Origin of the sequence: Planomonospora sp. ID67723 (genome assembly GCF_015711605.1) — a bacterium.
Taxonomy (GTDB): Bacteria; Actinomycetota; Actinomycetes; order Streptosporangiales; family Streptosporangiaceae; genus Planomonospora_A.
In genome coordinates this window covers 793268-848762 of sequence record NZ_JABTEZ010000001.1, presented here as the reverse complement: position 1 = coordinate 848762, position 55495 = coordinate 793268, and the positions used below count along the sequence as shown (strand labels likewise).

Here is a 55495-nt window from a genome sequence, read left to right as displayed (position 1 = left end):
GGCGGATCCACACGCTCAACCAGGCCCGCATGGAGACGGCCGGCTCGCAGGCGGCCGAGCTGCGCCGGATCGAGCGCGACCTGCACGACGGGGCCCAGGCCAGGCTGGTGGCCATCGGCATGACGCTCGGCGCCGTCGAGGCGCTGGTGGACACCGACCCGACGGCGGCCAGGGCGCTGCTGGCCAAGGCGCGCGAGGCCTCCTCCACGGCGCTCACCGAGCTGCGCGGCCTGGTCCGGGGCATCCACCCGCCGGTGCTGGCCGAGCGCGGCCTGGGCGACGCGGTGCGCGCCCTCGCCCTCGACAGCCCGCTGGAGGTGAAGGTCACCGTGGACCTGAAGACCCGCCCCGAGTCGCCTGTCGAGTCGGCCGCCTACTTCTCGATCAGCGAGCTGCTGACCAACGCGGCCCGGCACGGAGGCGCGGACCGCGTCTGGATCGACATCAGCAGCCAGGGGAAGACCTTGCGCGTCACCGTCACCGACGACGGCTCGGGCGGGGCCGACCCGGCGCGGGGCAGCGGGCTGCGCGGCATCGAGCGGAGACTGGCCGCCTTCGACGGGGTACTGGCGATCAGCAGCCCGCCGGGCGGCCCGACGACGGTCACCATCGACCTGCCGCACGCGCTGGTCTGGGAGGAGAACTTCGACACGACGGCGCAGATGCCCAAGTGGAAATGGGCGATCGTCGTGCTCGGCTACGGAATCGGCTGGCTTCCGCTCTTCCCGCAGGGAATCGTCACGGCGGTGATGAAGATCATCGATCAGGAGGAGAAGAGCTGGTTCTACATCCTCTACCTGCCCGAGCCGGTGCAGTGGCCGATGATCATTTTCAACATCGCCCTCGGCCTGGTCCTGTACAGCGCGGCCGTGCTGCTGCCGATCCAGCACTCCCGCAACCGGTGGATGGCCGGGATGAACCCGGTCTGCCTAAAGTTGGACCGATGAACCCCCACGTCGCCCGGCCGGGCCGATGAGCGCCCGCGTCGTCATCGCCGAAGACCTCCACCTGCTTCGGGAGGGCCTGGTCCACCTGCTGCGGGCTCACGGCTTCGATGTCGTGGCCGCCGTCGAGTCCGGGCCCGAGCTGCTGAAGGCGCTGACCGGGGAGCGGCCCGACGTGGCCGTGGTGGACGTCCGGCTCCCGCCCACCTTCACCGACGAGGGCCTGCAGGCGGCGCTGGCCGCCCGCCGGGTGATCCCCGGCCTGCCCGTCCTGGTGCTCTCCCAGCACGTCGAGCAGCTCTACGCCCGCGAGCTGCTCGCCGACGGGTCCGGTGCGATCGGCTATCTCCTGAAGGACCGGGTGTTCAACGCCGAGCAGTTCGTCGACGCCGTGCGCCGGGTCGCCGCCGGGGGGACCGCGATGGACCCCGAGGTGATCGCCAAACTGCTGGCCAGCACCGCCCGGCACGAACCTCTGGCCGCGCTGACGCCGCGGGAGCGGGAGGTCCTGGAGCTGATGGCGGAGGGCCGCTCCAACGCGGCCATCTCCCAGCGGCTCTTCCTCAGCGAGAGCGCGGTCGGCAAGCACACCGCCGGCATCTTCGCCAAGCTCGACCTCGCCCCCTCCGACGACGACAACCGCCGCGTCCTGGCCGTGCTGGCCTACCTCAACGCCGCCCGGTCCTGAACCTGCCGGTGACCTCGCGCAGCCGGTCGGCGGTCTGCGCGAGCTGCTCGACCGAGGCGGTGACGGCGCCGGTGGTGTCGGCCATCCGCCCGGTGGAGGCCATGTTGGCCCCGGCGAAGGAGCCGACCTCGTCGAGCGCCTCGCGCAGCGTCGTGGTGCCGCCGGCGATCCGCTCGAAGGCGCCCCGGGCGTGCTCGTCGACGACCAGTACGGCCTCGCCGCTGGTCTGCTGGATCTCGGCCACCACGCCCGCGATGGACTGGGCGGCCTTGCTGCTCTCCTCGGCGAGCGCGCGGACCTCTCCCGCGACCACGGCGAAGCCGGAGCCGTGCACCCCGGCGCGGGCGGCCTCGATGGAGGCGTTGAGCGCCAGCAGGTTGGTCTGCCCGGCGATGCGGGAGATGGTGTCGACGATGTCGCTGATGCGGGCGGACTTCTCGTCGAGGTCCCGCATCACCTGCGTCAGCTGCTGCACGGTGCCGATGCCCTCCTCGACCAGGCCGGAGGTCTGCTGGGCGGCACGCTGGGCCTGGCTGACGAGGTCCACCTGGCGCTCGGCGTTGCCGACCACCTCGCTCACGGCGGCGCGCACGCCTTCGGAGACACCGGACAGCTCCTGCGAGGCCTGGTCGAGCGCGCCCGCCGAGTGGCGCACCTGCCCGATCGAGTCGTTCAGGTTGCGCACCATGGCGTCGAAGGCCTGACCGAGGCGGTCCTCGGCCGACTTCGGCGCGGCGTCGACCGCCAGGTCGCCGTCGGCCATCCGCTGGGACACCCCGGCCATCGAGTTCAGGTACTCCACCATGCGGTCGAACGCCGCCGCGACCTCCGCGATCTCGTCGTCGGCCGTGACCTCGATCCGCTGGTCGAGGTCGCCCCGGGCGATGCGGTCGGCGGCGGTGGAGAGGCTGCGCAGCCCGGTGGAGATGCGCCGGGCCAGGATCCGGCGGATGACCAGGGCGATGCCGAGCGCGGCCGTCAGCAGCACGGCCAGCGTGGTGAACCCGACGACGACGTCGAGGTCGGCCTCGTCACGGCTCTCCTGGGCGGCCTGGACGTCCAGCTCCCGGAGGGACTTCAGGCCCTCCTTCAGCTTGTCCCACTGCTCGTCGCCGGCGCCGCTGTCGAACGTCGCGCGGGCGGCGGCGAAGTCGCCGGCGTCGGCCAGCGCGACCAGCGGGCCGGTCGCGCGGACGTACTCGGTCCATGCGCGCTCGTACCCGGACAGCACGGAGAGGTGAGCGTCGCTCAGCGGCAGCTCGCGGAACTCGGCGAACAGGGCCTTCATGTCGGCGTCCTCCTCGGCCATCGCCTCGACCGTCGCCGCCTGCTCCTCGTCGCCCTCGGGCAGGGCGAGGTACTCCCACTGCTCCTTGCGGTACTTGTTCATCAGCCCGTCGACCTTGCCGGTGAGCTGCGCACCGGGCATACCGGCCTCGGCGAGCTGGCTCACGGTGGAAGAGGCCTGCCACAGGTGCCACGCGGAGGTGGCCGCGGGCAGCAGCAACATGCCGATCACCATGGCGAAGCCGAAGCGCAACGCCTTGTCGATGGTCATCCGTGCCAGTACGCGCTGTATCGCATCCACTCCGTTGCTCATGGCTTCCCCGTCGGCGGGAGGACCGCGGACCTGAGAAATACCGGTCTGCGGACTCATCCGGAGGCCGGGTGCCTGATATGGATGTTCTGTCGGTGTCACCGGCTACCGTTCGGGAGAACACGGCATCCGCGTGCAGAAGGGATCCCCAGGTGAAGCTCCGGGTCAACCGCGATGTCCTGGCCGACGCTGTGGTCTGGGCCGCCCGCATGCTGCCGGGCCGTCCGGCGCTTCCGGTGCTCTCCGGCCTGCTCCTGGAGGCGGCGGGGGAGGAGCTCGTGCTCTCGGCCTTCGACTACGACGTCTCCGCCCGTGCGGCGGTCGAGGCCGAGGTGGAGGAGGCGGGCCGGGTGCTGATCCCCGGCCGGATCCTCGCCGAGATCACCCGGAGCCTGCCCGCGGAGCCGGTGGAGATCGTGACCACGGGTTCGGAGGCGGTGCTGACCTGCGGCGGCGCGGAGTTCGGCCTGCTGACCATGCCGGTGGAGGACTTCCCGACCCTGCCCGGGATGCCGCCCGGGATCGGCGCGATCGGCGGCGGGGTCTTCGCGAGCGCGGTCGGCCAGGTCGCCCCGGCGGCCAGCCGTGACGAGACCCTTCCCATGCTGACCGCCATCAGGGTCGACGTCTCCGGCGAGAACATGACCATGGCCTCGACCGACCGTTACCGCATCGCCGCCAGGGACTTCGACTGGCGCCCCGAGCACCCCGGCGTCACGGCCGCGGCCATGGTGCCCGCCCGGGTGCTCGTGGAGGTGGCCAGGTCGCTGCGGGGCGGTGAGGTGGCGGTGGCGCTGGGCGAGGGCGTCGCCGGCTTCGAGAGCGTCGGCAGGAGCATCACGGTCCGCCTGCTGGACGAGCAGTTCATCGACTACCACTCGCGGCTGGCCGGTGACTGGTCCATCCGGGCGGACCTGCGGGTGGCCCCGTTCGTCGAGGCGATCAAGCGGGTGGCGCTGGTCGCCGGGAGCAACACCGCGATCCGCCTGTCGTTCAGCCCGGGCCGGGTGGTGGTCCAGGCGGGCGGTGGCGAGATCGGCCGGGCCACCGAGGCGGTGGAGGCCGAGCTGTCCGGCGACGACATCCAGATCGCCTTCCAGTCGCAGTTCCTGCTGGACGGCCTGTCCGGGGTCGAGACCGAGTTCGTCCGCGTCAACATGGAGTCGTCGACCCGGCCCGCCCTCATCACCGAGGTTCCCGGCGACGCCGATCCGGCCTTCCGCTACCTCGTCATGTCCCTGCGTCAGACCTGACACGGATGCCGGGCCCGCCGGGCCGGTGGGAGAGACGGCCGTGCGGCGCCGGCCGGCGCCGCACGGCGACGGGTCAGGAGGGGAGCTCCTGAGCCTCGGTCAGCGCGATCAGGATGTGCTCCATGCACGCGTGGCCCGCCCGTTCGGCGGCGCTCGCGTCACCGGCGGCGATGGCGCGCGCGATCGCGTCGTGGGGGATGTAGCTGCTGTTGATCGAGGTGCCGGCGGCGGTGATGCTGGCACGCAGGGCCGTGGAGAAGTCCTCGTAGAGCTCGATCAGGACGCGGTTGTGCGTGGCCTGCACGACCGCGATGTGGAAGGCGAGGTCGGCCTCGACGAACCCGTTGGGCTCACCGAGCTCCCAGGCCTGCTCCCGCGCGGCCAGCGCGGTCTCGATGGCGGCGATGTCGTCGTCGGTGCGCCGGGTGGCGGCCAGCCGTGCGGCCTCCACCTCCAGCGCCCGCCGTACCTCCAGGATCTCCAGCTGCTCGGCGGCACGCAGCCGCCGCAGCATGGCCCCGGACAGCTCGCTCGTGGCCCGGACGTAGGTGCCGTCGCCCTGGCGGCACTCCAGCAGGCCCGCGTGGGTGAGTGCCCGTACGGCCTCGCGGACGGTGTTGCGTCCGACCCCCAACTGCTCGGCGAGCACCGTCTCGGTGGGAATCTTTGCATTCATCTGCCAGGAGTTCGAAACGATCTGCTCTTTGAGCTGATCGATCACCTGGTCGACGAGGGACGCTCGCTGCGCCGTACGCAGACTCACAGTCCGCCTCCTCTGGGGGAACCAATCATCCTATGAGTCAATGACTGATAGACCCTAATTATTCCAGAGGCATGAAGCCAAATCCGGAGCGCCGGAGGCAAGGAAAGTCTTACCGGGCCAACGCCGAGTCCACGGTCACCCCGACGAGCACACTGTGGACCCCTACTGCCTCCAGCGCCTTACGATACGCGCTCGTCTGCTCTTCGGGCGCACCGGCCTGGCCGTACAGATCGCCGAGCCGGCGCCAGGCCCGTGCGGACTCCCGGTTGACGCCGGAGACGGGGTCGGAGCCGGACAGCAGGTCCCGGGCGGCGTGGAGGTGGGAGAGAACCGTGTCGTGACTGCCGTGACTGCCGTGACTGCGCGCGAGCGCGACCTCGGCGAGGACCAGCCGCGCACCGGCGCCGATGACGCGGGAGCCGCTTCCCGGCAGGTCGAGGACCGAGGCGGACAGGCGGGCCGCGCCCTCCAGGTCGCCGCTCTTCAGCTCCACGGAGGCGAGCACGACCAGGCTCTCGGCGTGGTCGTGCCCGTGGCGGGAGAGTGATCCGAAGACCTCGCTCGCGGCGGTCGCGAGCGTGCGGACCCGGTCGAGCGGCTCCCCGTCGAAGGCGGAGGCGAGGCGCGACCACTTCATCGCGATGCAGGCCAGCTTGACCGTCATCCGAGCCGGGCGTCCGGCAGCGATCGCGTCGTCGGCGAGACGGACGGCCAGCGAGGAGTCCTCCCCCTCGGCGGCGGTGACGCTCGCCTGCCAGAGGGCATGGATCTCCTCGTCCCGGGAGACCGCGGCCGGCACGCCGTTGTCCTGGACGACCCGGCGGACGAAGGCCAGGCCGGGCGAGTGCGGGGCCTCGGTCTCCAGTAGGGAGGCGGCCAGGTCCACGGCGATCTCACCCTGGGTCAGGGCGAGCCGGTTGACCTCCGTCAGAGCGGCGGCGGCGAGGTCGCGGGCGCGCAGGACGTCGCCTCCGTGCCGGTAGCACCGGCTCAGGGCGACCGTCAGGGGCAGGTTCGCCAGCCGCTCGGGGTGGGCGGTGGCCTCACGGCGGAGCCGCTCGAACGCCTCGACCGCCGGACCGGTCATGCCCTGGGCCTCCAGGGCCCGCGCCCGGCCGAGCCGCGCGTGGGCGGCCAGCATGGCGTTCTCCTCGCCCGCGGCCTTGACGATCTCGCCGAAGCGCTCGGCCGCCACGGCGGGGTCACCGTGGTGCAGCTCCAGCTCCGCGTGACGCAGGCCGAGCTCGGTGTCTATGCGCTGGCGGGGTTCGATGCCGTGCAGCAGGAACTCGGTGGTGCACCCCAAACGCTCCGCCAGCAACCGCGCCACCACGGGGGTGGGCGTGCGCTTGCCCGACTCGATGAGGGAGACGTAGCTGTCGGAAAGGTCTGGCCCGGCGAGCTGGGCCTGAGACATGCGCCTGCTCAGCCGCAGTCCGCGGACACGGTCACCGATGGTTCCCTGACTCGGCATCTGATCTCTCAGGGCGGGGGATGGTCAATGTCTCCGCCATGATTGCATGAAGAAGTCGAATAGGGTAACCCCGCCGACCGGAATCTTCGGGCTGAGCAGCCCCCTCCCGCTATCCCATAGCGGTCAGAGGGGCATTAATCATCCGAGTCGTTCGCGTTGGGAAATAGCATCTGGCAGACCTCCAGGTAGAGGGTCTCCGGATACGGGATGTATGTGACCGTCGACAATGCCTGATCCTGACCGGCTGATTCGAGGATGAACTCCCCATATCCCAACATTCGGCCGATCAGGGAACGCTGGAAGCTCATGTCGGTCACCTTGGTGAGCGGCATCATGGCGACCTTGCGGGTGATCAGCCCCGTGGTGAGCAGCATGCGCTTGGACGTCACCACGAAGTAGTCGACCGACCACTCCGCGAGCTTCCAAACGAAGCGGATCAGGATCAGGAGCCACGCCCACCAGACGACGAAGATCCCGCCGCCGGCGTTCTGGTTGCCGAGCCAGGTGCTGATGACCCCGGCGATGATGAGGCCGCCGAAGACCTCGGCGATGGGGCGGAGCAGTACGGCCGGGTGGCGCCGCACCATGATGACCTGGTGCTCGTGGGGGAGGAGGTAGCGGTTCACCGACGAGGGGGCGGAGTCCCCGTGGGTGACGAGTCTGCTCATGACAGGTGGGAGACGAATCGGGCCAGCGAATCGGCTGCGTCGTACACCGAGTCGAGGGCGCCCCTGACGGCTCCCGCCGCGTCATCCGGTCTTTTGAACAGGAAGAACGCGGCGAAGGCGATGGCGCTGTACTTCAAAAGTTTCTTGACCTGCACTTCGGCCTCCTGCTACCGCTCACCCACTGCACCCGACGTATACATTACCCACCCAGTTCGTTGGGTAAAGCGCATCGGCCGATCCGGTCTGCCGCTCGGCGCGGAAGGCGGGCGGGCCGACGGGGTTCCGGATCACTCGCGCCCGCTCGCGACCAGCGCGAGGACCTGGAGGTGCTTGCGGGCGATCCGCTCGACCAGTCCCGGGTGGGCGTATCCGGTGATCTCCAACGCGCCGTAGTGCGCCGCGTCGATGCAGCGGGTCACGGTGGAGGCGGGGTGGACCGCGGAGAACTCCTCCCGCAACGCGGCGCTGACGTCCGCGTAGGGGTCCGGCTCCGGAGCCGGGGTGTTTCGCTCGCTCACTGTTCTCCCTGGTGTGCGCCCGGTGCTCTGACGGCGGGCGCGGAAGAGATATCTTCGGCACTTTTCGTACCCGTGTAATCGCAGAGTGTAACGATGAGGTGACGGAAACAGCCCTCCGACGTGCGGGGGAAACATCGGGGAGCGGAGCCCGGCGCCTCAGGGCTCCGGGGTCGTCTCAGGGGGCACCGTACGGTTGCGGAAATCCGGGACGAGGCGTGCCGGAAGGGCCGGGACAGGGACGGGCCCCGGGTCCGGTGCCGGACCCGGGGCGACGCGCGGGATCTCAGACGACGCCGTAGAGGCGGTCGCCGGCGTCCCCCAGCCCGGGGACGATGTAGCCGTGCTCGTTCAGCCGCTCGTCGAGGGCGGCCGTCACCAGGCGGATCGGCTTGCCGCTGTCGGCGAACGCCCGGTCCATGTAGGCGATGCCCTCGGGCGCGGCGAGCAGGCACAGCGCGGTCACGTCGTCGGCCCCGCGCTCGAAGAGAAACTCGATCGCCGCGGCCAGGGTGCCGCCGGTGGCCAGCATCGGGTCCACCACGTACACCTGGCGGCCGGACAGGTCGTCGGGGAGCCGGGTGGCGTAGGTCTCCGCCTGCAGGGTCGACTCGTTGCGGATCATTCCGAGGAAGCCGACCTCGGCGGTCGGCAGCAGCCGGGTCATCCCGTCGAGCATGCCCAGACCGGCGCGCAGGATCGGGACCACCAGGGGGTACGGGTGCGCCAGCCGTACCCCCTTGGCCGGGGCGACGGGAGTCTGCACCGTCACCTCGCTGACCCGGACGTGCCGGGTCGCCTCGTAGGCGAGCAGGGTCACGAGCTCGTCGGCGAGGCGCCGGAAGGTGGGCGAGTCCGTGTTCGCGTCCCGCAGGACGGTCAGCTTGTGTGCCACGAGCGGGTGGTCAACGACCAGGGTCTCCATGGCCGTAAACGGTATCCCGGACGGTCGTGCGGGAGATAACGGAGCACGGGTGACACGCGCCACGCGTGGGATTTGATCACAATTTAGACGGAGAGGCATACGGCTATGCCTCTCGTCTGGAACCATTGACCTCCGTACAGGCCGCTCGGTGGGGATGACGATGACAGACGAAGATGCGCTCGACTTCGCCATCGTGGTCTATCGCGAGGACGACCGGTGGGAAGCGGAGATGCTTCCCGTGGCGCTCACCTCCGATCTCCACGGGCTGATCCACGCCCTGCGCCAGCAGCCGGCCATGAGCGGTGCGATTGGCCTGGTCGCCGTGGGGGATGAGTTCTTCGTGGCGCTAAGGGTGTTCGGTGAGCAGGTCGAGGTCTTCCTCTCCGACGTCGCCGCGTCCTGGGACTTCCCGCTCGCGCGGCAGGTGCTCGAATACCTCGACGTCCCGGTGCCCGACGAGGACGAGCTCGACGCGATCCTTCAGGACGAGGAGACGGCGCTCCCCGCGGGCGACCTGTCGATCTTCGCCGACCTGGGGCTCGACGAGATGGAGCTCGGCGTCCTGTCCGGGGACATCGACCTGCTTCCCGAGGACGTGCTGTCCAGCATCGCGGCACGGCTGGGCTTCTCCGAGCCGTTCGAACGCGCCATCGACTCCGTGTTCGGCTGACCTCAGGAGATCGGCCATGGCCACCAGACCTTCCGGCAGCAGAATCTTCTCGGCAGCCTTCGTCCGCACCGCCAGCGGCTGGAGGGGCGCCGAGGTCGACCTCAGCGGGGCCGAGATCGTCGACGACTTCGGCGACGCGGTGCAGGAGCACCTCGGCCTCGACGGCGACGAGCTGGCCCTGCTCTGCGTCGAGGTGGAGGACGAGTGGTTCGCGCTCGTGCGCTACCGGGGGGACGAGGAGCCCCGGGCGTTCCTCTCCGACGCACAGGCAGGGCTCACCGACGACCTCGGTGAGCTCTTCGGCGAGCTGGCCGGGGTCGCACCCGACGCCGACACGCCCGAGGTGGGCGTACGGCCGGCGGGCGACTTCGAGATCCTGAGCGACCTGGGAGTGAGCCCCGAGGAGCTCATCGAGCTCAGCATGGAGGAGGGCGCGCTGCCGGCGGACACGCTCTCGGTGATCGCCGAGAGGCTGGCCTTCGCCGACGAGCTCGACCGGCTGCGATGACGGGTGCGGGGCGGACGGTCCCGGCGGATGCCGACGGGCGCTGACGACGGTTGATCGACTACGCTCCCGCGATGCGGCTGGCGCTGGCGCAGGCCGTACGGGCGGGTGAGCGCGGGGAGGTGCCGGTCGGGGCGGTCGTCCTCGGCCCCGACGGCGCGGTGTTGTCGCAGGCGGGCAACGACCGCGAGTCCCTGCGCGACCCGACCGCCCACGCCGAGGTGCTGGCCCTGCGCGAGGCGGCGCGGGAGCACGGCGAGTGGAGGCTGGGCGGCTGCACCCTGGTGGTCACACTGGAGCCCTGCACGATGTGCGCGGGGGCCGCGGTCCTGGCCCGGGTCGACCGGGTCGTCTACGGGGCGGTGGACGCCAAGGGCGGCGCGGCGGGGTCGCTCTGGGACGTGATCAGGGACCGCCGGCTCAACCACCGTCCCGAGGTCGTCATGGGCGTGCTGGCGGGTGAGTGCGCCGGGGTGCTCACGGAGTTCTTCGCCGCTCGCCGGAGGCGCGAGTGACAGCGGTTATCCGGTAAGCTGCTCGGCGGTGGTGTCGCCTAGTGGCCGAGGGCGCACGCCTCGAAAGCGTGTGATGGGGCAACTCATCCGTGGGTTCAAATCCCACCACCACCGCCGCTGACAAGGGCCTCTGACCTGTGTGATCAGGTCAGAGGCCCTTCGCATATCACGATCATGGGTAGCCGTGGGGGAACGGCCCCGCTCTCGGTCTTGAAACGCGGCCCCGGTGGCAGTGGTGCTCACCTTCCGAAACGGGAAGGTGGACATGGCATCGATCTACCGGCGATTGTTCGACCGGCACGGGCGGCCCGCGATCCTCCTCCCGGAGGGCGGCATCCGCCTCGGCCTCCCGGAGGTGTGCCGATCACCGAGATCACCACCGGCGTCATCCAGGCGTGGGTCACCCGGATGGGCCAGCAGCGCCTCCGGTCCCGTGGCGAGCTCGCCGGCGACGTCATCACGCCGGCCATGGGCGCCGGCCTGCGCTACGGCGAGGTCACGGCGCTGCGGCCGTGCGACATCGACCTCAAGCACCGCACGAAGGACGCGTCCGACCAGGAGCTGATCTTCGCCGCCCCGAAGGGGGTCATCCTGCACTCCAACGGCTGGTCCCGGATCTGGTCGAAGGTCACCGAGCTGGCCAGGCAGCGAAGCATCAGGAAGTCGCCGACCCTGCACGCCTTCGTCACGCCCACGCCACCGAGCTGCTCGCGTCCGACGTCTCGCTCGACACCGTGAGCAAGCGCCTGGGCCACGAGAGCATCATAGTCACGGCCAACATCTACAGCCGCCTCTCGCCGGAGGCCGACCAGCGCGCCGTCGACGTCGTCGACCAGGTCATGGGCGGCAGGCCGAAGACGACCTCGGCGGCAGGATGATCGGCGGCCCGCCCCGTACGGGTTAGTGCCCCGGTGGGCATGGAGGACGGCCCCGGAACGGAGGGCGCCGGGGCCGTCGCCTTCCTTCGGCGGATCTCAGTGACCGACGATCGATCCCGTCCGGCGAAGCAAACCCCTTGACCATCAGGCAAGGTGAGGCAACCATCGGCCTCATGTAAGCAATCGCAAGCAAGCTCGATCCCAGGAGGCCGCGATGCGGCTAACGTTCCTTGGCAGGACCGGCGGCTCGAACGAGGGAAGTTGCCCGGCGCTCTACGCCACCGACCGGGGCACCTACGTCGTCCAGGGGAAGATCGTGACCGACCCGGAGGCGCTGGCCGGCATCCGGGACCTGGCCGACGACGAACTGGTGGTCGAGGTGCCCGCCGATGTTCTCGCGCTCGCCCGGGAGGTGCAGTGACCCGGCTCCTGACCGGCGAGGAGTTCCTGGCGCTGTTCACCGCGTTCAAGCACACCGCCTACCGGCTGGAGCTGCGAGACCGCTACAACGTGCCCGCCGAAGCCGACCGGCTCGCCGCGTACGCCGCCGGCGACTGGGGCGAGCTGGAGCGGCTGAACGCGATCCAGCGCAAGCCCTGGATGGACCTGATGCGGGCCGCCAAGGCGGCAGGGAAGCGCGTCGAGCGGGCGCGCGTCGTGACGGAGCCGCTGACCGACTACATGCGGTTCACGCTCCGGCTGACCGCCGGGAACATCGACGCCGGGGAGGACATCCGGTTCCTGCCACGCGACCAGACCGCCGGCCTCGGCCTGCCCGACGTGGATGCGTGGCTGTTCGACTCGCGGTTCATCGTCGTGGGCCGGTTCAACGACGCCGACGAGCTGGAGGCGTGGGAGCACATCGATGACCCGGCCGCGGTGGTGGAGCACTGCGCGGGCCGGGACGCCGCCTGGCACCACGCCATCCCCTACAACGAGTACGCCAGGAAGTGGCAGGGTGCCGACCGTACGACAGGCGCGTGAGGCCCTCGGGGACCGGCTGCGCAAGCTCCGCAAGACCACCCGCCTGAACGGGAAGGAGTTCGCGCAGTCCCTCGGTTGGGGAGCCACGAAGGTCTCCAAGATCGAGAACGGCAAGCAGACGCCGAGCGAGGACGACATCCGCACCTGGGCGGCCGCGACCGGCCACGCCACCCAGGTGCCCTCCCTGCTCGCACAGTTGAAGAGCCTGGAACTGGCGTACGCCGAGTGGCGGGCCAAGCTGAGGGCCGGCACCCAGGCGCAGCAGCTCACCGTCTCCGCACGAGAGGCGAGCGCCTCCATGCTGCGGGTGTTCGAGCCGTCCACCGTCCCCGGGCTGCTGCAGACGCCGGAGTACGCGCGCAGCATCCTCACCCAGGTCATCACCACCCACCACATCCCCGACGACCTCGATCAGGGTGTGCAGGCCCGCATGGACCGGCAGCGGATTCTCTACCAGCCGGGCAAACGCCTGCACTTCGTGCTGACGGAATCGGTGCTGCGGAACCTGCTCTGCCCGCCGGAGGTGATGATGGGACAGATCGACCGGTTGACCACGGTCGGCACGCTGCCCAGCGTGGCGCTCGGTGTGATCCCGTGGACGGTCCGCCTGCCGAAGACCCCCGTGCACGGGTTCTGGATCTACGACGAGGAACTGGTGACCGTTGAGACGTTCTCGGCAGAGCTGTCGCTGATCCAGCCGGAGGAGATCGACCTGTACGGGCGGATCTTCCAGATGATGCAGGAGGCTGCGGTGTACGGGCGGGAGGCCCGCGCCGTCATGGCCCGTGTGCTCGATGATCTCGCTGCGGAGTTCTTCCCGGGCGGTTCCTCCACCTCTTGATTGATCGTGAAGCAATCTGAAGCAATCTCCTTGAGCTGCTTCGACGGGCATCCCTACCGTCAAGGCATGCGCTCATCCGTCACCCCACGGGCGTCCTCCCCTCTACGGGGTCCCGCATGAACAGCCGCGGCGCACAACCCCGCATGGACGACGCGGTCGCGCCGTACCCGCTTGCCGCCGCTGGCGTCCCCCTCCTGCGGCAGGCGTCCGGGTGCGGGCCGTCCATCGGGGGTGACACCCCTGGCCGGCCCGGGCCACGGTGGTCGGACGGCTTCCCCGTCGAGCACCGGGCGGACGGGTCCGTGATCCGGTATCGGCCGGACGGGGCGGAGGTCTCCCCGGAGACCGAGTTCCTCCTCGGCCGCATCGCCTTCACCGCTCGGACGGCGGCCAGGGGTCGCCCAGCGGAGCACCACCCGTGATGACCCGCCGCCAGTTCCTGGCTCGGTTCTTTTCCGGCCGGGCCAAGCGGCGGCGGGGAGCAGACGAGACCGGACGACCCTGTGGGCGCAGGGCCGTCGGACCTCCGGTCGCCGGGTGTGCCCCCGGAAACTCCAGGTCCTCTCCTGCCGGGGACACCCGCATCGCCTGAACGGAACAGCACCACCGCACGACGTCCAGCGGCCGGAGGGCCGCACGTGTGAACGGGAGGTTCCATGTCCACCACCAAGGTCCGGCTCACCGCTGCCGAGCTGGCCAATCCCCGCACCCTCATCCCCGGTGAGCTGTTCGACCGGCTCACCGCCCGCGTCGCGGCCGAGGAGAACCTCCCCGGCCCGCGCGCCGAGCGCGTCATGGAGCAGGCGCTGGCGTTCCTGGCCGCGTGTGCTCTCAACCCCGGCGCGGGCCTGTCCCCGTCCCGGCAGGTCGACCCCGGCTGGCACGCGTTCTTGACCTACACCCTCGAGTACGCCGTCTTCTGCGAGCGCGTCGCGGGACGATTCATCCACCACGTCCCGACCGACACCCCCGGTGCGGCCATCACCGACCCGGCCGCGGCGATCGGCTCCACCGTCGAGGCCGCCACGGACGGACTCATGCCCGGCGCCGCCCTGCGTCTGCACACCGAGGACGGCGGCCGCGTCTTCCTCAAGGCCCTGCCCGCCGACAGCCCGGCCGTACGCCTGTACGAGCGGGAACGGTGGGCGGGCGAGGTGCTCCCGGACACCGTCCCGGCGCCGCGCCTGCTGTGGAGCAGTGACGCCGGCGGCTGGATCAGTCTGCTGTTCGAGTACGTCGAGGGCCGGGCCGCGGACCTGTCGCCCGGCTCCCCGGATGTGCCGGCCATCCTCACTACGGTGGCGCAGCTCGGCCACCTGCTCGCCCCGTCGCCTGCGGCCGTGGGACCGCTGATGGCCGACAACGTCGACGGGCTGCTGGTCAAGAGCCGTCACCTGCTGGCCAAGCCGCCCGGAGTGCTGCCGTACCGGGACCTGTACGCCGCGACGCTCGGCGGCTTCGATGTCGCCGACCTGGCCGGGGACATGCTCCTGCACTACGACCTGCATCCCGGCAACCTGCAGATCACCGCCGAGGGCGTCCGCGTCATCGACTGGGGGTTCGCGGCGGCAGGCGCCGCGTGGATCGACGCGTTCATGCTCGGCCCGCGTCTGATCGAGGCCGGGCACTCGCCGTTCCAGGTGGAGGACCTGCTCGCGCAGGTGCCCTCCTGGGAGGACGCGCCCCCCTCCGCGGTGGACGGTCTGCTCGCCGCGTGGACGCTGTTCCGCGTCTACAAGGCCATGCACGGCCCGGACGACGGCCGGGAGTTCCGCGCCCGCGCCGCTGCCGCGGGCCGGGTCTGGCTGGCCCACCGCACCGGCAACGCTTGAGCCCCAGCGTCGGGAGGCAGTGCTTGGGTCGTGGCCTCCCGACGTTGCGTTGGGCCGGTTTCCCGCTCCGCCCGATGATGACCCCCGCGCCCGGCCCGATGGGGACATGATCCCTGACGGCCGCCGAGCTCCCCGACTCGCTGGCGGGGTATGCAGGTCGAACTGCTCAACCGGCAGCGGTGGAAGACCCGCATAGAACCGGCCAATGCGATCTTCGAGTACCTCGAGATCTTCCACAATCGCCAACGCCGCCACAGCGCCCTCGGGATGCTCACGCCCATCGAATACGAGATGTCCTGCCCAACCCGCCAACCGGCATGAAGTCCAGCAACGCGACTCCATCCAACCCAGGGCACATCATCCCGGGAAACCGGTTCGCGAGCCCTCGGCATGTCCGGACCGTTCCGGGAACGCGCGGTTGTCCCGTCCGAAGGACCGCTGACATGATCCCGGCATGCCGATCTTCTCCGCTCCCGACGGGACCGCTCTCGCCTACCGCCTGTACGGCAAGGGCGACCCGGTGATCTGCCTGCCGGGCGGTCCGATGCGGGACTCTGCCTACCTCGGCGAGCTCGGCGGCCTGTCCGCGCGCCGGCGGCTGGCGGTGCTGGACCTGCGGGGTACCGGCCGCTCCGCGGCGCCGCGGGACACCGCCTCCTACCGGTGCGACCGCCAGGTGGACGACGTCGAGGCACTGCGCCGGCACCTCGGCCTCGATCGGATGGATCTGCTCGCGCACTCCGCAGGCGCGAATCTCGCGGTGCTGTACGCGGCCCGGCACCCGGAGCGCGTGGGCAGGCTCGCCCTGATCACTCCGAGCACCCGGGCGGTCGGGATCGAGGCCACCGGCGAGGACCGCTGGGAGGTCGCACGGCGCCGTGAGGGCGAGCCCTGGTTCCCGGCGGCGTCGGCGGCCCTGGCGGCGATCACGGACGGCAGGGCCACGAAGGACGACTGGGCGGCCGTCGCACCGTTCTTCTACGGCCGGTGGGACGCGGTGGCGCAGGCACACCAGGCGGCCGAGGAAGGGCAGCGCGACGACGAGGTCGCGAGGGCCTCCACCGCCGGGGGCGCCTTCGACCCGGACGCCGCCCGCGCCGCGCTGGCCGCGTTCGGCGCGCCGGTGCTGCTGCTTGCCGGGGAGGTGGACCTGGGCGCCGCACCACGGGTCGTGGCGAAGTTCGCCGCGCTGTTCCCCGGCGCCCGGCTCGTCGTCCAGCCGGGCGCCGGGCACTACCCGTGGCTCGATGACGCCGACCGGTTCACGGCGACCGTCGCGGCGTTCCTGGACTGAACGGCCGGGCGCCTACTCCTGCGGGACGACGCCCGTACGGAGCCAGCGGGGCAGGAGGGACTGGACGGCGGGGATCGCCATCACCCGGGCGAAGACCCCGGCGACCGCGAGGGCGGTGGCGACTCCGGGCAGTGCCTCGGGGACGCCCGTCGCGTCCACGATCATCGGGAGCGCCACGGAGACGCCCACGGCGGTCTGCAGAGCGGTCCGGACGGCTCGTTTGGTGTCATCGGTCATGCTTCCTCCTCGGGGGACGACCGCGCCCTGGGTGGCGGGGCGGGGGGGCGATCGGACGGGTACGGCTCCCGCCGGCCGGTGCCGTACCTCGTGGGGATGGGCGATCGCATCGGGCACCTTTGGGATACCCGGCCTTGACCTGCAATAATCACCTAAAGTAAGTATTCATAAGCGTAAAGTGGTCACGGTGTGATCGTCTGAATGCCGCGTCCGGGCGGCGGCTGGAGATCATCGTCCGGGAGGTGCGTGTTCCTCCGCGCGAAGAAGGACGGGTGTCTCCGGGAACCGCTCTTCCCGGCATGCCCGCGGTGCGGCCCGGCGAGCGGGCCGCACCGCGGGCATGCCCGGCCTTTCTGGGGGCAGAGGGGGGTCCCGAAGCGGACTCGGAAGGGACGTCGGCGATGGATTTCAAGGACGATGTCCAGTTGGACACCTCGCAGGTCGAGAGCGGCGGCCGCGGAGGTCTCCCCGGCGGAGGGCTCGCGGTCGGCGGAGGTGCCGCTGGGATCATCGCGCTCATCGTGGCGCTGATATTCGGCATCAACCCCGGCAACATCACCGGCGGGGACCCCGCGCCGGTGGGCCCCAGCTCGAACCTGGGGGCGCAGTGCAAGACCGGTCAGGACGCCGACCAGAACGAGGAGTGCCGGGTCGTCGGCGTGGTCAACAGCATCCAGGAGTACTGGCCCACGGTTCTCGACGGATACCGCCCGGCCAAGACCGTGCTGTTCTCCGGCGGGACGAACACCGGCTGCGGTGCCGCGGACTCCTCGGTGGGGCCGTTCTACTGCCCGAGCGACCAGCGGGTCTACCTCGACCTCAGCTTCTTCGACCAGTTGCAGAGCAGGTTCGGCGCCGAGGGCGGGCCGTTCGCCCAGGCGTACGTGATCGGGCACGAGTACGGCCACCACGTGCAGAACCTGACCGGCGTCCTCGGGAAGTCGCAGAGTGACCGGCAGGGCCCGGAGAGCGGCGCGGTCCGGGTGGAACTGCAGGCCGACTGCTACGCGGGGGCCTGGGCCAAGAACGCCTACGAGACCGGGCTGTTCGAGAAGCCCTTCACCCAGGCCGACATCGAGCAGGCGCTGAGCGCGGCCGCCGCCGTGGGCGACGACAACATCCAGAAACGCGCCCAGGGCCGGGTCGATCCGGAGGGGTTCACCCACGGGACCTCGGAGCAGCGGGTCAAATGGTTCTCCACCGGTTACCAGACCGGGGATCCGGGGCGGTGCGACACCTTCTCCGGAGGGATCTGAGCCGGTCTGCGGCCCGCGATAAAAATGCCCGAGCAGGCAAAGGATCAGAATCTCTCCTAAAATACATGGGTGATCTTCAAGCTGGTCGGCGATGGACGGCCTTATCCCGAACACGGCCTCTCCAACCGAGAGTGGGCCCAGATCCCGCCGCGGCAGGTCCGGCTCGACACCCTGATCACCACGAAAGCGGTGCTCGACCTGCATTCCCTGCTCGCCAAGGACTCCACGTTCTACGGCGACCTCTTCCCGCACGTGGTCCAGTGGCGCGGCGAGCTGTACCTGGAGGACGGCCTGCACCGCGCCCTGCGCTCGGCCCTGCACCAGCGCTCGGTCCTGCACGCCCGCGTCCTGGAACTCCCCTCCGACTCCTGACCGTCCGCACCTCGCCGGGTGGAGGTTCCGGCGCGGAAGGATCCATGGTCGGGCCGGACCGCCCGCCATGGACCGTCAGCTGAACGGCTGTCGCGGTGTCCTCGGCTTCGTCGCGCTCCTGCTGCGCCGTACCGGATGAGCCGGGGCGGGAACGTCGCAGGGGCCGGACCACATGTGTGGTCCGGCCCCTGCGAGCTGGCGGAGGATAGGAGATTTGAACTCCTGAGGGGTTGCCCCCAACACGATTTCCAATCGTGCGCCCTAGGCCAACTAGGCGAATCCTCCGCCCGCAAGCTTAGCGGACTTCTGGCGGTGCATCGCACACCAATTCGCGGACCCGACTACCGCGCCGGGGGGATAGACTGTTCCCGGACCCCTCGCGCGGCGTCATCCTGTGAACCTCCCCAGGGCCGGAAGGCAGCAAGGATAAGCGGGCTCTGGCGGGTGTGCGAGGGGTTCCTTCGTTGCAGGACCCCTCGCAGGCGGGAGCTCCCTGGATGAGTCTGGCGCTCTACCGCAAATACCGGCCTGGGACCTTCGCCGAGGTCAAGGGCCAGGAGCATGTCACAGAGCCGCTGCGGCAGGCGCTGCGGAGCGGCCGGATCAACCATGCTTACCTCTTCAGCGGCCCCCGCGGCTGCGGCAAGACCTCCAGCGCCCGGATCCTGGCCCGCTCGCTGAACTGCGAGAAGGGGCCGACCCCCGACCCGTGCGGAGAGTGCGAGTCGTGCGTGGCGCTGGCCCCGACCGGTCCCGGCCACCTCGACGTCATCGAGATCGACGCGGCTTCGCACGGAGGCGTGGACGACGCCCGTGACCTGCGAGAGCGAGCCTTCTTCGCGCCCGTCTCGTCGCGCTACAAGATCTACATCATCGACGAGGCGCACATGGTGACCCGCGAGGGGTTCAACGCGCTGCTCAAACTCGTCGAGGAGCCCCCGCCGCACCTGAAGTTCGTCTTCGCGACCACCGAGCCGGAGAAGGTCATCGGGACGATCAAGTCCCGGACCCACCACTACCCGTTCCGGTTGATCCCGCCGACGGCGCTGCGCACGCTCATGGAGGAGATCCTCACCTCCGAGGGCGTCCCGTTCGAGCCCGCCGCGCTGCCGCTGGTGGTCCGGGCGGGCGCGGGCTCCGCCCGCGACTCGTTGTCGATCCTCGACCAGCTCTACGCCGGGTCCGACGAGAGCGGCATCACCTACACGCGCGCGGTCTCCCTGCTCGGCTACACCGACGGAGACCTGCTCGACGACGTGGTCGGCGCGTTCGCGGCGCGGGACGGCGCGCGGGTGTTCCAGGCCGTGAACCGGGTGGTGGAAGGCGGTCACGACCCCCGCCGCTTCGCCATGGACCTGCTGGAGCGTTTCCGCGACCTGGTGATTCTGGCCAACGTGCCGGAGGCGGCCGGGAGCGGACTGCTCGACCGGCCCGCCGACGAGCTGGAGCGGCTCCAGGCGCAGGCCGCCTCGATGGGCCCCGCCGACCTGACCCGGGCCGCGGAGGTCTTCAACACCGGGCTGACCGAGATGCGCGGGGCGGCCTCGCCCCGGTTGCTGCTGGAGCTGATGTGCGCCCGGGTGCTGCTCCCCGGCGCCGCGCAGGGCGAGGCGGCGCTGCTGGCCCGGCTGGAGCGGCTGGAGCAGGGCGGCCTCGCCGCGGCTCCCGCCGTCCACGCGCAGCCCGCTCCCGCGCCGTACGCCCCCGCCCCCGCCGCGTACGCGCAGCCCGTCTCGGCTCCCGCCGCGGCATCCACCTCTTACGTGCCGTCCGGTCACGTGACGCCGAGTTCCGAGCAGTCCGCTCCCGCCGTTCCGGCCGGAGCCGCACCGGCCGGTCAGGGCCCGGACGACACGGCGCAGGCCGGTGCGGCGCCCGCCTCCTCGGTCCAGGACGGCGACGACTGGCCCGCCGCGGTCAGGCCGGGTGCCCCCCCGGCCGAACCGCAGGCCCAGGCCCGGCCGCAGCAGGCTCCTGCGGCGCCGGTCTCCGGCTCCGAGGCGGGAGCCGTGCAGCAGGCGTGGCCTCAGGTGCTGGAGGGCGTGAAGCAGCGCAGCAAGTTCACCTGGGCCCAGCTCAACGGGCACGCACAGGTCGTCGGGGTCGAAGGCAAGATCGTGACGCTCGGGTTCCTTCAGGTCGGCGCGATGCGGAGTTTCATCGGCGGCGGCAAGGACGCGGTCGTGGCGGCGGCGCTCCAGGAGGTGCTGGGCGGCACCTGGAAGGTCGAGGCCGTCGTGGGCGGCTCCGGAGGCGGGGCCCCCGCGTCCGGTGGGCGCCCGCCCGCCCCGGCCGCTCCCCCGCAGCCTCCGGCTCCCCGCCGGGAACCGGACGTGTCCCGGTCCGCTCCGCAGGCCTCCGTTCCCGCTCCCGCCGCCGCGCCGGAGCAGGAGGGACGCCCCGCCCCGGGCGGGCAGGACGCCCGCCTGGCCGTGGGAGGGCCGCAGGCCGGTACGGCCCAGGCGGGTCAGGAGGTCCGTACGGCTCCCGCCCGGCCCGCCACGGACGAGTCCTGGCCGGACGCGCCCATGCCGGAGGACCCCGGTTCGCCTCCTGCCCCGAGCCCCGGCCTGGCCGCCGCGCGTTCGGCGGCCAGGGCCGCGGCCCAGAGCGGTCCCAAGCCGGGCGGGAGCAGATCCGCCTGGCCGGACGCGATCCCGGGACGCGCGCCCGCTCTGGAGTCCGACGAGGTCGACCCGCTGAACGACGCGGACGCCGACGTCGACGAGCTCACCGGCATGGCGCTCATCCAGCGCGAGCTCGGCGGCCGGATCATCGAGGAGATCGACCACAGCTGACCGGCCGCCCACCGCGCCTCATGTGGGCGTCCAGGCGGGTGATCGGGGCGGGGCGCTGGCGGCCGCCGGGCTGTACACCTCTCTGAGAGGACGTCGGGCCGAGCCGACCGGTGGCGAAATCCTTGCCCGCGGCCCATTCGAGCAAACACCGGGTACGGCGAGTGAGAGAACGCGTGCAACGTGTGTGCACCCCGCGTTCTGTGAGAGTGTGGTCACGCTCCGCCGCATGCGACCGCGCGGTGCTACGAGGCCGGGGCCCGGATGTCTGGAGGAGGGTCCGGGACCCGGCTTCTCGTGGGAAACGGATGCGTCCATGGGGAACACATGCTCGTGCCGGTGCACGACTCGGCTCCGAACCCGTAGGCTCGGTGACGACTGATGTCACGGACGAGGAGCGCATCACGGTGAACCCAGGGGATGTCAACCTCCAGCAGTTGCTGGAGCAGGCACAGCTCATGCAGCAGCAGCTCGTGAGCGCCCAGCAGGAGCTGAACGACGCGGAGATCGAGGGCTCGGCGGGCGGCGGTCTGGTCGTGGCCACGGTCAACGGCGGCGGCGAGCTGCTGGAGCTGAAGATCAGTCCGGAGGCCGTGGACGCCACCGACCCCCAGGAGACGGCCGACACCATCGCCGACCTGGTCATCGCGGCCATCAGAGACGCCGTGCGGGCGGCCTCCGACCTGCAGCAGGAGAAACTCGGTCCGCTCGCCCAAGGGCTGGGCGGAGGGGGCGGCCTCGGCCAGCTCCCCGGGTTCTAGCCCATGTACGAAGGGGTCGTCCAGAACCTGATCGACGAGCTGGGCATGTTGCCGGGCGTCGGTCCCAAGAGCGCGCAGCGGATCGCCTTCCACCTCCTGGCGGCGGACCCGACCGACGTCAAGCGGCTCGCGCACGCTCTGCTGGAGGTCAAGGAGAAGGTCCGCTTCTGCCGGATCTGCGGGAACGTGGCGGCGGAGGAGGAGTGCCGGATCTGCCGTGACACCCGGCGCGACCTCCACGTGATCTGCGTCGTCGAGGAGTCCAAGGACGTCGTCGCGATCGAGAAGACCCGCGAGTTCCGTGGCCGCTACCACGTGCTCGGCGGGGCGATCAGCCCGATCGACGGCGTCGGCCCCGACGACCTCCGCATCCGCGAGCTGATGACGCGCCTGGCCGACGGCCGGGTGACCGAGCTGATCATCGCCACCGACCCCAACCTGGAGGGGGAGGCGACGGCCACCTATCTCGCCCGTCTGGTGAAGCCGATGGGTTTGAAAGTCACACGACTGGCCAGCGGTCTGCCGGTAGGCGGTGACCTCGAGTACGCCGACGAGGTCACCTTGGGCCGCGCGTTCGAAGGACGGAGGCTGCTGGATGTCTGATGAGTGGAGCGCGTTCGCGGACCGGATCGCGGTGCATGCGCAGAACTACCTCGACGGGCTGACCCGGCTGGCGGGCGGGGAGGGCGGGGACGCCGTCCTGCCGCTTCTGCTGGTGGAGGTCGCCCAGGTGAGCTCGGCCGGCGCGCAGCTCGGTGCCAGCCAGGACGTCATCCTGTCCGGAAACTGGGAGCCGCACCTGAGCGAGGACCCCGACGTCGACCCGCTCCGCACGGCCCTCGCCGAGCGGCTGGGCCCGGTGGACGACTACGCCGAGGTCTTCGACCCCTACAAGGACACCTCCGTCACGCCGTACCGCCTCTCGGACGACCTGAGCGCGGTCGCCGCCGATCTCATCCACGGTCTGAGGCACTACCGGGCGGGCCGGCCGCTGGAGGCCCTGTGGTGGTGGCAGTACTCCTACTTCAACACCTGGGGAAACCACGCGGGAGCGGCAATGCGGGCGCTTCAGGCTCTCGTTGCCCACACCCGTCTCGACGTGGCCGAAGAGCGCACGACGGTGTGATCGTCCACATAGTGGTCTAAACCAAGGGGAACATATCGACGCGCCAGTAGACTGAGAGCTCCACAGCCCTAGATTGCTTCGGAGACATCTCGTGGCGCTCGTTGTTCAGAAGTACGGTGGTTCGTCCGTCGCCGACGCGTCCTGCATCAAGCGGGTCGCCCAGCGGATCGTCGCGACGAAAAAAGCCGGCAACGACGTCGTGGTGGTCGTCTCCGCGATGGGTGACACCACCGACGAGCTGCTCGACCTCGCGCAGCAGGTCTCCCCGCTCCCGCCGGGCCGCGAGCTCGACATGCTGCTCACCTCGGGTGAGCGCATCTCGATGGCGCTGCTGGCGATGGCGATCGCGAACCTGGGTCACGAGGCGCGCTCGTTCACCGGCTCCCAGGCCGGCGTCATCACCGACTCCACCCACGGCAAGGCGCGGATCATCGACGTGACGCCCGGCCGGATCCGCGAGGCCCTCGACCTCGGCCACATCGCGATCGTGGCCGGCTTCCAGGGCGTCTCGCAGAACACCAAGGACATCACCACGCTGGGCCGGGGCGGTTCGGACACCACGGCGGTGGCGCTGGCCGCCGCCCTGGAGGCCGACGTGTGTGAGATCTACACCGACGTGGACGGAATCTTCACCGCGGACCCGCGCATCGTGCCGACCGCCCGCAAGATCCCCAAGATCTCCTACGAGGAGATGATGGAGATGGCGGCCTGCGGGGCGAAGATCCTGCACCTGCGCTGCGTCGAGTACGCTCGCCGGTTCAACCTTCCGATCCACGTCAGAAGCTCGTTCAGCACCAAGGAAGGCACGTGGGTCGTCTCCGACCCCGACAGTGAGGGAACAGAGATGGAGCAGCCGATCATCTCCGGCGTCGCGCACGACCGGAGCGAGGCCAAGGTCACCGTTGTCGGGGTGCCCGACAAGGTCGGCGAGGCTGCCACGATCTTCAAAACGCTGGCGGACGCCGAGATCAACATCGACATGATCGTTCAGAACGTGTCGGCGGCGGCGACCGGGCGGACGGACATCTCCTTCACGCTTCCCACGAGTGACGGCTCCACGGCCCTCACCGCTCTGAAGAAGGTCCAGGAGCGCATCGGTTTCGAGTCGCTGCAGTTCGACGACCAGATCGGGAAGGTGTCGCTGATCGGCGCGGGCATGCGCTCGCACCCCGGCGTCACCGCGACGTTCTTCGCCGCCCTCGCCGACGCGGGGGTGAACATCGAGATGATCTCCACCTCGGAGATCCGCATCTCGGTGATCGTCGGGCAGGACGAGGTGGACGCGGCCGTCGGCGCCGCGCACCGCGCGTTCGACCTCGACGCCGACCAGGTTGAGGCAGTGATCTACGGAGGTACCGGGCGATGAGCGCTCGCAAGCCCACTCTTGCTCTGATCGGCGCGACCGGTGCGGTGGGCACCGTCATGCGCGACATCATCTCCACCCGTGAGGACGTCTACGGCGAGATCAAGCTCGTCGCCTCCGCCCGTTCCGCGGGCAAGGTGCTCCAGGTCCGCGGCGAGGACGTGGTCGTCCAGGAGCTGACTCCCGAGGTCTTCGACGGTGTCGACATCGCGATCTTCGACGTCCCCGACGAGGTCTCGGCGGTCTGGGTGCCGATCGCCGCCGAGCGTGGCGCGGTGGCCATCGACAAGTCCGGCACCTTCCGGATGAACCCGGATGTTCCGCTGGTCGTGCCGGAGGTCAACCCCGAGACCGTGCGGAACCGGCCGCTGGGCATCGTCTCCACCCCGAACTGCACCACGCTCTCGATGATGGCCGCGATGGGCGCGCTGCACGAGCAGTACGGCCTGCGCGAGCTGGTGGTCGCCTCCTACCAGGCGGTCTCCGGCGCGGGTGTGGCCGGCTCGGCCCGGCTCTACGACGAGGTCGAGGCGCTGGCGGGCGACCGCACGGTGGGGCAGACCGCCGGTGACGTGCGCAAGGCGCTACAGAACAAGCTGGGCGACGAGGAGTCCCCGTTCCCGGCCCCGGTGGCGTTCAACGTCGTGCCGTGGGCGGGATCGCTCAAGGACGGCGGCTGGGCCTCCGAGGAGATCAAGCTCCGCAACGAGTCCCGGAAGATCCTGGGCATCGACGACCTGAAGGTCTCGGCGACCTGCGTCCGCGTCCCGGTGATCACCACGCACTCGCTGGCCGTGCACGCGACCTTCGAGCGCGAGATCACCGTGGCCGACGCCCACCGGATCCTGGAAGCCGCTCCGACGGTGGTCGTCATGGACGACCCGGCCAACGGCGTCTTCCCGACCCCGGCGGACGTGGTCGGCACCGACCCGACCTACGTGGGCCGGATCCGCCAGGCGCTCGACTTCCCGAACACGCTCGACCTGTTCGTCTGCGGCGACAACCTGCGCAAGGGCGCGGCCCTGAACGCGGCGGAGATCGCCGAGCTGGTCGCGGCGGAGCTCGCCGGATAGTTCCTCAGACCGTACGGCCCGCCCCGGCGTCGTTCCGCGACGACGCCGGGGCGGAGCCGTTCGCGGTCACCGGAAGAGGATGTCCCAGTGGGACGGGGTGCGGGCGAACAGGGCCCGCGCGGCGCGGTAGAGCCGCGCCCCGTCGTCGCGCAGGCCGTCGAACGGGTACCTGCGCGTGATGTGTCGGTCGATGCACGGGCCGTGCGCGACGTCCACCTTGTAACCGGTTCGGTGGCTGTAGCGGCCGTGTTCGTGGCCGGCCTCGGTTCCGCCGGTCAGGACGATCGGGCAGCCGCTGCGCCGCTTGAGCCGGATCACCTTCCTGAGGGTGGTCGCCCGCAGTTCCTCGAAGGAGGTGCACCGCCGGTTGTCCCGGTCGGCGCACCCGCCGGAGGAGACCCAGCTCAGCCCCGCCCGCGCCAGGCGTCTGGAGGCCTGGGCGTGGCTCAGCAGCGCTCCGGGGTGTTCGGCGCCGAGCCTCGCGGGGCGTTCCGTGCCGAGTCGTACGGGGTGCCCGGCCGCTGCGGCACCCTGCGGGAGCAGCACGGCTAAGGAGACCTGCAGGATGAGCAGGGTCCGGGCGAATGTCCTCATCATTCATCCTCTGTCGCGGGTCGCCCTTCCGCTCCCAGCAGCAAAGTCACCCCCGGTGCCCGATGTCTCCTCACGACGCCCGGTCTTTGCCCTGTGATGTCCATCACCGTGAGCCGCGCTGACCTAACAGGGCTGCGGGCCGTACAGTGACGACGTGGCCGAGCCGACCCAGAGGAGCCGGGGATCTGACAGAACCCGCGAGATCATCGTGGAGACCGCCCTGCGGTTGTTCCGCGAGCGCGGCTACGAGGCGACCACGATGCGGGCCATCGCCGCCGAGGCCGGGGTCTCGGTGGGCAACGCCTACTACTACTTCTCCTCCAAGGAAGCGCTGATCCAGGCCTACTACGACCGGGCGCAGGCCGAGCACGAGGCGGCGTGCCAGGAGTTGCTGGCCGCCGAGCGCTCCTTCGCCGGGCGCCTGGGCGGGGTGCTCCGGGAGTGGGTGCGGGTCTCCGAGCCCTACCACGAGTTCGCGGTGAAGTTCTTCAAGCACGCGGCCGAGCCGACCAACCCGCTCAGCCCGTTCAGCGCCGAGTCGTCGGCCGCCCGGGAGTCCTCGATCGCGATCTACCGCAGGGTCGTGGACGGTTCGGCGGACCGGATGGACGCCGAGCTCAGGGCGGAGCTGCCCGAGCTGCTCTGGCTGATGTCGATGGGGATCGTGCTGTTCTGGGTGCACGACACCTCCGAGGGCTGCCACAAGACCTACCGGCTCATCGAGCTCACCGTGCCGCTGGTGGACCGGCTGGTCGGGCTCTCCCAGCTGCCGGGCCTGCGGGGGATCGCGCGGGACTTCATCGCCGGGGTCCACGAGCTGCGTTCCTGACCCGGGCGGTACGGCCCGCGGCCCCTCCTCCTTTCTGACATACCGGCCGGTTGGTATGGTCGACCTGTTGACGGACCCCCTGTCGGGTGCGGCACGCTACACCAGAATGTCATTCTGGACAGAGGGACCATGGGAGGCAGCACGATGGCGACGGGCGCACGCTGGGGGATGACGGTCCCCTTCTACGACCGCTCACTGGCCGGATCCAAGGAGCTCGTCGCCGAGCTCCCCGACCTCGGCTACACCGACGTGTGGTCGGCCGAGGTCAACGGCGTCGACGGCTTCACGCCGCTCGCCCTGGCCGCCGAGTGGGCTCCCGGCCTCCGACTCGGCAGCGCGATCGTCCCGGTCTCCACCCGGGGACCCGGCCTGCTGGCCATGTCGGCGGCCACTCTCGCCGACCTCGCGCCGGACCGGTTCGTGCTGGGCATCGGGGCCTCCTCACCGGCCATCGTGGAGCGCTGGAACGCCGGGGAGTTCACCAAGCCGTTCGCCCGCACCCGCGACACCCTGCGCTTCCTGAAGAAGGCGCTGGCCGGTGAGAAGGTCACCGAGAAGTACGAGACGTTCGAGATCAAGGGGTTCAAGCTGGAGCGCGCCCCCAAGGTCCAGCCGAAGATCGTCCTGGCGGCGCTGCGCCCCCGGATGCTCAAGCTGGCCGCCGAGGAGGCCGACGGCGCGATCACCAACTGGCTCTCCCCGCAGGACGTGCGGAAGGTCCGCGCGGAGATCGGCCCGGAGACCGAGCTGATCGCCCGCCTGTTCGTCTGCGTCAGCGAGGACGCCGACAAGGTCAGGGAACTGGGCCGGTGGATGCTGGCCAGCTACCTGACCGTCCCGGTCTACGCGGCCTTCCACGACTGGCTGGGGCGCGGTGAGATCCTGCGGCCGATGCACGAGGCGTGGGCAGCGGGGGACCGGCAGGCGGCGCTCAAGGCCATCCCCGACGAGGTGGTGGACGCGCTGATCGTGCACGGTGACGCGGCCACCTGCCGGGCCAGGATCCGGGAGTACGTCGATAACGGGCTGAACACCCCGGTGCTCGCTCCCATCCCCGGGGGCGAGGTGCCCATCGCGCAGGCCGTGCGGGATCTGGCCCCCAGCGCGGGCTGAGGCCGGGCTCCCGCCGTCCGGAACCGGATGGCGGGAGCCGCGCGGAACCAGGGAGCGCGGCCACGCGTTATGTCGTGAGCAGGCCGGGTAGGGGACGCGGCCGACGAGCGTGTTCTGCGAGGAGGTTCCGATGGTTAAGGCGGCGCGGGCGGCACAGGCCTGGCGGGCGTACAGGGACGTGGCGGGGCAGGGGTCACCCGGCATCGGAGCCCGGCTGCGGGCGGTCCCCCGGCTCGTCGGCGCGGTGCTGAACGGCACCTACCCCGGCATGGGAAGGGGCAGGCTGGCCATGATGGGCCTCGGCGTGCTCTACATCCTCTCGCCGGTGGACGTCATCCCGGAGTTCCTGCTGCTCGTCGGGGTGGCCGACGACTTCGGAGTCTTCCTGTGGCTGATGGGCTCGCTGCTCGGCGAGAGCGGCCGCTACGTCGACTGGGAGAGGACGCGCATCAGAGCTGTTCCATCCTGAGCCAGGCGCGGGACGGGAGCGGGTGGCCGAACAGGCGGGCGGCGTTGCCGTAGGCCACCCGGGCGATGTCGGCCGGCGGCAGGCTGCCCATGGTGCGGGTGACGGACTGCTGCGTGTCGGGCCAGGTGGAGTCGGAGTGCGGGTAGCCGCTCTCCAGCAGCACGTGCTCCAGGCCGACCGCCAGGCGCACGCCTGACAGCGCGTGGTCGTTGAGCGTGCCGAAGAAGAAGTTGCGGCGCAGCACCTCACTGGGCTTCAGCCCGCCGTCCCAGGAGGCCTCCCCGGCGACCGGGTGGTCCAGCGCGTAGTCGGCCCGCTCGGCCAGCATCGGCAGCCAGCCCACCCCGCCCTCCACGATCAGGATCCGGAGCGCGGGGAAGCGCAGCGGCACGCCCGACCAGAGCCAGTCGGCGCAGGCGAACATGGCGCTGGCCGGCACGAGCGTGGTGATCGCCTCGATGGGGGTGTCGGTGGACGGCACGGGGGTCCAGGACCCGGTCCCGGTGTGCAGGCAGACGACCGTGCCGGTCTCCTCGCAGGCGCGGAAGAACGGGTCCCAGTGGTCGCTGTGGATCGAGGGCAGGCGCAGCCGCGCGGGGAACTCGGGGAAGAGCACGGCCTTGAAGCCCTTGGAGGCGTTGTCGCGGATCTCCTTGGCGGCGATCTCGGGGTCGGGCAGCCAGGGCAGCTGCAGGGCGATGATCCGCTCGGGGTAGGTGCCCGCCCAGACCTCGACGTGCCATTCGTTCCAGGCCCGCAGGACCGCCAGACCCAGCTCCTGGTCGCGGGTCCTGGAGAAGACCATCCCTGCCTGGCCGGCCAGCATGCCGGGGAAGCAGAGCGCAGCCCAGACGCCGCCGCGGTCCATGTCCTCGATCCGGGCCTCGATGTCGTGGCAGCCCGGCCGCATGTGCTCGAACCGGACCGGGTCGAGCGTCCACTGCTCGCGGGGGAGCCCCGCGCCGACGTCGATCCCGGCGCACGGGTAGGTGGCCCCGCCGTAGCGCCAGACCTGGTGGCCGGAGTCGGTCTCGACCACCTTGGGAGCGAGCTCTGCGTATTTGTCCGGAAGCCGTCCCTCGAACATGTCGGGCGGCTCGATCAGGTGGTCGTCGGCAGAGATGATCACATAGTCCCGCCGCCTGGGCTCGGGATCGGGCAGCAGCGGCGTCGTCACGTGATTAACGGTACGGGGCTGGCATAACACTGAACAAGCCACCAGGTCTCGTGTTGGTGCCGGATGTGCCCCGGGGCCGCCGGAGGGGGAAAGGGCGGCGGCCCCGGGGGCTCGGACCCGCCGGGCGGGTGCCGCTCGTCGCGAGCCCTGGGGACGCTCTCTACCCGCTGGGCGGTGGAATATCAGAACTTTACGGGAAATGTAGGTTTGGGGCGGCAAGGTAGCTTCCCGGGGCGCCGGTCCAGCACCGGCGGATCCGTCTTACCGGCCAGGTCATGGACCGTACCCTGGCGCGGGTGCCGGTGCTTCGGGGAGGAATGCAGACATGGTGACGGTCGTTCCGGTGCGGGCGGGTGCCGTGACACGGACGGGCGGGATCCCGTACGGCGTGCGCCTCGCGCTGCTGTTCGTCCTCGCGCTCTCCACCGTGGTCGTCCACCTGAACCAGGCCCCGCCCCTCCGCGACGCCGAGGAGCTCATCGGCGACCTGCGGGCAGGAGGCGTGACCAAGGTCGTATACGACGGCAGCTGGCCCGCCTACGGGACCCTGACGTGGTCGCACGGCCCGCTCTCCTGGAGCCAGGCCCGATTCGACCAGCCCGGCGACGTCTGGGATCCCGAGACCACCAGGCTGGTCCCGGAGGCCCTGGAGCGCCGCCAGGAGGCCTTCCTGTCCCGGGTGCGGGCCGCCGCGGACCCCTCGGTGGAGATCGTGCGGGCCGGGGGCGGCAGGGGGCCGCTGGGCCTGTCGCCGGGCTCACCCGCCTACGGCCGGTGGTGGGAGCCGTTCGCACCGGTCGCGATGGCGGCCGAGGTGCTGGCCTGGCTCCTCATGCTCACCCGCCGGGACCACCGCTACGCCAGCCGTCCCGCCTGGTTCTGGATGTTCCTCACCGGTGGGTCGTTCCTCTACGTCCTGCTGGAGCCGTACCCGCTCCGGCACGGGCCGTACGAGCCGCTGCCGGCCAGGCACCGGATCGACGGGACGGGCGGGTTCGTGATCGCCGTGACCGTCGCGCTCGGTCTGGGCCTCGCCGCGGCCTGACCGTCGGGTAGTAATGGAGAGATGGAGACCGAGCGGCTGCGCCCTCTGTGGAAGGTCCTGGGGCTCGCGGTGCGGATCATCCTGCTCGTCCTGCTGCTCGCCGGCGCCCTCATCGTCGCGCTGAGCACCGCGCCCTCCGGCCGCACGCTGGGTGAGTTCCGTGCGGCGGCGCAGGCCGACCGGGTCTCCCAGGTCGTCTACCGGCAGCAGGGAGGCGATGTCCTCCACCTGGTCTGGTCCGAAGGGCCGCTGGTCTGGCACGAGGTCCAAGGACTGCCGGTCGGGGACGGCCCGGAGGTCTACTCCGTGAAGCAGTTCCGGCGGGAGATCGGCGCCACGTCGGCCCGTGTGAACAAGGAGGAGGCGGCCTCCGGCTCCAGAGGGATCTTCCCCAACTGGCCGTTCCGCGTTCCCGTGACCCTGGGAGCCTGGGCGGTCGGCGCGGCCTGGTGCGTCACCTTCCTGGGCATGCTCGGCTCGACGCCCCGATGGGGCAACCGGTGGGCCTGGTTCTGGCTGTTCACCGTCGGGCAGATCGGGGCGATCCTCTTCCTCCTGCTCGAACCCCGGCCGGGCTGGAACCTGTCCGATCGGGAACCCGAGCCGCGCGCCCGGTGGGACGGGAGGACGGGCTGCCTGCTCTCGCTCGGCCTGGGCATCGCCTCCGCGGTCGCCGCCGTGGGACTCGGCGCCCTGGCCGGGCTCCTGCTCGGATGACGGCCCCCGCCTGATCAGGCGGTTCACCGGGAGGACGGCCGACGGCGACCGAGAAGGGCGCCGAAGCCGTGGGCTCCCTTTCTTGGGGGATTGCTGAGAGCAATGTTCATTGCTCTCAGCAATCCCTCAAGAACGGGTCGGGTCCCCCTCCGGGACCGGCGAAGCCGACGGAGCCCCCTGGCCGGCAGCCGTTCCCCGGTCTGTCCGCGTGTTCGTCTCCGCGTCTGTCTCCGCCTCTGTCCGGGTGTCTGTCTCCCCGCCCGCATCCACCGCCGCCCGCTCGGCTCGCCGGGCGGCCTCGGCCTTCAGGTCGGCGGCCTCGCGGCGGATCAGCAGGACCCATCCGCCGATCGCGATCCCGATGAAGAGCCACCACTGCACGCCGTAGGCCAGGTTGAGCCCGCCTCCCTCGCTCACGTCCGGCGCGGGCACCGGCTCGGGCGCGGAGGCGGGAGCCGGGGACTCCTCGACGAGCTCCACGTACCCGCCGAGGAGCCGGTACGGCAGGCCTTTCCCGATCGTCGCGGTGTTGATCAGCAGGACCTGCCCCGGGGGGAGTCCCGTCCGGTCGCGGAGACCGGAGGATTCCTCGGTTTCGGCGGGGCGTAGCCGTCCGGTGACAGTTACCTCACCCGGACTCGGCGCGGGGACGTCGGGGAGGGCGTCGGCCGTGGCGCCCGCCTTGACCCAGCCACGGTTCACCAGCACGGCCTCACCGGTCCCGACGATCAGGGGGGTGAGCACGTAGAAGCCGACGGCCCTGTTCTGGACGCGGCGCCGTACGAGGAGCTGGTGGGCCGGGTCGAAGGTGCCCGTGGCCGTCACGGTCCGGTACTTGTCCCGCTCGGGCACGGCACCGCCGGCCGAGGTGAGCGATGAGACGGGGACCGGCGGGGCGCCGAGGTTGGCGGTGATCCGGTCGCCGCTGGTGGAGCGCTCCTCGTAGCGCCCGAACTGCCACTGGCCGAGGAACACGAACGCGGGGATGACCAGCAGCACCACGATGTGGAGTGCGATCCATCGGGGAGTCAGCAGGAACCGGTACACGCCACCAAGGGTAGGCACCGCACCGACCGCCCCGTTCCCCGGCCGTCTCCGCCGAGCGGGTCTTTCGACGTGGTGAGGCCCGGAGGACGCCGCGATCGTCGGAGTCGTGACCATCGCCCTTCCCGGGCGGGACGGCTTCCCGCCCTCCCCGGCCCGGCCTGCCGGAACCGAGTACGGCCGGGGCCCGGCCCGCATACTCTCGGAACACGAGAAAGCACTAAGGATGACGGTCGTGCCGCCGAATGGACGCGGTAGCCCTGCCGTTGAATCTGTTGGAAACTCTCCCGGACACTTCGGACATCCCGTACGGTCGGTGGGGTTTGTCCCCGAGCCCCGGAGCCGCCACCTCATGACTTTGCTCCAGTCGCACTCCGGAACTTCGGCGTACCTGCCGCCTTCCGGGACTTCCGCTCCGGCGTTCTCCGGGAACTCCGTTCCGCCCGCCGGGGCCCGCACCGCACCGTCCGCGACGGAAGCCCCGATCGCGTTGCTCTCGCCGGCGGCGATGTTCAGGCACGCCGCTCCCCGGGTGCTGGAGGCGATGATCCTCCCGGCTGCGGTGTTCTACGCCGCGATGGTGTTCACCGGCCTGTACGGCGCGCTCGCCGTGGCCGTGGCCTGGGTCTACGGCGGAGTGGCGTGGCGGCTGGTGCGGCGGCGGGCGGCTCCGGGCATGATGCTGCTGGCGGCCGGGGCCATCACGGTGCGCGTGGCGCTGGCCGTTCTCAACAAGAACCCGATGTTCTTCTTCCTCCCCGAGTGCCTGGGCGTGTTCTGCGCGAGCATGGCCTTCCTGCTGACCGCCTCGCTCCGGCGCCCGCTGATCCAGCGCGTGGCTGCCGACCTGGTCCCGCTTCCCGACCACCTGAACGAGCATCCGCTGATGCGCCGCTTCTTCTTCCGGCACTCCGTCCTGTGGGGGTGCGCGCAGCTGCTCAACGCCGGGCTGAGCCTGTGGTTGCTGACCACGCTGACCACGGAGATGTACTTGATCGTCCGGACCTCCGCGGTCGCGGTGCTGCTGGGCGGGGCGGCCCTGGTCACGGCGCTCGGCTTCCGGCGCTGCCTGCGGGCGCTGCCGGGCTGACCGCTCGCCTTCCCGCGTCTGCGGCCCCGCCGCTCGTCCTCCCGCGCCGCCGGGGCCGGCCGTTCAGTCTCCGGTGCCGCCCGCACGCGGTGCACCGAGTGGTGTGCCGGGTCCGGGAACGGGTGTGACCTCGTGCGGGCCGGCGATCTCGTGGCCGTCGGCGCACCGGAAGCGCTGCTCGACCGGGGCGCCGCAGCCGCGATGGGTGAGGAGCAGAGGCGGGCCGTCGGGGTCGGACAGGTACCGGTCACCCCAGTGCATCAGGGCGACCATGATCGGATAGAGGTCCAGCCCCATCTGGGTCAGCCGGTATTCGTCCCGCTGGCGCTGGCCGGGCTCGCGGTAGGGGACCTTGCGGAGCAGGCCTTCCTCCACCAGCCGGGTGAGCCGGGCGCTCAGCACCTGCCGGGGCGCCCCGGTGGCGGCCTGCATGTCGGCGAAGCGGCGTACTCCGCTGAACGCCTCGCGCAGCACCAGGAACGTCCATTTCTCGCCCACGATGCCCAGCGTGCGTTCGATCGAGCAGTTGTCCACCCGGAAGGGCATGTTGCCGAGACTTACCTGACCCATGTGCGCATCGTAAGTGGCCACGCCGTCACCTCCAACGCCATCTAAGTCTAGTTGACAGACTCAGCCGTCCTGCGCGAGTCTGAGTCCATGTTTCGAACTCAGATGGTGCGACCCCGCCGCGATCCGGTGCGGGTGCTGCCGGGGGACGGTGTCGAGATCCGGCCCGCGCGGATGGACGACGAGGAGCGGATCCGCAGCTTTCTCGAAGGGCTGTCCGTGCAGACCCAGACCCTGCGGTTCTTCACCGGCGTCGGCCGTCCGGCCGCGAGCATGGTGCGCGCCCTGCTCGCGGTGGACGACCGGCACGACGCCCTGCTGGCGGTGTGCGGTGACACCGTGGTCGGACACGCGATGAGCTTCCGGGGCGACGGGCCGGGCGGCGGGGCCGGAGGCGTGACGGGCGGGCCGCCCGGTGCGGAGGGCGTCGCCGTGGAGATCGCCGTCGTGGTGGCCGACGACTGGCAGGGGCGCGGGCTCGGCTCCCGGCTGGTCCGCAGGCTGGTCCGGCGGGCGGTGGCGGGCGGGGCGCGGACCCTGGGCATGGACGTGCTCGGCGGCAACCGCAAGGTGCTGAACATGATCCGCAGGGAGTGGCCGGAGGCCGTCATGAAGGCCTCTTCCGGGAACGTGGAGGTTTCCACTAAGATCGGCCTGGCCTGATCCGCGCGACGATATTTGCGGAACAAGGTTCTGGTGCTCCACCATTGACCTCGTGAAGAGTGCCAAGAACGGACGCGACGGCCGGAGCCGGATCGTCGACGGAGCCCTGCGTCGATTCAGTCAGGACGGCGTGTCGGCGACCACCCTCGCCAGCCTCCGTGACGAGAGCGGGGTCAGCGTCGGCAGCTTCTACCACCACTTCGCGAGCAAAGAACACGTCTTCGGCGTGCTCTACGCCGAGACGCTGCAGATGTACCAGGACGCCTTCCTCGCCGAACTGCGCCGCCACGAGGGTGCGCGTGAGGGCATCGAGGCCATCGTCGCCCTGCACATGGCCTGGTGCGGCGAGCACCGTGAGCGGGCGCACCTGCTGATCAGCGAGCGCCCGCCCAAGCGGGACGAGCCGGGAGGGACCGAGGTCTCCGAGTCGCGCCGGGCGTTCTTCCGGCAGGTCTCCGACTGGTGGCGGCCGCACATGAAGGCCGGCCTGCTCCAGCCCGTCCACCCCACGATGTGCTACGTGCTCTGGCTCGGCCCGGCCACGGAGATGTGCCGCCTGTGGTTCGCCGGGGCGCACCAGCCCACTCCGGAGGAGATCTCCGGGCTCTGCGAGGCCGCCTGGCAGAGCCTGCGGCGGCACCCCGGCTGACATCGGGCCGGGCGGACCCTCCGGCCGCCCCGGTGGGGTTCGGCGGGTCCCACTGGGCCGGACCTGAACCTGCCGGCCCCGGCACGGCTCAGTGCGCCCCCGCGAACTGGCGCAGTCTGGTGGGCACGTGCCACACCTTCTCGTCCAGCGAGATGTCCAACCGCAGGTCCTGCCGGTTGCGGCGCAGCCCGGGCACGCGCAGCCGGTCGCTGACGGCGAACCTGCCCCGCTGGGGATAGCCGAACCCGAGTTCGCCGGGGAGCACCCGCAGCTCGTCGCGGTTCCCGCAGCGGGGGCAGGTCCAGGCGACCAGGTCCATGCCCCGGTGGTAGTCGTGGCAGGCGCGGAAGTATTCGTCGGGGCGGAAACGGGATTCGCAGGCGAGACAGGGGAGCAGCATGATGTTCCTTAGAGCCGAGTGCGGCGGCCCTCAAGGATTACCGTGGACTGCTTGCGGCCCGCTTGCGGATCGCTTACGTCGATCGGTAACAGTCTGATCACTATGGGTGTTCGGTCCTGGATCATGTGAAGATGGAACGGTGAAAGACCCGCTGGACCGGCTCCGCGACCTGTTGCTCGAGACCGGTTACACCATCGACGGCGTACGCGAGCGCCTCGGCGACGTCGCCGCCACGGCGTTGTCCCGGGAAGAACTCGTTCCGGCCCTGCGCGCCACCCGCGACGGTGATCCGCTCGGCACGCTGATCCGGTTGTGGTGGCTCGGCATCCCGGTGGAACCGCCGCCGGGCCTGCCGGTGGCCGAGCTGGCCGCCGCGGGGCTGCTGACCGCCAACGGCGACCGGATCGTCGCCGCGGTCCACCTGCAGCCCTGGGAGACCGGCGGCTACGTCGTCTCCGACCGGAAGGTCAGGCCGGGCGACCCGACGCTCCGGGCCGATCACGTGGTCGGCGCGGGCGGCGCCTCGGCCAACCTCGCCCAGCTCGTGTCCCGCCGGCCGGTGCAGCGCGTCCTCGACCTGGGCACCGGCTGCGGGGTGCAGGTGCTGCACCTGGTCGACCGGGCCGAGGAGATCGTCGCCACCGACGTCAACCCCCGTGCCCTGGAGCTGGCCCGGCTGAGTTGGGCGCTCTCCGGAGTCGAGGGGGTGGACGCCCGCGTGGGCTCGCTCTTCGAGCCGGTCGAGGGCGAGCGGTTCGACCTGATCGTCTCCAACCCTCCGTTCGTGATCTCCCCTCGCGGCCGGTTCACCTACCGCGAGTCCGGTCTGCGGGGCGACGACTTCTGCCGCGATCTCGTACGGCAGGCGCCTGGCCTGCTCAATCCGGGCGGCACTTGTCAGCTCCTGGCCAACTGGCTGCACATCGAGGGGGAGGACTGGCGTGATCGGGTCGGCGGCTGGCTGACCGAGACCGGCCGGGACGGCTGGGCGGTGCAGAGGGACGTCCAGGACCCGGCGGAATACGTCGAGCTGTGGCTGCGCGACGCCGCCGAGCAGGGCACCCCCCGATACCGCGAGCTGTACGACGACTGGCTCGGCTGGTTCGAGGCGGAGAACGTCACCGGGGTGGGCTTCGGCTGGATCACCCTGCACGACTCCGGCAGCCTCGACCCGGTCGTCCGGGTGGAGGAGTACGGCGGGCGGGTGGAGCTGCCGGTGGGCGGGTACGTGGACGAGGTGCTCGGCTCGATCGGCAGGGCGCACCGGATGACCGACGCCGAGTTGCTGGCGGCCCGTCTGAGGCTGGCCCGCGGCGTGGTGGAGGAGCGGATCGGCTCGCCCGGAGCCGAGGATCCCACCACGATCATGCTCAGGCAGACCAGGGGACTGGGCCGGGCAGCCCGGGTGGGGACGGTCGAGGCGGCCCTCGCGGGCGTCTGCGACGGCGACTATCCACTGGCCCCCCTGCTCTCCGCGATCGCCGACCTGACCGGGGACGACCCCGGTGACCTGCTGAGCAAGGCTCCTGAGAGCCTCCGCACCTTGATCGCCGAAGGGTTTTTCCACATATCCACAGGGTGACTCTCCACAGGCTGTGGATATCCCGCGATCGATTGTTGATCGGACGTTGAACGATCCGGGAGATGCTCTGACCGCGGCACGGACCCGGGGGGTGAAGGGCTCCGTGCCAGAGGTTCGGCCGATCGTCGACATGAGGCGGCTAGCCAGCGCGAGGTGCACCGGTTGAACCCGGGCCCCCTACGCACCGAGCGGTGGCCACGACGCTCGGCCGGACCTCAGTCCCAGCCCGTCGGAGGGTGGTGTGAACCGTCCCGGGAACGCCCTCATCGCTCGGAGACGCCGGTGAACCGACGGAGGAACGCCCGCAGCGAGGAACGAGCGAGGACGTGACGGGGGCGGGGAGCCGGTTACCAGCCCCCCGAGCCGCGACGCGCAGCGTCGCCGTCGACACAGCCGAGAGGATCCTGTTGATCAACCATGTGTGGATGACGCGTCTCGACGACGACCTATACGACGGGCTCGGAGCCGTCGCCGACCTGGTCCCGGTCGAGGAGCGCGCGCAGGTCTTCGGCCTCGGGAGCGCCGAGGCGGGTGAAGAGGTCGTGGGCGCGCCGCAGGCAGTCCCGGCTGCGTCCGGTGCTGCCCTGCCCGGCGAGCGCCCGGCCTAGCACCCACAGGGCCTGCGCCTCGCCGTACGGATGGCCGATCTCGCGGCTCACGGCCAGGGCCTGTTCCGCGTGGCGCACGGCGTCGCCGAACCGGCCCGCCGCGATGAACGTCTCGGCCAGCCGCGAGCAGACCCGCTGCTCCCAGACCCGCTGGTTCCCGGCCCGGAAGAAGGCCAGGCACTCGGCGTGATGGTGGACCGCCTCGTTCAGGCGCCCGACCCGCGACAGCACCATGCCCAGGTGGTAGCGGGCCCGCGCGGTGCCCGCGCTGGAACCGATCTCACTGAAGATCGCCAGGCCCTGCTCGGCGGCGGAGATCGCCTCCTCGGGCTGGCCGAGGAACAGGTGGTCGCGGGCGGAGTAGCTGAGCGTCAGGGCCTCGCCGCCCTGCGCGCCGATCTCCCTGAACGCCTTGCGAGCCGAGTCGAACCAGGCCAGCGCCTCGACGTGGCGGCGCTGCCGGCCGACCACGACGGCCAGCGCGTTCATCGTCTCGCCGGCGACGATCGGGTCGCCCCCGGCCGACAGCTCCAGCGAGGCCCGGAACTCCTCCTCCGCCTCGGTCAACCGGTTCGCGCCGAACAGCAGCCTGCCGAGCACGTAGCGGCAGCGGAGCTCGGCGGAGGCCGCCTCCAGTCGCCGGGCGGCGGCCAGCACCTCGCGGATGCGCAGATCGAACTCGCGGCCGTGGCTGCCCGACTCCAGCAGGGGCTCCATGGCCAGCAGCAGGTCGGCCGCGGGCAGCAGCGCGCTGTCGGCGGTCGCGGCGCCCGCCGCCTGGGAGATCGCGGCGAACAGGGCGTCGGCCTCGACGGAGAGCCAGGTCACGGCCTCGTCCGCGGAGGAGAACGCCCGGCCGGGGCCGGAGACCGCGAACCGGTCGGCGACCACGCTCCCCTCGTAGGCGAGCCGGTGCGCGGCCTGGGCGGAGGCCAGGTAGAAGTCGAGCAGCCGGCGCAGCGCCGGGGCGCCCGCCTCTGCGTCCGGACCGCGCTCGGCGGTACGGCGGGCGAAGAGCTTGAGCAGGTCGTGGAAGCGGTATCGTCCGGCGGCGGGGGCCTCCAGCAGGCTGGCGTCCACCAGGGACTCCAGGATGTCCTCGGTCTCCGTCGGACTCAGGTCCAGCACGGCCGCGGCGGCGGAAACGGATATGTCGGGCCCGCCCGGCAGGGACAGCAGCCGGAACGCCCGGCCCTGGGCCTCCTCCAGCTGGCCGTACCCCAGGGCGAAGGTCGCCTCCACAGCGAGGTTGCCCACCCGCATCTCGTCCAGGCGGCGGCGTTCGTCGGCCAGGCGCGGAACCAGCGAGGCGACCGTCCAGGTGGGCCGGGCCGCCAGCCTGGCCGCCACGATCCGCACGGCCAGCGGCAGGAAGCCGCAGGCGGCGACCACATCCATGGCGGCGGCCCGCTCGGCCGAGACCCGCTCGGCCCCGGCGACCGCGCCGAACAGGGCCAGTGCCTCGTCCGGTTCCATCACGTCCAGGTCGAACAGGCGGGCCGAGGCCAGATCGGCCATCTTGTGGCGGCTGGTCACGATCGCGGCGCACCCGGCCGAGCCGGGCAGCAGGTGGGCGACCTGTACGGCGTCACGGGCGTTGTCGAGCAGGACCAGCATCCGCCGGTCGGCCAGGAGCGAGCGGAACAGCGCCGATCGTTCGGCCAGCCCGTCGGGGATGACGTCGGCGGGCAGGCCCAGCCCGCGCAGGAACGCCGCCAGCGCCGACTCCGGCGCGGTCGGCTCCTCGCCGTAGCCGCGCAGGTCGGCGTAGAGCTGCCCGTCGGGGAACAGGTCCTGCATGGCGTGCGCGACGTGCACCGCCAGGGCCGTCTTGCCGACGCCGCCGATCCCGGAGATGGCGGCCACCGGCACGCCCTCGGCGCCGGTCTGGGTGGAGAGCAGGGTGCGCAGCCGGGTGATGATCTGCCCGCGGCCGGTGAAGTCGCCGACCGCCGCCGGGAGCTGCGCCGGACGCGGCAGCTCGTGCGTCTCCGGCGCGGGGAGCGGGGTCTCCCCGGCCGGGGAGGGGGGCGCGAGCCGTACCGGGCCGGCGAGGTCGGGGTCGGCGGCGAGGATGCGCCGATGCAGGGCGGCCAGGTCGGGGCCGGGGTCGACGCCCAGTTCGTCGGCGAGCACACGGCGGGTGTCGGCGAAGACCGCCAGCGCGTCCCCCTGCCGCCCGCACCGGTAGTAGGCGAGCATGAGCTGGGCGTGCAGCCGCTCGCGGAGCGGGTGGTCGGCGGTCAGCGCGATCAGTTCGGAGACGACGTCGGCGTGCCGCCCCAGCTCGAGGTCGAGGTCCATGAGGCTCTCCAGCACGCTCATCCGGCGTTCGATCAGCCGGTCGCGCTGGTGCTCGGCGTAGGGGCCGACGGCCCCGGCGAGAGGCTCACCGGTGCACAGCGCCAGCCCCGCGCGCATGCTCTCGGCGGCCGCGGCGAGGTCTCCCGCCCGCCGGGCCTTCTCCGCCTCCTGCATCCTGCTCTCGAAGAGGGCCAGGTCGAGGGCGGTGCCGGGGATGCGGAGCGCGTAGCCCCGGCCCACGGAGGTGAGCAGCTCCGGCCGGGTGCGGGGGGAACGCCCTGGTTCGAGTACGGCTCGCAGCCGGGAGACGTATGTGCGCAGCGCGCCCAGCGCCCGCGGTGGGGCCCCCTCCCCCCAGACCGCGTCGATCATCTCGGTCGGAGTCACCGCCCGGCCCTCGCGCAGGAGCAGCATCGCCAGAATGGAGCGTTGCAGCGGGGTGCCCAGATCCAGCTCGGCACCGTCACGCCAGGCCTGGACAGGGCCGAGTATCGCGAAGCGCAGTCCGGCTTCCCCGCCCTGAACAGCCATTTCCGAATCTCCGCACTAACGGGAAGGTTTACGACGGAATGATAGATCCTTGATTGCTCGCTCCATAGGCGAGCGTTGCCGCGGGCCGGAGCATTGATCGGTCGTCAATCAGGCGTTGAGCTCTGTTCGGGATGCTCTGACATGTCGGACATGGCCCCGTACGGGGGCGGTCGTGACCGGCCGGATGGCTGTGGGGACAGCCGCGAATGTGTGACCGAGGGATGAACAAAGGCCCACCCGGAAAGAAAACGGGTGGGCCTTATGCTCCATGAAGACGTGAAGTTACGGGGGGCGTTCTACGCGGCCTCGACCAGCCCGAGCCGCGCGTGCAGGCGTTCTCGCACGAGCGGCCATTCGGAACTCAGGATCGAGTAGAACGCGGTATCTCGGACCGTGTCGTCGGCGCCTCGGCTCTCCGCCCGTCGCACACCGTCCAGGTGTGCGCCGAGGGCCTCGATGGCGACCCGGGAGCGTACGTTCCGTACGTCTGCCTTCAGGGTGATGCGGTGGACCTGCCAGGTCTCGAAGGCGAGCGAGAGCATCAGGAACTTGCTCTCCCGGTTGACACCCGTGCCCTGGGCCGATGCGGCCAGCCAGGTGTAACCGATGTCCGCCACGGACGGGACCTCGCCCACCGCTCCACGCGCACCCGGAGGCCAGGGCATGGGGCCCTGCCAGTACTCCAGGTTCATGAGACGGGTGGCACCGACGATGCGGTCGGTGTGCAGCCACCGGATGGCGAAGGGCAACGCGCGGCCCTCCGCCTGCTCAGCCAGAGCGGCCTCCACGTAGGAGACCATCTCCTCCCGGCCATGGGGAACGCGGGTGAAGGTGTACGTCGTACGGTCTTCACCCGCCGCGGCGACGAGGTCGTCGACGGCCGCGAGGCTGAGCGGTTCCAGGCGCACGGAGCGCCCGGACAGGGTGACAAAAGCGGGCATGAGCACATGATGGGGGCTGAGTGTCGTGTCTTATGCCAAATGCCACACAACATCTTTGTGAGCATCAGGGAAAGTGTCCCGTGTCCGCGCCGATGGGGCATGGAACCCCAGCTCAGCCGGGTCGTTCCCGACTCGGGAGCGGGGGGCTGCCGGGCAAAGTTATCCAACTGATGCCTGCGGCCGACCGCCTCGCAGGGAGGGTCACGCGGCGGTGCTCGCGGAGGCGGTCCGTCCCCGGCCGCGGCCGGCGTCGGAGCCGGTGCTCAGGCGGCCGAGAGCGTCGCCCAGATGGTCGAGCGAGGCCGAGATCCACGGCAGTGAGAGGGGGTCGGCGGCGTCCAGGGCGGCGAGCCGCCGCTCGTCCGTCTCGCCGTACAGGAGACTGGTGGCCACCCGCACCCGGAGCCCCGCGGGGTCGTCGCCGAAGACGTGTCCGGGGAGCACCGCGACGCCGTGCCGGTCGAGCAGGCGGGCGGCCAGGTCGCCGGAGGTCGCGAAGTCCAGGCCGGTGAAGTCGGGATACAGGTAGAACCCCCCCTGGGGCGCGGCCACCACGGCGCCGGCCCTGACGAACCGCGCGTGCACCGCCCGCGCCACCGCGCCGTGCAGCCGCCTGCTCCGCTCGGTCCTTTCGAGCAGCTCGGCGGGTTCGGTGTAGGCGTAGGCCGCCGCGTGCTGGACGGGAGCGGCCGGGCTGGACCAGATCTCGCTGGCCACCGCGAGCAGCCGGGTGCACAGCTCTGCGGAGGGCAGCCGGGCCACGCCGATCCGCCAGCCGCCCAGAGCCAGGCTCTTGCTGAGGCCGGTGGTGACGACGGTGCGTTCGGGGGCCGGTACGGCGGGGCTGAGGAAGTCGGAGGCGGGGTCGTGGACGAGGTCGCGGTAGATCTCATCAGAGATGATCGTCAGGTCGAGCTCGCGGGCGACGTCGGCGATCTTCTTGACCGTGCCGGTGGCGGCCAGGGTGCCGGTGGGGTTGTCCGGGAGGGTGACCAGCAGCGAGCGCACGTCGCGTCCCCGGGCCCGCGCGCGCCGGACGGCGGAGACGACCAGCTCGGGGTCCGGCACGCCTCCCTCGCCGGGGGGTGCGGGAACGAGCACCGGACGCGCCCCGGCCAGCTCGGCCTGCGCGGCGTAGCTGACCCAGCTCGGCATCGGCAGCACGACGTCACCGCCGATCGCGAGCAGCAGGCCGTACAGCAGGGGCTTGCTCCCGGGGCCGCAGACCACCAGCTCGGGGTCGGTGGGCAGGCCGCGGCGGTGCCAGTAGCCGGCCGCGGCCTCGCGCAGTGCCGCAAGCCCGGCCACCGGCCCGTACCCGTTCTCTCCTGCCGCCGCGGCCAGCCGCTCGCGCAGGGCCGGGTGCACCGGCAGGCCGGCCTCGCCGAAGGCGAGGTTCAGCACCCGTTCTCCCGCCCGCCGCCTTCGAGAGATCTCCTCATTTGCCGCCAAAGTGGCAGAAAGCGTGATGTTCATGGATTTTTCTCCCTCTTTTAGGAACGTTCCCAGAATCCGGGGTACAAGGCATCAGGACAAGCTTCGGATCGTGTGGGTGGGCGTAAGGAACTCTGATGCTCGATCTGCGCCGTCTTGCCTTGATCTGCGAGTTCGCACGCAAGGGGAGCATCGTCGCCACCGCCGCCTCGCTGGGCTACAGCCCTTCGGCGGTCTCCCAGCAACTGGCGGCCCTGGAGCGGGAGGCCGGGGCCGTGCTGATCGACAGGACAGCCCGCAGCGCCGAGCTGACCGACGCCGGGCGCCGTCTCGTCGCCCATGCCGAGCGCATTCTGGCCATGGTGGAGACCGCCGAGTCGGACCTGTCGGCCCAGTCGGGCACCCCTTCCGGCAGAGTCGCCCTGACCGCCTTCCCCACCGCGGCCGTGGCATTCGCCCCCGCGCTGGCCAGATCACTGCGCCGGCACACCTCGCTGACCCTGCGGATGATGCAGAGCCGGTCGGGGCGCGGGTTCCGCGAGGTCCAGTCGGGGGAGGCGGACATCGCCCTGGTGGACGACTGGTACGGCCGGATGCACGCCTCGGCGGCCGTGCGGATCTTCCCCCTGCTGCACGACCCGCTGGTGCTCGTGGTGCCGCGCAGGCACCGCCTCGCCTCGCCGGACGCGCCGGTCGACCTGGCGGAGCTGCGCGACGAGCCGTGGATGGCCACTCCCGAGGGGGAGCCCTCCCGGGTGGCCGTCGACCGCATGCTCGCCGACGTCGGCGGGGCGCAGCCGGTGCCGTGGGAGTTCGAGGGGCTGAGCACGATCCTCAGCCTGGTCGCCAGGGGAGTGGGCATCGCGGCGGTCCCCGCCCTGGCCCTGGCCGCGGGGGTGCGGGGCATCGCCGTCCGCGAGATCCCCGGCAGCCCGGCGGGCCGCGACGTGCACGCCGTCGCCCGCGCCTCCAGCGTGCACCGTCCCGCGGTCGCCGCCACGCTCCGGGCCATCCACGTCGCCGCCCGCTATCTCGCCGCCGACCTCACCGCCCTGGAGTCGGCGATCCCCGCGGCCTCTGCGGGCTCTGCGGTCCCGGAAGCCCGGTGAACCGGGTCCCGGGACGCGCCGCCGCCGTAGACTTCGGCCCATGCCTCCCTCGTACGCGCTCGAACGCCTGCTGTCCGGCGGCGGGTCGAAGCTGGTGGCCGGGATCGACGAGGTCGGGCGGGGAGCCTGGGCCGGCCCGGTGGCGGTCTGCGCGGTGGTCACGGATCTGTCGGAGCCGCCCGCCGGGCTCACCGACTCCAAGATGCTCACCCCCGCCCGCCGTGCCGCCATGGTCCCGGAGATCACCTCCTGGGCCACCGGGATCGGGTACGGCGAGGCGTCCCACGAGGAGATCGACGCCCTCGGCATGACCGAGGCACTGCGCCGGGCCGCCCGCCGGGCCCTGGCGGAGCTGCCCGTCAGGCCGGACGCGGTGATCCTGGACGGCAAACACGACTACCTGGGCGCGCCCTGGCAGGTCCGGTGCGAGATCAAGGGCGACCTGTCCTGCGTCTCCGTCGCGGCCGCCTCGGTGGTCGCCAAGGTCCGCCGCGACGCCTACATGGCCTCCCTCGGCTTCGAGGAGTACGGCTTCGCGAGCAATGCCGGCTATCCCTCCCCGGTCCACCAGCGCGCCCTGGCCGAGCACGGCCCGACCGAGCACCACCGCCTGTCCTGGTCCTATCTCGACAAGCTGCCCCGCTGGCGCCATCTCAGGAAGCACCGCGACGCCACGGCGGGCGCGGGCCAGCTCGGGCTCTTCGGGTAGCCCCGGTGCGCGTCGGCGTCTTCCTGGTCGCGGCGGGGTTCCCGGGGCGGTCGCCGGGCCAGGTGCTGCAGGACACGGTGGAGGCGGTGGCCGTCGCCGAGGAGGCGGGGTTCGACGACGCGTGGATCGCCGAGCACCACTTCATGTCGTACGGCGTGTGCCCGTCGGCGGCGACCCTGGCCGGGGTGGCGCTGGGCCGTACGAGCCGGATCCGGGTGGGGACGGCGGTGAGCGTGCTGTCCACCCGGCACCCGGTGGACCTGGCCGAGCAGGCGGCGGTCCTGGACCGGGTCTCCGGCGGGCGGTTCGCGCTGGGGGTGGGCCGCGGCGGGCCGTGGGTGGACCTGGAGGTGTTCGGGACCGGGCTCGACCGGTTCGAGCGGGGCTTCGCCGAGTCCCTCGACCTGCTCTGCGCGGCGCTGGACCGGGACGACGGGCAGACGGTCTCGGCGGACGGGGAGTTCTTCCGGTTCCGGGAGGTGCCCGTGGTCCCGGCGGCCCGGCTCCGGCCGGTGGTGGCGTGCACCTCGCCGGAGACCGTGGCGCTGGCCGCGGACCGGGGCCTGCCGATGCTGCTGGGGATGCACGTCGGAGATGAGGAGAAGGCCGCCATGCTCCGGGCCTACGCGGACCGGGCCGCGAAGAACGCGATTCCGGGGAACGCGGCCCCGGGAGACACGGCTCCGGGAGATGCGGCCCCGGGAGACACGGCCATCACGGGCGGGCCGGGGGCCGCGGAGCACGCCGTTCCGGAGCCGGGAGACGCGGGGCACATCGCCGCGGCGGTCGGGTACGTGGCCGACTCGACGGCGCAGGCCGTACGGGAGCTGAAGGCGAGCATGCCGCGCTGGCTGGAGCCCGGCCTGGCGGGGTATGTGCCGGTGGACGGGCGGCCCCGGCAGCAGCGTGATATTTCGGCTTATGTCGACTTTCTGTGTTCGACGCACCCGGTCGGCTCGGCGGACCACTGCGTCGCCTCGATCGAGCGCACCGCCGCCGCGACCGGCCTGCGCCACCTGATCCTCATGGTCGAGGGCGCCGGCGAGCACGCCCGCACCCTGGAGAACATCAGGCGGCTCGGAGCCGAGGTGCTGCCCCGGCTCCGCTGAAGCCCCGACGCGGTGATCCAAGCCATCTCCAAGTCGGATCGGGGATGCTCCAGCGGACGTGAAGCCGAATCGACGTAAAGTCCCTGTCGTTTTCCAGCACACGCCCACCGAGTGCGGAGCCGCGTGCCTGACCATGATCCTCGGCGCGTACGGGTACCGCGTCGGCCTGCGGGCGCTCAGCGACGAGCTGGGCGTCGGGCGAGACGGCATGTCCGCGCTGGACCTGACCAGGGCCGCCCGGCGGTACGGCCTGACCACGCGGGCGTTCTCCATACCTGCGGAGGGGATGTCGAGCGCTCCGCTGCCCGCGGTCGTGCACTGGCGGGGCAACCACTACGTCGTCGTCGAAGCCCTGAAGCGCGACCACGTCCGGATCGTCGATCCGGCGAACGGCCGGCAACGGATCACACGGGAGGAGTTCGCACGCGACTTCACCGGTGTAGTGATCATCTTCGAGCCGGGTGACGGCTTCCGCTCCGACGGCGGGGCGGCTGCGCGCCGCGGGTCGCTCGGACTCCGGTTCCGGCGCCGGCCGGAGAGTGCCGAGGGCCGGTGGTGGCGGCGGCTCACCCGGACCGCATTCGCCGGACGCCGGGCCCTGGTCGCCCTCCTGCTCGGCGTGAGTGTCATGGTGCAGGCGTTCGGGTTCGCGCTGCCGGCGATCACCGAGACCGTCGTCGACCGGGTGCTCCCCCACGGCGGCGATCACTCGCCGCTGGATCTGCTCGGGGTTGGCGTGCCGGCGGCGTTCGGGGCGTACGCGGTGATCGGCCTGGTGCGCGGGCTCGCGCTGGTGAGCCTGCGGACCGGGGTCGACACGGACCTGATGCGCGACACCGGTGAGCGACTGCTCGCCGCCCCGTTCCGGTTCTTCGCGCTGCGGGGCTCGGTCGACCTGGCCAACCGGGTGATGGGGACCGCCCTCATCAGGGAGGTCATGACCAGCCAGGTGTTCGTGGCACTGCTGGACGGCCCGCTCGCCGTGGGATACATGATCGTGGTCGGCATGCGGAGTCCGGTGATGGGGGCCTGGTTGCTCGGTTTCGCCGTCCTGCAGGTCGGCCTGCTGCTGCTCACCCGCCGCCGCATCGGTGATCTGGCCCACCGCGAGACCGATGCCCGGATGGAGGTGCAGAGCAGGTTCGTCGAGGCCATCCGGGGCATCGAGAGCGTCAAGGCCTCCGGCGCCGAACCGCGCATCCGGCAGCGGTGGTCCCAGGCGCTCGCCTCCCAGGCATGGCACGTCCGGCGCAGTGGCAGAGCGCAGGCGGTACGGGACGCCCTGCTCGACGCGGTGCGCTTCACCGCCCCGCTGGCCCTGCTGTGGGTGGGCGTACGGCAGGTCACGTCCGGCGAGCTGACGCTGGGCGCGATGCTGGCTCTGCAGGCACTGGCCGCCGCGGCGCTCGCCCCGTTGGCCTCGCTCGTCGACGGGGCGCAGGCGCTGCAGCTGGTCCGGCCGCATGTCGACCGGCTGGCCGACATCTGGCAGACCCCGCCCGAGCCGGTTCCGTCCGACCCGGTGGAGGCGGCGCTGTCCGGCGGAGTCGAGCTGCGTAACGTGGGTTTCCGCTACAGCCCGCACGGTCCGTGGATCGTGCGCAACGTGAGTCTCACCATCCGGCCGGGGATGAAGGTCGGTCTCGTCGGCACCTCGGGATCGGGCAAGAGCACGCTGGCGCGGCTCATCCTGGGACTGCTGCAGCCGAGCGAGGGCGAGATCCTCTATGACGGCGTTCCCGCGGCCCGCTTCGATCCGGGTGCGCTGCGCCGCCAGTTCGGAGTCGTGCCGCAGGACCCGGTGCTGTTCAGCGGGACGATCTTCGAGAACCTCGCGCTGAACGCCCCCGACGCCACCGCCGAGCAGGTCGCCACGGCGGCGAGGGTGGCACGCATCCACGACGAGATCGTCGCCATGCCCATGGGGTACGACACGCAGCTGACCGACGGGACGGGGCTGTCGGGAGGCCAGCGCCAGCGTGTGGCCCTGGCCCGCGCTCTGCTGTCCGGCCCCCGCATCCTGCTGCTGGACGAGGCCACGAGCAGCCTCGACTCGGTGACCGAGGCGGCGATCGAGTCAGGTCTGCGCGACTTCGACCGGACCCGCATCGTCATCGCCCACCGGCTGAGCACGATCTGGGACGCCGACCTGATCTTCGTCATGGAGCACGGCCGGGTCATCGAGTGGGGGACACGGGAGGAGCTGACGCGCTGGGGCGGGCGCTACGCGCACCTGATCGCCGTCCAGAGCGGGCGGGCCGAGCCGTGACCACACGACCGGGCAGCCGGTTCCAGCGGACCGCGATGGACGCCGGCGACCCGGGTCGTGGATCTCAGTGACCTCCAGGACGGCTGCAAGTCGTGCCCACCACGATCACCGGTGAAAGTCCCGGCCTTCCAAGGAGGAGTAGCGATCATGAGCGGTATCCACAGCACCGAGTTGCGCGACATCTCGGCCGTCGGCGCCGAGCTGGACGAGAGCGAGCTGAGCGGCGTCAGCGGCGGGCGCATCCGCAACGAGGCCCGCACCACCTGCAAGGGAAGCGTCTACGACGACTGGTCGTAGGGCCACGTCGGAGCGGGCGCCGGCGCCACCGGGACGGGAGCCGGGCATCCGGTGGCGGCTCCGCCGGAACGCAGGCCGAGTCTCCGGCCACCACGACCGCCCACGGGGTTGCGACGCCGCCCCGTGGGCGGATCCGTCTTCCGGGACATCCGGGACATCCGGCACGCCGATCACGACCAAGGAAGCACGATGACCCCGCCTTCCTCTCCGCGCTCCGCGGCTTCAGCCCCGCTCACCCCTCCACCGTCGCCTCCCCCTCCGTTCCCGTCGTCCCCCACGCCCCCGGCCCTCCTGCGGTCTCCGTCCCCGGTCCCCGTCCCGGGAAGCCCTCCCCCCGCGCCCCATGTCCTCGTCCTCACCGGTGACGACGACGCGCACGCCGACCGCGTCACCGCACTCCTGGCCGGCCGGGGCGCCCGCGTCACCGTCTTCGACCCCGGGAGCTTCCCCGTCGCCGCCGCGGTGGAACTCGGCTACACGCCGGACGGCGCGGTCAGGCGCCTCCTCCGCACGGGGGACGGGACCGTCGACCTCGGCACCGTCACAGCCCTGTGGTGGCGCAGGCCGTCCCGTCCGCGTCCGCACCCCGGACTCACCGACCCCGCCGTGGCCGGATACGTCGCGGCGGAGTGCCAGAGCCTGGTGACGGGTCTGTGGGAAGGCCTGCCGTGCCACCAGGTGCCCGCACGCGAGTCCGTCTTCCGCCGGGCCGGTGACAAGACCGCGCAGCTCGCCCTGGCAGCCCGTCTCGGCTTCGCCGTACCCGAAACGGTGATCACCACTGATCCGGAGACGTTCCTGGACTTTCACGACCGGCACGACGGACGCATCGTCACCAAAGCGCTCAACATGCCGTTCATCGAGGGCGTGGGCGGCGACCTCTTCGTGCACCGGCTGTGCGAGCAGGTCTCGTCCAGGGATGTGGCCTACGCCGACGGGCTGCGCTTCTGCCCGGTCATCGTCCAGGAGGTGGTGTCCAAGCGGGTCGAGTTGCGCGTCACCGTCGTCGGCCGCCGGATCTTCGCCGCCGAGATCCATTCCCAGGAGAGCAACCGGACCGGTCTCGACTGGCGGCGCTACGACACCACGGTCACGCCGCACCGCCCGCACGAGTTGCCCGACGAGGTGGCCGCCCTCTGCCTGGTTCTGATGGACCGCTTGGAGCTGGCCTACGGGGCGATCGACCTGATCCTCACCCCCGACGGCCGCCACGTCTTCCTGGAGATCAATCCCAATGCCCAGTGGTTGTGGATCGAGGACCTCACGGGTCTGCCGATCAGCGAGGCGATCTGCGACCTTCTCCTCGGAGGAGTCTGACCCGTGTCCCTGCCTTCCGGCCGCCTGCTGTCCGACGTGCTGGCCCACCTGCACCGGCTCCGCGACGAGGAGCCCGACCTCGCCCGGCGGATGACCGCCGAGTTCCGGCGGGAGCACCCCGGCGTGCCGATGCGCCTGGTGTGGCAGCGGGACTCCCCGGCGGGTCCTGTCCACTACGACATGCTGATCCCGGTCGAGGGCGGCACCGTGTCGCTCGCCTTCGCCCCCGATCGCGCCCTGCCGTGGCCGCTGCGCGGTGCCCACCACGCCAGCGAGCAGGTCCTCCTGCGCGTCGACGGGGCGGAGGTCACCATGGAGCAGGCGATGGCGCTGCTGGAGGTGCTGTGGACCGACACGGTGCCGGCGACCCGGCTGGTCAACGCCAGCCTGGTGGACCGGGAACTGGAGAGCGACCCCGTCGAGTTGTCCCCCGCCGAGCTGCAGGAGGCCGTCGACGCCTTCCGCCGGGCGCGGGGCCTGCTCACCGCCGAGGCCACCCGCGCGTGGATGGCGGAGCGGGGCATCGACCAGGCCCGGCTGGAGGAGGTCGTCGCCGGGGAGGCGGCGGTCGCGCGGCTGCGCACCCGGGTGGTGGGCCCGGACGTCGAGGCGGCGTTCGCCGCCGATCCCGGCGGCTGGGACGCGTTGTGCGTGCTGCGCTCACGGTACGCCGACCACGAGGCGGCCCGCGCGGCGGTCGTGCGGCGCGCGGGCGCACACCGGGGGTCCGCCGGGCAGGACGACCCCGGAACGGAGCGGGCGCAGGACGGCGCGGGTCCCGGGCAGGGCGACGCGGATCGGGGAGGAACCGAGGCGAACGCGCTGGCGCCGATGGCCGCCGAGGTGCTGGAGCACGGCGCCGACGTCCGGGTGGAGCGGGTGCGCCGCCGGGATCTCGGGCCCGCCGCGGCCGGCGCCCGCGCGGGCGACCTGCTCGGACCCCTGGAGCACGAACCCTCGATCGTCGAGGTGCTGGAGGTACGGCCCGCGGAGCTGGACCAGGCCACGCGCCGGGACATCGAGAGCGGGCTGTTCACCCGATGGCTGGCGGACCGGCGGGCGGAGGCCGAGCTGGAGTGGCTCTGGGGAACCGTCCCCCGGACCTCCGCGCTCAACCAGGCCCTGCGGGCCTCGGCCGCCGGGGGCTGATCTCCATGAGGCTGCGTCCGAAGCCGATCCGCCGCCGGTCTCGCCGAGGTTCCCCGGTCCGCGCGGCCCGATCAGCCGGCCCCGGCCGTACCACCGACTTCCAAGATCCTTGCAGGAGGCGACCTTCCGCTTCCAAGTCTCCTGCAAGAAACGATCTTTATGTTCGGAGCCGTCGTAATCACCCGAAAAGAAGGAGCCGCAATGGCAACCTCCTCGTTCCGGATCGAAGACCTTCCCGAGGCGGAGATCCTCACCGACGACGCGCTCGCGATCGTCACCGGGGGGAAGATGAGCGAGCCCAAGGGCCCCATCTACTCCACCGCGCGGCGGGGAGGCCAGTCCGACCCGGCCGGGGCCGTCCTCACCTGATCCTGATCGGGGGACGGTGACCCCGGACAGGGGTCGATGATCCGAAGGCGCCGGAAGGAGGGCTCCCCTCCTTCCGGCGTCCTCTTGTACCGGATGAGGCTGATCCTGAGTGATTCTGATCCTGAGCGAGCCGGGGGACGGGACCGTTCCCTTCGTCCTCGATCACCTGGAGCGGAGCGGCGCGGCGCACCTGTGGTTCGATCCGGCCGCCTTCCCCGCCGACGCGCGCGTCACCGCCCGGTTCACCGCCGGTCTCGATGATCTCCTGCTGTGCGTGGACGGCCGGCAGCACGACCTGTCCGAGGTCACCGCGATCTGGGACCGGCGGCCGGGCCTTCCCCGCGCCTCCGGGACGGTCGGGCCCGACCACCGCCGGTGGGTGGAGCTCACCTCCCGGACCTTCGTCACCGGCCTGGTGGAGGTTCTGCCCGGCCGGCGGCTTCCGGGACGGACGCGGGACGTCCTGATCGCCGAGAACAAGATCGTGCATCTCACGCGCGCCGCGGAGCTCGGTTTCGTCATCCCCGAGACGGTGATGACGAACGACCCGGCGGAACTCGTCCCGGCCTGGGAGCGGGCGGGCGGAAACCTGATCGCCAAGACGGAGTACGCGTCGGAGTTCACGGTGGACGGGCAGGACCACTTCCTCTACACCACACCCGTGCACCGGGCCCACCTGCGCGGACGGCACCGGATCGGGACGTCGCCCGTGATCCTCCAGCCGAATGTCCCCAAGTCTCTGGAGCTGCGGGTCACCGTCGTGGGAGACCGGATCTTCGCCGTGGAGATCGACTCCCAGTCGGCGCGGTCGACGCGCCAGGACTGGCGCCACTTCGAGGACGACAGGATCCCCTACCGGATCCACGCCCTGCCGCCGGAGGTCGCCGACAGGTGCCTGGCCCTGCTCCGGTCGTTCGGGCTCAGCTTCGGTGCGATCGACTTCATCCTGACCCCGCAGGGCGAGTACGTCTTCCTCGAGATCAACCCGAACGGCCAGTGGGGGTGGATCGAGCAGTGGACCGGCCTGCCGATCGCGCGCGCCATCGCGGACTGGCTCACCGCCCCGGCATAAGGAGGAGCCCTCATGACACAACTCTGGGAGAAGACCCTGGCCTCGGCGGTCGAACTGCTGCGCGAGCTGCCGCGCAGGCGGGGCGGCGTCGCCGAGGCCCGTTCGGCGGTGGCGGAGTGGGCGGCGTCGCTGCCCGAGTGCGCCCCGCAGCTCGTGGTCGACACCAGGCCCGGCAGTCCGGTGGTCGACTACGACCTGCTGCTGGAGCATCCGCGTGGCGGCACCGTGGCCCTGGCCACGCAGGCGGACGACGGCGTGCCGTGGGGCATCGACCACTCGACGCACTGGGCCGCGCACCTCGTCGTCACCGTGAACGGCTACGACCTCTCCTACCCTCGCGCGCTCGACGCGCTCAGGACTCTAGGCGGCAGGTATCCCGACATCCGTGACCGCCTCGTCGACCACTGCCTGCTGATGGAGATGGTCGGCACCGAGGAGGAGGCGCCGACCTCCGCGGAGCTGCAGGCCGCCGCCGACGACTTCCGGCGTGTGTTCGGGCTGCACAGCAGGGAGGCCACACTGGCGTGGCTGGAGGAGAACGGCCTCGGCATGCCGGGGTTCGAGGCCAACGTGGAGACGGCGGCCCGGCTCGCCCGGGTACGGCGCCGGCTGGAGAGCCGGCTGGGCCCCGGCTATCTCAAAGACCGTCGTGCGGATTTCGACCAGGTCTCCGCGGTCTGGGTGGAGAGCCCGGACGAGCAGGCACTGGAAAGGCTGCGGAAGGACGCCGAGGCTGCGGGCGATCTCGCCGCCTGCCTCCCCGGCCTCCTGGACGGGTTCCCGCGGGACGTCAGCGTGCGGGCGCTGACAGGCATGGCCATGGAACTCCCCGAGCCGCTGCGGGATCTTCCAACCGGAGCGATCACGGGTCCGGTCGGGCACGGCGGTTCACTGCTCCTGGGCCAGCTGCGCCGTCGCCGGAGCGGCGGAACGGACGATCCGGACGCGGTGGCCGCGGCCGGGCGGATGGCGTTCCGGGAATGGCTGGCCCGGCAGAGGTCCGCCGCGAAGATAGATTGGCACTGGCAGGCGTGACGGCGGGCAGGCCTCAGTGGAATCGTGCGTGGAATCATGCTCCGACGCCCCCGACACAATGATCTCCGTTGCGCCGCGATCTGCCGCGTCGCCTCGAGCTCATTGCGCCAGGGGCCCCGGGTGCCGGTCCGGGCGGGTCAGCAGTCGACGAGTTCGGGGGACTGGTTGAGGATCTGGGACCTGGCGGTGACGAACTCGGCGTGGGCCCTGGTCGCGGCCGGGTCGAAGACCGCGACCCGGTGGCAGTTCTGGAAGGCCAGCTTCACGCCGAAGTGGCGCTCCAGGGCGCCGCGCATGGAGTCGCTGGCCAGGCAGCGCAGGAGCTGGCCGCGGGCGGCCTCGTCCGGCGGGGGAACGGTGTTGTCGGCGAACTCGGCGCCGGTGCGCGCACGCTCGTGGACCAGGTCGTTGATCAGCGACCAGGCGTAGGGCAGGGAGTCACGGACGCAGGCGACGAACGCCGCGTCGTCCACCTCACCAGCCCTCGCCTGGTCGAGAAGATCGTTCGAAACGGTCAGCGACATGCTGCGTTCTCCTCTCAAAAGGTGATCATTCAGACAGTAGATCGGGGCCGGTGGCCGCTCCATCTAGCGCTGGAGCGACACTCGCGTGGGCCCGAAGGTGAAACCGGGGTCGATCTGGGCGGCCAGGTCCTCTCCGGTGGCCTTGTTCGCCCAGGCCTCCGCGTTGCGGAGGTGGAACTCGGCGGCCTGACGGCCGAACCTCTCCCAGTCCTTCTCCTGGGCGTCGATGTGCTTCAGAAGCACCGAGAGGGCCTCGGCGTTGGCGGGTTCGAGGTCGTCCAGGGTGAACGGGCGGCCCTGCTCCATGGCGCGTACGGCGGGCGAGTGCTCCATGCAGACCAGCAGGTCGTCGCCGACGTGCTCGCGCAGGAAGGCGACGTCGCCGGGGCCGTGCACCTTGTTGCCGACGACGGCGATGGGAACGCCGTAGTCGGCCGCGTAGTCGCGGTACTGCCGGTAGACGCCGACACCCTGCCGGGTCGGCTCGGCGACCAGGAAGGTCATGTCGAAGCGGGTGAACAGGCCGGAGGCGAAGGAGTCGGCTCCTGCGGTCATGTCCACCACGACGTACTCGCCGTGGCCGTCGACGAGGTGGTTGAGGTAGAGCTCGACCGCGCCGACCTTGGAGTGGTAGCAGGCCACGCCGAGGTCGTCCTCGCCGAACGGGCCGGTGACCATGAGCCGGAGGCCCTCGGGGGTGGTGACGGCGAACCGGGAGTGGATCGGGTCGTCACCCGGGTCCAGGGAGAGCAGGCGGGAGCCGCGGCCCGGCGGAGTGGTCTTGACCATGGCGGCGGCGGAGGGGATCCGGGGATTGTCGCCGCGCAGATATTCCTTGATCTCGGCCAGGTGGGAGCCCATCGGGCGGGGCAGCGCGCTCTCCTCGACCCCCAGGACCATGCCCAGGTGCTGGTTGATGTCGGCGTCGACCGCGACGACCGGTCCGCCCTGACTCGCTGTGTGCCTCGCGAACAGCGCCGACAGAGTCGTCTTGCCGCTGCCGCCCTTGCCGACGAATGCCACTCTCACGACGACGATCCAATCTGATTATGAAAATCATTGCAACCTCTGTGCGTGGCCATCATGCCACGGTCGGTGGTCTCGGGGTTCCGGTACGGGACAATCGGCCCGCGTGTCGCGGGTCTCGGCTCCTGCTGTCAGAGCAGTTGACTCAGATTGTCGGGAAGGTGAGGTCGATCGCCAAGGCCCGAATCGCCCGCAAAGGCATACCGGCCTGGGGGTGCGGTCACGATATGGCGGATTCCGGCGACGGGCGGACCGCTCGCCGATCCCGCCCACGGGCCGCCCGTCCCGCACGGTGAAGGCGCCGGGCCGGTGCCCGTCCGGCGGATCCGTGCGGTGCGCCCGCAGTCAGCCGCAGGTCGCACCGAGCGCGACGGTCTCCTGAGGGGAGGCGGAGGCGCCGGCCGGGGCACCGGGGGCGGCCGGG

General features: G+C 71.3%; 58 protein-coding genes, 2 tRNA genes, 1 other RNA gene and 1 pseudogene (2 of these 62 cut by a window edge). 42 read left to right on the top strand and 20 right to left on the bottom strand.

Annotated elements, in window-relative coordinates; translation table 11 throughout:
- Window positions 1-947: the 3' portion of a sensor histidine kinase gene (locus HS041_RS03975; protein WP_196439151.1), read on the top strand. It extends 580 nt beyond the left edge of the window; only the last 947 of its 1527 coding nucleotides appear in the window; the start codon falls outside the window, past its left edge; it ends in the stop codon at window positions 945-947.
- A gap of 25 nt (window positions 948-972) precedes the next feature.
- Window positions 973-1632, top strand: coding sequence for a response regulator transcription factor (locus HS041_RS03970; RefSeq protein WP_196439150.1), 660 nt, complete (start codon window positions 973-975; stop codon window positions 1630-1632).
- Here the strand turns inward: HS041_RS03970 and HS041_RS03965 are convergent.
- A complete protein-coding gene (locus tag HS041_RS03965; RefSeq protein WP_196439149.1) occupies window positions 1613-3190 on the bottom strand; it encodes a methyl-accepting chemotaxis protein in 1578 nt (525 codons plus the stop codon). The two genes, HS041_RS03970 and HS041_RS03965, sit on opposite strands and share 20 nt — an antisense overlap.
- Window positions 3191-3381: 191 nt before the next feature.
- Between HS041_RS03965 and dnaN the strand changes: the two genes are divergently transcribed.
- Complete coding sequence (gene dnaN / locus HS041_RS03960) at window positions 3382-4482, top strand: DNA polymerase III subunit beta (RefSeq protein ID WP_196439148.1); 1101 nt, start codon at window positions 3382-3384, stop codon at window positions 4480-4482.
- Between the two features lie 73 nt (window positions 4483-4555).
- Here dnaN and HS041_RS03955 read toward each other — a convergent pair whose 3' ends face one another.
- The 6 genes from HS041_RS03955 to upp all read right to left on the bottom strand — a co-directional run bounded on the left by HS041_RS03955 (window position 4556) and on the right by upp (window position 8827).
- Window positions 4556-5245 carry a FadR/GntR family transcriptional regulator gene (locus HS041_RS03955; RefSeq protein ID WP_196439147.1) on the bottom strand — a complete coding sequence of 230 codons (690 nt, stop codon included), beginning with the start codon at window positions 5243-5245 and terminating at the stop codon, window positions 4556-4558.
- Window positions 5246-5354: 109 nt separating this feature from the next.
- Window positions 5355-6719: a helix-turn-helix domain-containing protein gene (locus HS041_RS03950; protein WP_196439146.1), complete on the bottom strand. Its 1365-nt coding sequence runs from the start codon at window positions 6717-6719 to the stop codon at window positions 5355-5357.
- 134 nt (window positions 6720-6853) lie between these two features.
- Window positions 6854-7387 (bottom strand): PH domain-containing protein, encoded by a 534-nt coding sequence (locus tag HS041_RS03945; RefSeq protein WP_196439145.1) that lies wholly within the window; start codon window positions 7385-7387, stop codon window positions 6854-6856.
- Window positions 7384-7542, bottom strand: a complete 159-nt coding sequence (locus HS041_RS03940) for a hypothetical protein (RefSeq protein ID WP_196439144.1) — start codon at window positions 7540-7542, stop codon at window positions 7384-7386. The genes HS041_RS03945 and HS041_RS03940 overlap by 4 nt, the downstream gene beginning before the upstream one ends.
- Before the next feature lie 132 nt (window positions 7543-7674).
- Window positions 7675-7905 (bottom strand): hypothetical protein, encoded by a 231-nt coding sequence (locus HS041_RS03935; protein WP_196439143.1) that lies wholly within the window; start codon window positions 7903-7905, stop codon window positions 7675-7677.
- Window positions 7906-8188: 283 nt separating this feature from the next.
- Window positions 8189-8827, bottom strand: a complete 639-nt coding sequence (upp, locus tag HS041_RS03930) for a uracil phosphoribosyltransferase (protein ID WP_196439142.1) — start codon at window positions 8825-8827, stop codon at window positions 8189-8191.
- A gap of 160 nt (window positions 8828-8987) precedes the next feature.
- Here upp and HS041_RS03925 point away from each other — a divergent pair, with 160 nt between their 5' ends.
- The 11 genes and pseudogenes from HS041_RS03925 to HS041_RS03875 all read left to right on the top strand — a co-directional run bounded on the left by HS041_RS03925 (window position 8988) and on the right by HS041_RS03875 (window position 16346).
- Window positions 8988-9497 (top strand): tRNA adenosine deaminase-associated protein, encoded by a 510-nt coding sequence (locus HS041_RS03925; RefSeq protein ID WP_374058820.1) that lies wholly within the window; start codon window positions 8988-8990, stop codon window positions 9495-9497.
- A gap of 16 nt (window positions 9498-9513) precedes the next feature.
- Window positions 9514-10005 carry a tRNA adenosine deaminase-associated protein gene (locus HS041_RS03920; protein ID WP_196439140.1) on the top strand — a complete coding sequence of 164 codons (492 nt, stop codon included), beginning with the start codon at window positions 9514-9516 and terminating at the stop codon, window positions 10003-10005.
- 71 nt (window positions 10006-10076) lie between these two features.
- Window positions 10077-10517: a tRNA adenosine(34) deaminase TadA gene (tadA, locus tag HS041_RS03915; RefSeq protein ID WP_196439139.1), complete on the top strand. Its 441-nt coding sequence runs from the start codon at window positions 10077-10079 to the stop codon at window positions 10515-10517.
- Between the two features lie 27 nt (window positions 10518-10544).
- Window positions 10545-10631, top strand: a tRNA-Ser gene (locus HS041_RS03910).
- A 281-nt stretch (window positions 10632-10912) separates the two neighbouring features.
- Entirely contained in the window at window positions 10913-11395 is a 483-nt protein-coding gene (locus HS041_RS39915) for a tyrosine-type recombinase/integrase (RefSeq protein WP_307845162.1), read from the top strand.
- 214 nt (window positions 11396-11609) lie between these two features.
- Window positions 11610-11816, top strand: coding sequence for a hypothetical protein (locus HS041_RS03900; RefSeq protein WP_196439137.1), 207 nt, complete (start codon window positions 11610-11612; stop codon window positions 11814-11816).
- Window positions 11813-12379, top strand: a complete 567-nt coding sequence (locus HS041_RS03895; RefSeq protein ID WP_196439136.1) for a DUF6879 family protein — start codon at window positions 11813-11815, stop codon at window positions 12377-12379. The genes HS041_RS03900 and HS041_RS03895 overlap by 4 nt, the downstream gene beginning before the upstream one ends.
- Complete coding sequence (locus HS041_RS03890; protein ID WP_196439135.1) at window positions 12354-13220, top strand: helix-turn-helix domain-containing protein; 867 nt, start codon at window positions 12354-12356, stop codon at window positions 13218-13220. The genes HS041_RS03895 and HS041_RS03890 overlap by 26 nt, the downstream gene beginning before the upstream one ends.
- A gap of 656 nt (window positions 13221-13876) precedes the next feature.
- Window positions 13877-15052, top strand: coding sequence for a phosphotransferase (locus tag HS041_RS03885; RefSeq protein ID WP_196439134.1), 1176 nt, complete (start codon window positions 13877-13879; stop codon window positions 15050-15052).
- 141 nt (window positions 15053-15193) lie between these two features.
- A pseudogene (locus HS041_RS03880) lies at window positions 15194-15373 on the top strand (IS3 family transposase); the annotation flags it as partial.
- A gap of 133 nt (window positions 15374-15506) precedes the next feature.
- Window positions 15507-16346, top strand: a complete 840-nt coding sequence (locus HS041_RS03875) for an alpha/beta fold hydrolase (RefSeq protein WP_196439132.1) — start codon at window positions 15507-15509, stop codon at window positions 16344-16346.
- A 12-nt stretch (window positions 16347-16358) separates the two neighbouring features.
- Here the strand turns inward: HS041_RS03875 and HS041_RS03870 are convergent, their stop codons facing one another.
- The gene (locus tag HS041_RS03870; protein WP_196439131.1) at window positions 16359-16583 is read right to left on the bottom strand and encodes a hypothetical protein; all 225 of its coding nucleotides are present in this window, start codon (window positions 16581-16583) and stop codon (window positions 16359-16361) included.
- Between the two features lie 401 nt (window positions 16584-16984).
- Here HS041_RS03870 and ypfJ point away from each other — a divergent pair, with 401 nt between their 5' ends.
- Window positions 16985-17839 (top strand): KPN_02809 family neutral zinc metallopeptidase, encoded by an 855-nt coding sequence (gene ypfJ, locus HS041_RS03865; protein ID WP_196439130.1) that lies wholly within the window; start codon window positions 16985-16987, stop codon window positions 17837-17839.
- Between the two features lie 69 nt (window positions 17840-17908).
- Window positions 17909-18211, top strand: coding sequence for a type II toxin-antitoxin system VapB family antitoxin (locus HS041_RS03860; RefSeq protein ID WP_196439129.1), 303 nt, complete (start codon window positions 17909-17911; stop codon window positions 18209-18211).
- Window positions 18212-18407: 196 nt separating this feature from the next.
- Here the strand turns inward: HS041_RS03860 and HS041_RS03855 are convergent.
- Window positions 18408-18496 (bottom strand) — tRNA-Ser (locus HS041_RS03855).
- A gap of 82 nt (window positions 18497-18578) precedes the next feature.
- Between HS041_RS03855 and ffs the strand changes: the two genes are divergently transcribed.
- The 7 genes from ffs (at window position 18579) to HS041_RS03820 (ending at window position 25329) form a co-directional block, all read left to right on the top strand.
- An RNA gene (gene ffs / locus HS041_RS03850) (signal recognition particle sRNA small type) lies at window positions 18579-18677 on the top strand.
- 31 nt (window positions 18678-18708) lie between these two features.
- Entirely contained in the window at window positions 18709-21009 is a 2301-nt protein-coding gene (locus tag HS041_RS03845) for a DNA polymerase III subunit gamma and tau (RefSeq protein WP_196439128.1), read from the top strand.
- Between the two features lie 404 nt (window positions 21010-21413).
- Window positions 21414-21767: a YbaB/EbfC family nucleoid-associated protein gene (locus HS041_RS03840; protein WP_196439127.1), complete on the top strand. Its 354-nt coding sequence runs from the start codon at window positions 21414-21416 to the stop codon at window positions 21765-21767.
- Between the two features lie 3 nt (window positions 21768-21770).
- Window positions 21771-22370 (top strand): recombination mediator RecR, encoded by a 600-nt coding sequence (gene recR, locus HS041_RS03835; protein WP_184947189.1) that lies wholly within the window; start codon window positions 21771-21773, stop codon window positions 22368-22370.
- The gene (locus tag HS041_RS03830) at window positions 22363-22893 is read left to right on the top strand and encodes a DUF5063 domain-containing protein (RefSeq protein WP_196439126.1); all 531 of its coding nucleotides are present in this window, start codon (window positions 22363-22365) and stop codon (window positions 22891-22893) included. Before recR ends, HS041_RS03830 begins: the two co-directional genes overlap by 8 nt.
- A 91-nt stretch (window positions 22894-22984) precedes the next feature.
- Window positions 22985-24259, top strand: a complete 1275-nt coding sequence (locus HS041_RS03825) for an aspartate kinase (protein WP_196439125.1) — start codon at window positions 22985-22987, stop codon at window positions 24257-24259.
- Entirely contained in the window at window positions 24256-25329 is a 1074-nt protein-coding gene (locus HS041_RS03820) for an aspartate-semialdehyde dehydrogenase (protein ID WP_196439124.1), read from the top strand. Before HS041_RS03825 ends, HS041_RS03820 begins: the two co-directional genes overlap by 4 nt.
- A 66-nt stretch (window positions 25330-25395) precedes the next feature.
- Here the strand turns inward: HS041_RS03820 and HS041_RS03815 are convergent, their stop codons facing one another.
- Window positions 25396-25926: a hypothetical protein gene (locus HS041_RS03815; RefSeq protein ID WP_196439123.1), complete on the bottom strand. Its 531-nt coding sequence runs from the start codon at window positions 25924-25926 to the stop codon at window positions 25396-25398.
- Between the two features lie 151 nt (window positions 25927-26077).
- On the opposite strand from HS041_RS03815, the gene HS041_RS03810 reads away from it, so the two are divergent.
- The 3 genes from HS041_RS03810 (at window position 26078) to HS041_RS03800 (ending at window position 28334) form a co-directional block, all read left to right on the top strand.
- Window positions 26078-26752: a TetR family transcriptional regulator gene (locus HS041_RS03810; RefSeq protein ID WP_196439122.1), complete on the top strand. Its 675-nt coding sequence runs from the start codon at window positions 26078-26080 to the stop codon at window positions 26750-26752.
- A 144-nt stretch (window positions 26753-26896) separates the two neighbouring features.
- Window positions 26897-27865: an LLM class F420-dependent oxidoreductase gene (locus HS041_RS03805; protein WP_196439121.1), complete on the top strand. Its 969-nt coding sequence runs from the start codon at window positions 26897-26899 to the stop codon at window positions 27863-27865.
- Between the two features lie 130 nt (window positions 27866-27995).
- On the top strand, window positions 27996-28334 hold the full coding sequence (locus HS041_RS03800) for a YkvA family protein (protein WP_196439120.1): 339 nt from the start codon (window positions 27996-27998) through the stop codon (window positions 28332-28334).
- Here HS041_RS03800 and HS041_RS03795 read toward each other — a convergent pair.
- Complete coding sequence (locus HS041_RS03795) at window positions 28315-29511, bottom strand: amidohydrolase family protein (RefSeq protein ID WP_307845161.1); 1197 nt, start codon at window positions 29509-29511, stop codon at window positions 28315-28317. The two genes, HS041_RS03800 and HS041_RS03795, sit on opposite strands and share 20 nt — an antisense overlap.
- Before the next feature lie 325 nt (window positions 29512-29836).
- On the opposite strand from HS041_RS03795, the gene HS041_RS03790 reads away from it, so the two are divergent.
- Both HS041_RS03790 and HS041_RS03785 read left to right on the top strand, forming a co-directional pair.
- Window positions 29837-30556: a hypothetical protein gene (locus HS041_RS03790; RefSeq protein ID WP_196439119.1), complete on the top strand. Its 720-nt coding sequence runs from the start codon at window positions 29837-29839 to the stop codon at window positions 30554-30556.
- Window positions 30557-30577: 21 nt separating this feature from the next.
- Window positions 30578-31273 carry a hypothetical protein gene (locus tag HS041_RS03785; RefSeq protein ID WP_196439118.1) on the top strand — a complete coding sequence of 232 codons (696 nt, stop codon included), beginning with the start codon at window positions 30578-30580 and terminating at the stop codon, window positions 31271-31273.
- A gap of 126 nt (window positions 31274-31399) precedes the next feature.
- Here the strand turns inward: HS041_RS03785 and HS041_RS03780 are convergent, their stop codons facing one another.
- On the bottom strand, window positions 31400-32320 hold the full coding sequence (locus HS041_RS03780) for an SURF1 family cytochrome oxidase biogenesis protein (protein WP_307845160.1): 921 nt from the start codon (window positions 32318-32320) through the stop codon (window positions 31400-31402).
- Window positions 32321-32825: 505 nt separating this feature from the next.
- Here HS041_RS03780 and HS041_RS03775 point away from each other — a divergent pair.
- Complete coding sequence (locus HS041_RS03775; RefSeq protein WP_196439116.1) at window positions 32826-33407, top strand: VC0807 family protein; 582 nt, start codon at window positions 32826-32828, stop codon at window positions 33405-33407.
- A 63-nt stretch (window positions 33408-33470) separates the two neighbouring features.
- On the opposite strand, the gene HS041_RS03770 is transcribed toward HS041_RS03775, so the two are convergent.
- Complete coding sequence (locus HS041_RS03770; protein ID WP_196439115.1) at window positions 33471-33977, bottom strand: winged helix-turn-helix transcriptional regulator; 507 nt, start codon at window positions 33975-33977, stop codon at window positions 33471-33473.
- Window positions 33978-34079: 102 nt separating this feature from the next.
- Between HS041_RS03770 and HS041_RS03765 the strand changes: the two genes are divergently transcribed.
- On the top strand, window positions 34080-34637 hold the full coding sequence (locus HS041_RS03765; protein WP_230878405.1) for a GNAT family N-acetyltransferase: 558 nt from the start codon (window positions 34080-34082) through the stop codon (window positions 34635-34637).
- 52 nt (window positions 34638-34689) lie between these two features.
- Entirely contained in the window at window positions 34690-35286 is a 597-nt protein-coding gene (locus HS041_RS03760) for a TetR/AcrR family transcriptional regulator (protein ID WP_196439113.1), read from the top strand.
- An 88-nt stretch (window positions 35287-35374) separates the two neighbouring features.
- Here HS041_RS03760 and HS041_RS03755 read toward each other — a convergent pair whose 3' ends face one another.
- Window positions 35375-35686 carry a hypothetical protein gene (locus tag HS041_RS03755; protein WP_196439112.1) on the bottom strand — a complete coding sequence of 104 codons (312 nt, stop codon included), beginning with the start codon at window positions 35684-35686 and terminating at the stop codon, window positions 35375-35377.
- Window positions 35687-35825: 139 nt separating this feature from the next.
- On the opposite strand from HS041_RS03755, the gene HS041_RS03750 reads away from it, so the two are divergent.
- A complete protein-coding gene (locus tag HS041_RS03750; protein ID WP_196439111.1) occupies window positions 35826-37268 on the top strand; it encodes a DUF7059 domain-containing protein in 1443 nt (480 codons plus the stop codon).
- Window positions 37269-37714: 446 nt separating this feature from the next.
- Here HS041_RS03750 and HS041_RS03745 read toward each other — a convergent pair whose 3' ends face one another.
- The 3 genes from HS041_RS03745 to HS041_RS03735 form a co-directional block, all read right to left on the bottom strand.
- Window positions 37715-40711: an AfsR/SARP family transcriptional regulator gene (locus HS041_RS03745; protein ID WP_196439110.1), complete on the bottom strand. Its 2997-nt coding sequence runs from the start codon at window positions 40709-40711 to the stop codon at window positions 37715-37717.
- A gap of 296 nt (window positions 40712-41007) precedes the next feature.
- Window positions 41008-41652: a GNAT family N-acetyltransferase gene (locus tag HS041_RS03740; protein WP_196439109.1), complete on the bottom strand. Its 645-nt coding sequence runs from the start codon at window positions 41650-41652 to the stop codon at window positions 41008-41010.
- A gap of 201 nt (window positions 41653-41853) precedes the next feature.
- Window positions 41854-43128: a pyridoxal phosphate-dependent aminotransferase gene (locus tag HS041_RS03735; RefSeq protein WP_196439108.1), complete on the bottom strand. Its 1275-nt coding sequence runs from the start codon at window positions 43126-43128 to the stop codon at window positions 41854-41856.
- A gap of 95 nt (window positions 43129-43223) precedes the next feature.
- Between HS041_RS03735 and HS041_RS03730 the strand changes: the two genes are divergently transcribed.
- The 10 genes from HS041_RS03730 (at window position 43224) to HS041_RS03685 (ending at window position 53521) form a co-directional block, all read left to right on the top strand.
- On the top strand, window positions 43224-44195 hold the full coding sequence (locus HS041_RS03730; RefSeq protein ID WP_196439107.1) for a LysR family transcriptional regulator: 972 nt from the start codon (window positions 43224-43226) through the stop codon (window positions 44193-44195).
- 40 nt (window positions 44196-44235) lie between these two features.
- On the top strand, window positions 44236-44904 hold the full coding sequence (gene rnhB / locus HS041_RS03725) for a ribonuclease HII (protein ID WP_196439106.1): 669 nt from the start codon (window positions 44236-44238) through the stop codon (window positions 44902-44904).
- Between the two features lie 5 nt (window positions 44905-44909).
- The gene (locus HS041_RS03720) at window positions 44910-46013 is read left to right on the top strand and encodes an LLM class flavin-dependent oxidoreductase (protein ID WP_196439105.1); all 1104 of its coding nucleotides are present in this window, start codon (window positions 44910-44912) and stop codon (window positions 46011-46013) included.
- Window positions 46014-46071: 58 nt separating this feature from the next.
- Complete coding sequence (locus tag HS041_RS39910) at window positions 46072-48282, top strand: peptidase domain-containing ABC transporter (protein ID WP_307845159.1); 2211 nt, start codon at window positions 46072-46074, stop codon at window positions 48280-48282.
- 147 nt (window positions 48283-48429) lie between these two features.
- Window positions 48430-48579 (top strand): hypothetical protein, encoded by a 150-nt coding sequence (locus HS041_RS03710; RefSeq protein ID WP_196439104.1) that lies wholly within the window; start codon window positions 48430-48432, stop codon window positions 48577-48579.
- Window positions 48580-48768: 189 nt separating this feature from the next.
- Window positions 48769-49896, top strand: a complete 1128-nt coding sequence (locus tag HS041_RS03705) for an MvdC/MvdD family ATP grasp protein (protein ID WP_230878403.1) — start codon at window positions 48769-48771, stop codon at window positions 49894-49896.
- 3 nt (window positions 49897-49899) lie between these two features.
- On the top strand, window positions 49900-51045 hold the full coding sequence (locus HS041_RS03700; RefSeq protein ID WP_196439103.1) for a TIGR04500 family putative peptide maturation system protein: 1146 nt from the start codon (window positions 49900-49902) through the stop codon (window positions 51043-51045).
- A gap of 201 nt (window positions 51046-51246) precedes the next feature.
- The gene (locus HS041_RS03695; protein WP_196439102.1) at window positions 51247-51414 is read left to right on the top strand and encodes a hypothetical protein; all 168 of its coding nucleotides are present in this window, start codon (window positions 51247-51249) and stop codon (window positions 51412-51414) included.
- Between the two features lie 109 nt (window positions 51415-51523).
- Window positions 51524-52486 carry an MvdC/MvdD family ATP grasp protein gene (locus tag HS041_RS03690; RefSeq protein ID WP_196439101.1) on the top strand — a complete coding sequence of 321 codons (963 nt, stop codon included), beginning with the start codon at window positions 51524-51526 and terminating at the stop codon, window positions 52484-52486.
- Between the two features lie 12 nt (window positions 52487-52498).
- On the top strand, window positions 52499-53521 hold the full coding sequence (locus HS041_RS03685) for a TIGR04500 family putative peptide maturation system protein (protein ID WP_196439100.1): 1023 nt from the start codon (window positions 52499-52501) through the stop codon (window positions 53519-53521).
- Between the two features lie 137 nt (window positions 53522-53658).
- Here the strand turns inward: HS041_RS03685 and HS041_RS03680 are convergent, their stop codons facing one another.
- The 3 genes from HS041_RS03680 to HS041_RS03670 form a co-directional block, all read right to left on the bottom strand.
- Complete coding sequence (locus tag HS041_RS03680) at window positions 53659-54045, bottom strand: SCO5389 family protein (RefSeq protein ID WP_196439099.1); 387 nt, start codon at window positions 54043-54045, stop codon at window positions 53659-53661.
- Window positions 54046-54108: 63 nt separating this feature from the next.
- The gene (locus HS041_RS03675) at window positions 54109-55074 is read right to left on the bottom strand and encodes an ATP-binding protein (protein ID WP_196439098.1); all 966 of its coding nucleotides are present in this window, start codon (window positions 55072-55074) and stop codon (window positions 54109-54111) included.
- Window positions 55075-55416: 342 nt separating this feature from the next.
- Window positions 55417-55495, bottom strand: the final stretch of a protein-coding gene (locus HS041_RS03670) for an LCP family protein (RefSeq protein WP_196439097.1). 1322 nt of this gene lie beyond the right edge of the window; only the last 79 of its 1401 coding nucleotides appear in the window; its start codon lies off the right edge, out of view; the stop codon is at window positions 55417-55419.

Coding starts and splice junctions, on each gene's coding strand:
- HS041_RS03970 (WP_196439150.1), top strand. CDS start 973: ATGAGCGCCCGCGTCGTCATCGCCGAAGACCTCCACCTGCTTCGGGAG.
- HS041_RS03965 (WP_196439149.1), bottom strand. CDS start 3,190: ATGACCATCGACAAGGCGTTGCGCTTCGGCTTCGCCATGGTGATCGGC.
- HS041_RS03950 (WP_196439146.1), bottom strand. CDS start 6,719: ATGCCGAGTCAGGGAACCATCGGTGACCGTGTCCGCGGACTGCGGCTG.
- HS041_RS03945 (WP_196439145.1), bottom strand. CDS start 7,387: ATGAGCAGACTCGTCACCCACGGGGACTCCGCCCCCTCGTCGGTGAAC.
- upp (WP_196439142.1), bottom strand. CDS start 8,827: ATGGAGACCCTGGTCGTTGACCACCCGCTCGTGGCACACAAGCTGACC.
- HS041_RS03925 (WP_374058820.1), top strand. CDS start 8,988: ATGACAGACGAAGATGCGCTCGACTTCGCCATCGTGGTCTATCGCGAG.
- HS041_RS03920 (WP_196439140.1), top strand. CDS start 9,514: ATGGCCACCAGACCTTCCGGCAGCAGAATCTTCTCGGCAGCCTTCGTC.
- tadA (WP_196439139.1), top strand. CDS start 10,077: ATGCGGCTGGCGCTGGCGCAGGCCGTACGGGCGGGTGAGCGCGGGGAG.
- HS041_RS03900 (WP_196439137.1), top strand. CDS start 11,610: ATGCGGCTAACGTTCCTTGGCAGGACCGGCGGCTCGAACGAGGGAAGT.
- HS041_RS03885 (WP_196439134.1), top strand. CDS start 13,877: ATGTCCACCACCAAGGTCCGGCTCACCGCTGCCGAGCTGGCCAATCCC.
- HS041_RS03875 (WP_196439132.1), top strand. CDS start 15,507: ATGCCGATCTTCTCCGCTCCCGACGGGACCGCTCTCGCCTACCGCCTG.
- HS041_RS03870 (WP_196439131.1), bottom strand. CDS start 16,583: ATGACCGATGACACCAAACGAGCCGTCCGGACCGCTCTGCAGACCGCC.
- ypfJ (WP_196439130.1), top strand. CDS start 16,985: ATGGATTTCAAGGACGATGTCCAGTTGGACACCTCGCAGGTCGAGAGC.
- HS041_RS03845 (WP_196439128.1), top strand. CDS start 18,709: ATGAGTCTGGCGCTCTACCGCAAATACCGGCCTGGGACCTTCGCCGAG.
- recR (WP_184947189.1), top strand. CDS start 21,771: ATGTACGAAGGGGTCGTCCAGAACCTGATCGACGAGCTGGGCATGTTG.
- HS041_RS03830 (WP_196439126.1), top strand. CDS start 22,363: ATGTCTGATGAGTGGAGCGCGTTCGCGGACCGGATCGCGGTGCATGCG.
- HS041_RS03820 (WP_196439124.1), top strand. CDS start 24,256: ATGAGCGCTCGCAAGCCCACTCTTGCTCTGATCGGCGCGACCGGTGCG.
- HS041_RS03815 (WP_196439123.1), bottom strand. CDS start 25,926: ATGATGAGGACATTCGCCCGGACCCTGCTCATCCTGCAGGTCTCCTTA.
- HS041_RS03805 (WP_196439121.1), top strand. CDS start 26,897: ATGGCGACGGGCGCACGCTGGGGGATGACGGTCCCCTTCTACGACCGC.
- HS041_RS03800 (WP_196439120.1), top strand. CDS start 27,996: ATGGTTAAGGCGGCGCGGGCGGCACAGGCCTGGCGGGCGTACAGGGAC.
- HS041_RS03790 (WP_196439119.1), top strand. CDS start 29,837: ATGGTGACGGTCGTTCCGGTGCGGGCGGGTGCCGTGACACGGACGGGC.
- HS041_RS03785 (WP_196439118.1), top strand. CDS start 30,578: ATGGAGACCGAGCGGCTGCGCCCTCTGTGGAAGGTCCTGGGGCTCGCG.
- HS041_RS03775 (WP_196439116.1), top strand. CDS start 32,826: ATGTTCAGGCACGCCGCTCCCCGGGTGCTGGAGGCGATGATCCTCCCG.
- HS041_RS03770 (WP_196439115.1), bottom strand. CDS start 33,977: ATGGGTCAGGTAAGTCTCGGCAACATGCCCTTCCGGGTGGACAACTGC.
- HS041_RS03765 (WP_230878405.1), top strand. CDS start 34,080: ATGGTGCGACCCCGCCGCGATCCGGTGCGGGTGCTGCCGGGGGACGGT.
- HS041_RS03755 (WP_196439112.1), bottom strand. CDS start 35,686: ATGCTGCTCCCCTGTCTCGCCTGCGAATCCCGTTTCCGCCCCGACGAA.
- HS041_RS03745 (WP_196439110.1), bottom strand. CDS start 40,711: ATGGCTGTTCAGGGCGGGGAAGCCGGACTGCGCTTCGCGATACTCGGC.
- HS041_RS03740 (WP_196439109.1), bottom strand. CDS start 41,652: ATGCCCGCTTTTGTCACCCTGTCCGGGCGCTCCGTGCGCCTGGAACCG.
- HS041_RS03735 (WP_196439108.1), bottom strand. CDS start 43,128: ATGAACATCACGCTTTCTGCCACTTTGGCGGCAAATGAGGAGATCTCT.
- HS041_RS03730 (WP_196439107.1), top strand. CDS start 43,224: ATGCTCGATCTGCGCCGTCTTGCCTTGATCTGCGAGTTCGCACGCAAG.
- rnhB (WP_196439106.1), top strand. CDS start 44,236: ATGCCTCCCTCGTACGCGCTCGAACGCCTGCTGTCCGGCGGCGGGTCG.
- HS041_RS03710 (WP_196439104.1), top strand. CDS start 48,430: ATGAGCGGTATCCACAGCACCGAGTTGCGCGACATCTCGGCCGTCGGC.
- HS041_RS03705 (WP_230878403.1), top strand. CDS start 48,769: ATGACCCCGCCTTCCTCTCCGCGCTCCGCGGCTTCAGCCCCGCTCACC.
- HS041_RS03695 (WP_196439102.1), top strand. CDS start 51,247: ATGGCAACCTCCTCGTTCCGGATCGAAGACCTTCCCGAGGCGGAGATC.
- HS041_RS03685 (WP_196439100.1), top strand. CDS start 52,499: ATGACACAACTCTGGGAGAAGACCCTGGCCTCGGCGGTCGAACTGCTG.
- HS041_RS03680 (WP_196439099.1), bottom strand. CDS start 54,045: ATGTCGCTGACCGTTTCGAACGATCTTCTCGACCAGGCGAGGGCTGGT.